The sequence below is a fragment of the Pedobacter heparinus genome (genome assembly GCF_032678725.1).
GTDB lineage: Bacteria > Bacteroidota > Bacteroidia > Sphingobacteriales > Sphingobacteriaceae > Pedobacter > Pedobacter heparinus_A.
This window is the reverse complement of record NZ_JAVTSC010000003.1, coordinates 403,701-461,179: the sequence shown is the minus strand read 5'-3', so window position 1 is coordinate 461,179 and position 57,479 is coordinate 403,701. Positions and strand designations below refer to the sequence as shown.

Sequence of the window (57,479 nt, the reverse complement as noted above, 5' to 3'; positions counted from 1 at the left end):
TATCCCGATGTTCTTTTCCAGTTTGGATACTTCCAGTTTGCCATTATTTTCAATCGCGGCCTCAATGTCTTTAATAGGACGGCCAATACGTTTTAAGCCTTTTTCCAGCATTCTGGCCAACGGTGAGTTGTTGTTTCTGCATAATGCAATCGCATTCTCCAGCCTGCCTTCGTGAATATACTGTCTGATCTGGAGCATCAGGTTAGATTCTGTTTTTGATGCCTTTCTGATGGTCAGGTACCTTTCCACAAAGATAACCAGCCCCAGGAATGCTAAAAAAGCAAGGGGCAGCATTACCCATCCTCCTTTTAGCAGGAGATCTATGAAATGTAGTTCCGGCGGCGCAGGGGTAACAGCCTGATTTAATGCATTTGTGGTGTCGGTAAGTTGTTGAATGGTATCAGTGGCACTTTGAATTAATGCGATCATAATTATTTAGGATTGTTTGTGTGTCTAATTGGTGTAACGTAAATTCCGGGGATCTTCGTAGTTTTTTTAAGGACCTCCAGTTCTTTCCTTGCGCTGTCTTCATCCAGGAAGGAGCCGATGCTGATCTTGATCCTTTTGCCGCGCATTTTTGAAACTTTTGCAGGAATACCCCTTTTCTTCATATCGGCCAGAAAGCGGTCCGCTTCCTTTTTATTTAATAAAGAGGCCGCAATGATGTCATAAGAAATGATGGTATCTGCCGGCACTTGCCCCTGCGGGCTAACCGGCAGGCCTTTGGCCGAATCTATAGCCATGATGGCTTTTTCATTGCTGATCCTGATGCTGTCTGCCCGGGCTATCGAATCTGCTTTTCGCTGATCGTTTTCCTTTATGGCCTGTGTGTTGTCCTGTTTCCGCGGTTCGTTTACAGCAGCCCCTTTAAATAATTCCGGTTTAATTGCATAAGCAATTGCTGCAATAGCCGCTACTGCCAATAAAGCGATGGTTACTTTCAGGTAAACCGGCATCCCCCTTTTTTCCTGCTGTTCTGTAATGTAAGCTGTATTTACCGGTTCCAGTGGCTCAAAAATAATGGGCTGCTCTTTTTCTTCCTCTTGTTGTTCTTCGTTCAGCTCTTCAGGGGTTTCAATGAGCAGCTCAGGTTGCTGGTTTTCTGGCTGAACAGGACTCACTACCTCGGCTATTTCTTCATATACCGGTTGATCATCGTTGTCTGACACAGCCTCCGGAAGCTGCTCTTCTGTACTGTCCAGATGCGCAATAAGTACATCATCTGTTCCAGCTTCATCATCACTTGCTGCCGGTGTTTCAATAAGTTCCGAACCGTCCCCTAAATCAGCATTGTTGTTTTCCAGTTCCAGCTGCTCCCTTGTTACCTGGGGATCTTCTTCATCCAATTTCTCTTCTCCCAAAACCAGTTCATCCTTTAACGCAGGTAAACCATAAAAATCAAAACCAAAATTCTGATCCTGTTTAGGAATGAAGGTCAGGCTTCCCGACACCGTAGAGAAAGTGCCAAGGTTTCCAAAATCAGACTCCTGCTGGTTTGAAAGTTCGTCAAGTGTATTTTGAGCAAACTGCTCCGTAAAATAGGCAGCAGCATCTGCTGATATATTTTTTTCTTTACTGATGATGCCTGTAAGCAGTTCCTGTTCCTTTAAATCTGAAGTAAAGGCCAGGGTATAGCTTGGTGGCAAAAACGAATGCGTCTCTGTATCATACCTCCCGGGAGATTTCCTTTTATAAATGGTTCCCAATCCGGGGATTCCCACTTCTTTATGGGTTTTTATAAGTGTTGTCAGGTATGATAAGATATCCATTCTGGTAAAAATAAATTTTAATTCCGTATCAACCAATTATTAATTGAAAAGCATTTAGAATGAGTAGGCTAAGCCTCCAAATATATTCAAGCCAATAACCTCATAATGTAAGTACTTACTGTACTTGGTATTCAACAAATTGTTGGCTCTTGCAAAGGCCGAGAATTTATTGTTGATCTTATAGGTTGCACCTACACCAAGGTCCACAAATCCTTTAACCGTAACGATGGTCTCATTGTTCATATCCGGAATCAGGTATGGATTTGCAGGGGCAGCGGTATAGATCTTTGCTTTACTATCATCCTGAATGGCCACAGCTGCATTTAAGCTAAGCTGCTTGGTGATGGCATACATCAGGTCAGAGCTTACACGGATTTTCGGTTTAAACCAGCTTTGGCTTTCGGCAGCGGGTTTATAATCCTCCAGGTTTAATTTTCCGGTCCATTTTAGGGCATCACTTACCTGTACAGACAATTCACCTTCCAAACCCGTTAACTTCATTGTCCCGAAATCGTAGATCACATCAAACTTATTGAAGCTGCTAAAGTTGTTCACAAATAAAGGCATGTCTTCCATGCGTTTGTGATAAAATCTGGCTTTATAGCCAAAACCAGGACCCCCGGTGCCTTTGATGCCACCGCTTATGCTCAATTTTTCAATAGTATTCCTGATGGCAATATTGCTGTTTAAAAAAGGGTTTTCATCAGTAAACTGTTTCAGGGAATTGCGGTTTACGTCGCCCTTTACTTCACCAAAAAGTTGAAGATAGTCTGGGATCAGCGTGAAATCAGCAGTTACTGCAGGGAATATCCGGCTGGAAGAGACCGTTCCAAATTCCTGTACAAAGTTAATTCCTGCATTAATTTTAACACCACTGGTTTGCAGCCTGATATAAGGATTTAGCCTCAGCAGATTATTGCCCACATCGGTAAGCGCATCCTTGGTACTGCCAAACTCAACAGCAGCAGCAAGCCCAAGATTAAAACTGCTGATCCTTTTATTTAAATAACCATTAAGCACAATGGAGCTTTCTTTGGCATCGTATTTATCATTCCAGATATAGCCATTCAGTTTTGCAGCGTAACTTAAAGCATCCGGGTCTTCCGTAAATTTGTTTACAATTTCGCCTTCCGCTTCTATGAAATTAAATGCCTGTTGTTCCGGATCAGGATTCAGGGTCGGATTGGCTTTGTCAATTCCGTAAAAGAACAGACCATTTCTCTGGTAATTCAGGCGGCCGCTCAGGGTAGCCTGCTCGCCAATACTCCTGCCAAAAACACTCAGTTGCTGCTGGTTGGCGTTCTGTTTGTTCAGGCTGCCTGCCTGGCCAAAATGCTTGAAAAATGCGCCAGCCTGCAAGGCCTCATCGCGGCCAATGTTTACATAAGCTTCGGCCAGGACCGTTCTTGAAGACCCAAAAGCACCTTTAACGTAGTTGTTGATCAGTTCAGCTTCCTTTTCGGCTACCAGTTGTTGTGCCTGTAGCTTATTGATGTCAGAATTCAGGTCCAGCTTTCTGTCTGTCAGGCTGTAGTTAAACTTGGCTTTATAGGTTTTGATGTCATTTAAATCGGGGCTTCTCCTCAGTTTAACCGCTTCGGCCAGTACCGGTTTATAAGGCCTCACCACTTCAATCTCTTCGGTCACCGCTTTTTCTTCCGCTTTCTTTTCTGGCGTTTTCGGATCCTGGGCCTTGGTACTTAATGCTCCGGCAGCAATAAAAAATAGGGTTGTATATATTAACTTGGTCAATCTCATGTCGCTTTTTCTTATTTAATTTTTTCTAATTTGGCTTTAGCGGTAGGTACGATGTCGTCCTTACCTTCATAATTGTCAATAATGCTTAAAAGCGTGCTTTTAGCCTGTAGATTATCCTTTAAGGCTACATAGTTGTCGGATAATAAGATGAATGCCTTCGCTACCCAATAATCATAAGAAGGCATGTTGTTGATCAGGTCAAAACAGGTTTTTGTAGAGGTTTTGTAATCCCTTTTGGTATACTGTACCGCAGCCAGATTGTACTTGGCCTCAGCAGCTGCCAGGGTTTTGGTTTTGCCAACCACGCTGTTAAATGCTTTTACAGCCAGGGTGGTATCCGCTTTCAACAGGTAGGCTTTACCTGCATAAAGGTCTACACTGTTTTTTTCTTCTTCCGAAGCCTTGTCAGATTCTTTAACCAGCTGCACATATTTTAATACATCATCCGGCATGTTTAACTCACTGTAAGCTTTTAAAAGATTATTCAGCGCATAAGTATAGTGAACTTTATAATCAGCTGTAGTTTCTAGCCTTTTCAGGTAAACGATGGCTTCATTGTATTTTTTCTGATCAAGGAATAGTTTGGAGATACTTACCAGCGAGCGTTCCGTATAATCACTGGTCCAGTCGTTCAGGATATATTCATAATCAGGAATCGCGTCATTAGGGCGGCCCAGTTTCACCAACGATTCTGCCCTTATAAATTTAGCTTCTTTATCATGAATTGCTTTAGGGAATTTGTCAAAATAAGCATTGATGGCCTCGAAAGCACCTTTAGCATCTCCTTTTAAATAAAGGTTGTTGGCGCCCTGGAATAAAATATTGTCCTGTTCTGCGTTCGAGTAGTTGCCCAATGGGGTAGTACCCGCATAGTTGATAAAGCCCTGTGAATCTCCTCTGTCTACATAAATATTTTTGATCGACTCCAGTGCCTGTTTGGCTTCTTCCGTACTTGGGTAATCCCGGATCACTTTTTTGAATGATTCCAGTGCCGCATCATCCTGATCCTGGTTGTATTGTACAAGACCGATGGTTACCAGGGCCCGGGGTACATAACTGCTGTTGGGATATTGGCTTACCAGGCTGATCAGATCTGATTTTGATTTGTCCAGTTCTCCTTTATTGAAATAAGTATAAGCCATTTCAAAGCCTGCATCATCCGCGTAATTAGAGGTAGGAAATTGTTTCAGCAAATTCTGCATGGTATTGATCTTGGCATCATTCTGGTTTTCCAATCCCTGTATCATCCCGCGCTGGAATAAAGCATAGTCTTCTCCGGCAGCTTTGTTGTCAATGATCCTGTTGTAATTTACCAGGGCATTGCCATAACTTTTGTTCACGAAATAAGAATCAGCAAGCCTGATGGTAGCGTCATTTACTGTTTTCTGATCTTTGTCATTGCCCTTTAAAAAGCGTTCAAAATAAGCAGCAGCTTTTCCATATTTTTCATCCTCAAATGCTGAATAGGCCAATGCATAGTTGGCAAAATTGTAAACGCCTGTTTTGCTGGCGCCCGGCAAATCCAGGAAGGTTTCAAAATGTCTTACAGCTTCACCAAATTTCCTTAGCTCATAGCTGGCTTCCGCTTTCCAATAGGTGTTCAGCGCGAAGATCTCCTCATCTTCCGGGAATTTTTCCGATCTGAGGAACATGGACAGTGCATTTGGAAATGCACGTTCATTATAAAACTCCAGCCCTCTGAAATAAGTTACTTTCTGATACGCTTCCCTGGCTTCAGGCGATTTGCTCTGGATGGGTTCCAGAATATCAATTGCAGCCTGATAATTTTTACTGGTCAGCAATATTTCGCCAAGCAAGGTTTTGGCCTCATTTATCTTACGGGAAGAAGGGAACTGTTTCAGGAAATTCTGCGTAGCTTCCAGCGCCTGCTGGTTAAATTCAAGCTCATAGCTCAATCTCGCATAATTGATCCAGGCTTCTTCCTGTACCACTTTATCAAAATCAAGTCTGGATGCCCTGAAAAATGCACTTCTTGCTTTCTCCTTATTCTTTAACTGCAAAAATGAACGGCCAAGGGTATACATACCACTCTGCAGGTACACATCATCAGTATCCAGTTTTTCCAGTACCGTAACAGATTCACTGTACTTTTTCAATTCAAATAGCGCATAGCCATATTGATAGGTAAAGAGATTGTTCTTATTGTTGGACTTGTCTTTCGCGTAAAACTCCCTGAAGTATTTCTCCGCATTTACATAATCAGATTTTGCAAAATAAGAAGCCGCAATCAAACTCAGCATTTCTGCCTCATACTGCTGTTTTGAAGTTTTTAAAATAGGGATGGCATAGCTGATCACCTCATCGTACCTTTCATCCAGGTAATACATGGAGGTGATGTAGTAAGGATAGCTGGCTTCATAGGTCGGCGAACCCTTCAGCTTTTCAAAATTGCTCAACGCAGTTTTATATTCTTTATTCAGGTAGTTAATGTAAGCAAAGTAATAGGTTGCGCTTTCCTGAAAGGGGGATTTTTCTTTTTTGACAGCCTCAAATAAAGGTTCCGCCTTCTCCATGTTGTTCAGTTCAAAATAAGCATAACCTTGTTTAAACTGATATTCCAGGCGCTGCTTGCCTGAAAGCGTAGAAGGATCGGTTTTCTCAAACCATTCCAGGGCTTTCTGGTAATTCTTTTGGTCAAAATACGATTTGCCAACATGGAAATAGGCCAGTTTGGTATTTGGATTAAGCGGATAATCTTTAATAAAGTTTTGAAACAGGCTTTCTGCATCGCTGTTGCCAAGCTCAAGCGCACAAACTGCCGCATAGAATTTCGCATTTTCCTTAAGCATAGACAATTCCGCATTGCTTTCCTGTTGAGTGCCTGGTTTTTGCCTAAGCTGTTCCACCAGTTTAAATTGTTGCGCGGCCGCTACATATTTTTCATTATCCAGTAGTTCCAGACCAGTTTGGTAATTCTTGTTCAGGTTTACCAGTACGCTTGTCTGGGCGTAACCAGTTGTAAAGCCACCTGCTAGCAGTAGCGGAATAAAAAGGTATTTTTTTGACATCTGATTTCAAATATGGTTGGTACTAATATAAATATAGTATTGGGTCTTATTAACATAAGAAATTAACATCTGTTGATAACACAGGTTTAACGGTTATAAAAGAAAGTTCGTATTGATCCTTGAAAAATATCCGGTAATATTTTATTCCAGGATATACTGACCTGTAAATTTAGTCGTTTTGGGCGGCCAGCAGGTACAGCACAGCCATGCGGACAGCAACCCCATTTTCAACCTGTTCCAGGATAATGGACTGTTTGCTGTCAGCTACATCACTGGTAATCTCTACCCCCCGGTTTATTGGTCCAGGATGCATGATCACGATTTCTTTATCCAGATTGTCCAGGATCTGTTTGTTCAGTCCGTACATCATGGCATATTCCCTCAGGGATGGGAAATATTTGATGTCCTGTCTTTCCAGCTGTATGCGCAGCATATTGGCTACATCGCACCAGTTTAAGGCTTTGATCAGGTTGTGTTCAACTTTTACACCCAAACTTTCCATATGTTTAGGTATCAGGGTAGTAGGGCCGCAGACCATCACCTCTGCGCCAAGTTTTTGCAGGCACAGGATATTGGAAATGGCTACCCTTGAATGCAGGATATCGCCAACGATCACTACTTTTTTGCCGGCTACCTCACCCAGTTTCTGGCGGATAGAAAAAGCATCCAGCAAAGCCTGAGTAGGGTGTTCATGCGCCCCGTCACCTGCATTTACGATCTGGGCTTTGATGTGCCTGCTCAAAAACTGACCTGCCCCGGCATAAGGATGTCTCATCACCACCATATCTACCTTCATGGCCAGGATGTTATTTACCGTATCGATGAGTGTCTCTCCTTTACTTACAGAAGAGGACGAGGCAGCAAAATTTACGACATCGGCCGAAAGCCTTTTCTCGGCCAGTTCAAAAGAAAGCTTGGTACGTGTCGAGTTCTCAAAAAATATATTGGCTATGGTAATGTCTCTTAACGATGGTACTCTTTTTATGGGCCGGTTAATGACATCTTTAAAATTATCTGCAGTCTCGAAGATCAGTTCGATATCATTCCGGTTAATATCTTTGATACCTAAAAGATGTCGGGTTGATAATTTTTCTACTGCCATATTATTTATTGCTTTCTGATATTAAGATAACTTTGTCTTCTCCTTCGGTTTCCTTCCAGCTTACCCGTACCATTTGTGAGTTTAAACTGTCTACCTGATGTCCTATGTAATTGGGTTCTATAGGCAGTTGTCTGGAAAATCTCCTGTCGATCAACACCATGAGTTCTACTTTTGCAGGTCTGCCGTAGGCCAGCAGGGCATCCATCGCTGCCCTAATCGTACGGCCAGTCCATAACACATCATCAATTAGGATGATATTCTTGCCCTCAATAATGAAATCTATGGTATTGCTGCTTGCTGAGACCAATCCATCTTTCCGTCTAAAATCATCCCTGAAAAAAGTAATGTCCAGATTACCTTTCAGTATCGTATTTTTTTTCAGGACTTCTGACAATTCGTTTTTTACCCGGTCGGCAAAATAGCTGCCGCGAGGTTGTATACCAATTAGGGCTGTATTAGAAAAATCATTGTGGTTCTCAATTAATTGATGACAAAGTCGCTTAATTGTGATCTGGAATTTTTGACCGTCTAGCAGTGTTCGTTTTTGCATTGACTTAAAGATTATGCAAATATAGCCAAAAAGTTGTAACGCCAAATGTATAAAGCAGGTTTAAATTCTAAAACTGGAAAATACATAGCTAGGTTATTGGGCTTAAATGCTTTAATTTGTTAAATATCGTTTACTGTAATTTACCTTCATCAGGTCGTAACGCTTAAACTGTATCTTTAACCTGTTCTGAAAATCTGCGTAATCGCGTTTTTCTTTAGGGCTCCATAAAATCTCGCTTAAGGCATCCAGACGGGGGAAAAGCATGTACTCCGCTTTTGCCGGATTGGCAATGTACTCAGACCATAAGTTCGCCTGTCCTCCCCAGATGTATTGGGCTTCATCTGCAGTAAGTACGGCAGGAACCGGTTCGTAATCGTATACCGTTTTTAAAGGCAGGTATTTAGCGGCGGTAAGCGAGTCATCCTTTATGAACTGGGTATGGTTAAAATACATCATGTTTTCTGGCGTCATGATTACTTTATGTTTTTGTTTTGCAGCCGCTATACCGCCTGTTTCGCCGCGCCAGCTCATTACAACAGCATTGGGTGCCAGTCCTCCGTCCAGAATCTCATCCCATCCAATGATGGTTTTACCCTTACTGTTCACAAATTTCTCTATCCGGTGGATGAAATAACTTTGCAGGCCACTTTCATCTTTTATCCCCTTGTCTTTCATGATCTTTTGCGAAACTGTAGATTGTTTCCACCAGATCCTGGAGCCCTCATCACCACCAATATGAATGTATTTCGATGGAAACAGCTCCATTACTTCTGTTAAAACTTCCTCCAGAAATTTAAAAGTTGGTTCAGTAGGCTGGAATACATTGTTAAACTTATTAAAAATGCCCCAGGTCTGGGCCACTTCATATTTTTTGGCAGGCTCCGTACCAAATTCCGGATAGGCGGCAAGAACAGCCATACTGTGCGCCGGCATCTCAATCTCAGGGATGACATTGATGTAACGATCCGCTGCATACCTGATCACTTCTTTCACCTCATCCTGTGTATAATAACCACCATAGCGCAGGCCATCATTACCCGTTCCGGGGTAAAGACCGATAATAGTACCATTTCTCCAGGCACCAATTTCAGTAAGTTTTGGATGTTTTTTGATCTCAATCCTCCATCCATGGTCGTCAGTAAGATGCCAGTGAAAGGTGTTCAGTTTGTGCAGGGCCAGGTAATCGATATATTTTTTAATAAAGGAGACATCAAAGAAATGCCTGCTTACATCCAGGTGCATGCCCCGGTAGGCGAAACGGGGATAATCAACAATTTCTAAGGCTGGTATGGAGAGGGTTTTGCTGGTATTTTTCTCCACAGGTAACAGCTGGATCAGAGACTGGATGCCGTAGAAAATCGCTTGCGGGGAATTGCCGCTGAGCTCTATGCTCCCCGGATTTACGCTTAGCGTGTACTGACCTTCTTTTGGATTTTTATCTGGATCAATTCGGAGACGGATTGCCTGTTTACTTTCCATGGATGACTGTTTGAGGTCAAAACCATAATAATTTAAGAGGTATTCGTTGATGAAATTTGCTGATTTGGTTAAGGTGTCAGCCAGAAGCCTGGTTTGGGGGCTGATGTTAAAGAACCCTTGTTCAACAGTATACCTGAACTGAACAGGTTGTGGAATGATGCCGTTGAACTGCGAACTGGCTGATTTGGCAAATAGGATACAAGTTAATAGAATTCCTGTTGCTATTTTTTTCATTGTTAATGATAATTGGTTGATCAATGGTGTGTGATTGCAAAATACAAAAAAGATTTGATCGGGGCCGGGCAAAAAAAAAGCATCCCGGTTAGGGGATGCTTTTCAATATATAAGCTTTTAAAGATTACTCGCCTTTTTTGGCTTTGTTTTCTTCACCTTCCATTTGTTGTTTTAATTGTGCAAGCACGCCTAAATCACCTAATGTAGATTTTTCAACTGAATCTTTAACTTTTTTAACTGCACTGCTGGAAGCTTTGGCTTCTTTTTTCTTGGCGTTTCTTTCTTCAGCAACAGCTTCAGCTTTAGCCTCTTCCCAGATACGGGCATGAGAAACAACGATACGTTTGGCATCTTTGTTAAATTCAATGATTTTGAAGTCATTGGTTTCTTCAGCTTTGATTACAGAACCGTCTTCTTTAGCCATGTGTTTGGTTGGTACGAAACCTTCTACACCATAAGGTAAAGCAATAACAGCACCTTTATCAGTTACTTTAACAACAGTTCCCTGGTGAATTGAATCTAAAGTGAAGATCGTTTCAAAAGTATCCCAAGGGTTTTCTTCCAGTTGTTTGTGACCTAAGCTCAATTTGCGGTTATCAACGTCTAATTCAAGAACAACTACGTCTAATGTATCACCAACTTTAGTGAATTCGTTAGGGTGGTTAACTTTTTTAGACCATGAAAGATCAGAGATATGGATCAGGCCATCGATGCCTTCTTCAATTTCAACAAATACACCGAAATTAGTCATGTTTTTAACTACTGCAGTATGTTTGCTTCCGATAGGATATCTTTCCGCAACATTTTGCCAAGGATCCTGAGTCAGTTGCTTAATACCTAAGCTCATTTTACGGTCATCTCTGTCTAAAGTTAACACTTCAGCTTCGATCTCATCGCCAACTTTCAGGAATTCCTGAGGGCTGCGTAAGTTTTGTGACCATGACATCTCTGATACGTGGATTAATCCTTCAACACCAGGAATGATTTCTAAGAAAGCACCGTAATCAGCAACAGTAACAATTTTACCTTTCACTTTAGAGCCAATAGCTAAGCCAGTATCTAAAGATTCCCAAGGGTGAGGAGTCAATTGTTTTAAACCTAATGCAATACGTTTTTTCTCGTCATCAAAATCAAGAACAACAACGTTGATTTTCTCATCTAAGCTCAATACTTCTTTTGGATGCTCTATGCGGCCCCAGGAAATATCAGTAATGTGAAGTAAACCGTCAACACCACCTAAATCGATGAATACACCGAAGTCAGTGATGTTTTTAACTGTACCTTCCAATACCTGACCTTTTTCAAGTTTAGATACGATCTCCACTTTTTGGCTTTCTAAATCGTCCTCAATTAAGATTTTATGAGATACAACTACGTTTTTAAATTCGTGGTTGATCTTAACAACTTTGAATTCCATTGTTTTACCCACGTATACATCGTAATCGCGGATAGGTTTGATGTCAATTTGAGAACCAGGTAAGAAAGCTTCAACACCCATGATATCAACAATAAGACCACCTTTAGTACGGCTTTTAACAAATCCGTTGATGATTCTGTCATTGTCAAGCGCCTCATTGATAGACTCCCATGATCTTTGGGTTTTAGCTCTTTTACGAGACAAAATTAACTGGCCGTTAGCATCTTCAGGGGCTTCCACGAAAACGTCAACTTTATCGCCAACTTTCAAATCAGGTGTATCGCGGAATTCAGAAGTAGATACCAAACCGTCTGATTTAAATCCTACGTTCAATACTACATCTTTGTTGTTGATGGAAACAACGGTACCACTGATGATCTCACCCTGAGTGATTTGATTGAAAGTATCGGTATACATATCTTCAAACTTTTTACGGTCTGCATCACTGTAATTACCGAATGCTTTATCATCTGCATCCCAGTCAAAATCCTGATCTGGAGTTGCCAACGATGATTTGATCTGTTCGATCGATACTGAATCAGCTTCTGACTCAATAGTTTCTTTCTCAGCCAGACGAGCGTCTGCACCTTGAAGTTCGGCTGTTTTAGCCTCTAGTTCTTTTTCTGCTACTTGTTTTTTAGCCATTAAAATTAAATCTCCTTTTCCCGTGAGGGACGGCAAAGATAGAAATTAATAATTTTACAGCAAAGATTTTTTTGATAAATGTTGTTGATTTAGAACAGATTGTATATTCAATATCCATACCTATGTCAAAACTCCAATGCATTCTCCTGTGCTTTGTTAAAAAAAATGCTGATTCCATATATTAATACCTTTGCTTTTAAAGCATAAAGGAGCTGGAAATTAAATTATTGCAACCAAATTGCATTTGTATAAGTTGTGGTTTTTATATTTGCAACTTGATTGCATTTAATTTAAACTTATCATATGGATCATATGTCTAAACATTACGATGTCATTATCATTGGGGGAAGTTACGCCGGGCTCTCAGCCGCATTGTCCCTGGGTAGGGCTATCCGCGAAGTATTGGTTATTGATGGAGGAACGCCTTGTAACTGGCAAACCCCACATGCTCATAATTTTTTAACACAGGATGGAAATACGCCTGCCGGAATTTCGGCACTTGGAAAAAAAGAAGTGATGAACTATCCGACCGTTCAATTTAAAGAAGGAGTTGTAAGTGATGTAACAGTGCATGATAACTACTTTAAAGTTGTTGTCGGTTCTGATCAGGTATTTAATGCCAGAAAAATCTTGTTTGCAACCGGACAGAAAGATCTGATGCCAGCAATTAAAGGCTTTGCAGACTGCTGGGGTTTATCTGTAATCCATTGTCCATACTGCCATGGCTATGAATTTAGAAACCAGGCTACTGGTATCTTGATGAACGGAGAACCGGCATTGGAACTGGCAAAACTGATCAGCAACTGGACGGATCAGCTGACGGTTTTTACCAATGGCCCCGCCACTTTAAATGCGGAGCATTTGCTGCAGCTGCAGCAAATGAATATCCGGGTCGAAGAACGGGAATTACAGGAACTGGTACATGAAAATGGCGTGCTTAAGGCACTGGTGTTTAAGGAAGGCAGTATTTTCCAGCTCAATGCATTTTATGCCAGGCCGCCTTTTGAACAACAAAGTGCCCTTCCGGAAAAACTGGGCTGTAAATTTACTGCAGGAGGGCATATTGAGGTCAATGATCTTCAGCAAACCAGCATACCTGGAATTTATGCTGCAGGAGATAACGCTGCTGCCATGCGATCGGTGTCATCTGCGGTTTATACCGGTAACAAGGCTGGAGCGTTTATTAACCACGAGCTGATTGCTGAAAAATTCCAGGGTAACTGATTTTGTAAGCAGGCCCAATCCTCCGCCATATTTTTTTCAGGTTGGCTGGTTTGTCAATTTCTGTTTAAGTTTACAGATAACAGGATCAAGGTATTCACCTAAAAACCAACTTATGTATTTAAATTTAGACGCAATTGATGCTAAAATTCTATTTTATCTTCAAAAAAATGCAAAAATGCCAATTAAAGAAATGTCTGAGTACATTCATTTGTCAGAAAGCGCCATTCATGCAAGAATAAGAAATCTGGAAGAAAGGGGATGCATTAAGAATTACGTAGCAGTACTGAATAAAAGCATGGTGAATAAAAAGCTGACTTCGTTTACCGGGTTGCAGTTACGTACGCATACTCAGTACAATCTGATCACTTCAATGGAACTTATCAGCAAATTTCCTGAAGTGATCAACTGCTATATGGTAAACGGCGATTTTGATTTTCTGCTGCATGTTGCTGTTGCCGATATGCAGGAGTATCATTCATTTTTTTCAAATGCATTGTTAAAAGTTAAAAACATTGAAACTGTAAAAACTTTTTTTGTACTCGATGAATCAAAGGCAGACAACAGGATTGACCTGAGCAGGCGGAGCCGGATGCGTCATTGAATCAGATCAAGGAGCTTGTTTAAAAGCAGCCTGGACACACCATGTCCAGGCTGCTATCAGGCTATGCGTTTTCTAAATCGGCGATAATTAGTTTTTTCATTTGCATCAATGCCCCCATAACCCGTTGTCCACGTTCCGGATCCGTTACCAGTTTACCCAATGCTTTTGGAATAATCTGCCAGCTGACCCCATATTTGTCTGTCAGCCAGCCACAGGCTACTTCCCGTCCGCCAGCGATTGTCAGTTGCTCCCAGTACTTATCAATTTCAGCTTGTGTATCACATTCCACTACTATGGATATGGCATCATTGAAATCAAAATTATGATCTTCCGAACTGTCCATGGCCATGACCGTAAAATTATTGAGCTTAAACTGGGCATGTTTTACAAATGCGACATTTTCACCTTCTCCTTCAGCATACTTCAAAATGCCCTCAATATGAGATTGTGGAAACAGCCCTGTATAAAAATGAACCGCAGCCGCAGCCTTGCCGGCCTTTGCTCCCGTAAACATTAGTGTAGGGCAAAATTTCTGAAAACTGTCTGCCTTGGTTCCGGTATACAATTGCCAGGAAACACCATATTTATCTGCTAGCCAGCCATATTTAGGGCTCCAGTCATAACTGTCAAGAGGCATTAATGCATTTCCGCCATCAATTAACTTATTCCAGTACCTTTCCGTTTCTTCAGCCGTTGAACACATGACCATAAATGAGATGGATGGATTAGGCAAGGAGCTTGGCCCATCATTGAGCAGCATAAAATTTTGTCCGCTTAACTCAATTTGTATCACAAATGCAGAGGTCTGGATAACTTTACCTTCGCCAAAGGTCTGGATGTAAAAATCTGATGCTTCCGCAATTTTGCCTTTGAGCGTAAGGCATGGGTAAATGGAATTATTCATGACATTTCGAATTTGATTTTATAATAATATAAAGATACCAGTATGTTGAACAATAAATGCAGTGCAGAAACGACATTAAAAGGGGTGCAATGCGACAAATAAAATAGGGTATTCCCAAATAATTCAGCGCTATTTCCGTTAATCTTGTATCTTTATGATCTAGAAAACCAGAATTACCCAACATGAAAAGATCCATTTTATTCTTCCTTTTATTGGTCTCCTTCTCCGGCTATTCCCAAAATACGATAAACAACTACAAATATGTTTTGGTACCCGAGAAGTTTAGCTTTCTTAAAGAAATTAACCAATATGGCTTAAATACGCTTACCAAAGCACTGTTAGAAGAAAAAGGCTTTACGGTTTATTTTGACAATATGCAATTGCCCACTGAAATTGCCGGCAATAAATGTCAGGCCCTGGTTTTTGAGCTGGCACAGCGAAAATCGATGTTCACCACTAATCTTACACTTTCTTTAAAAGATTGCCAGGGTAATGTTGTTTTTAAAGGCAGGGAAGGTAAAAGCCGGGAGAAAGAATTTGAGACTTCTTATAACCAGGCATTAAGAGAAGCGTTTACCTCGTTAAATGAGGTACAATATACTTATAGTGCTTCAGGAGCAAATACAGCAATAAATACAACGACAACAACAAATGCACCAATAAATGCTGCGCCGCCGTTGCAGCCGCCTGTTGCTGCAGCTGTTACCGTCTCGTCAAGTGAACCCATTCCTGTCAAAGCTGTAACTGCAGCAACAAGCCAGCAGGTAGGTACGTTATATGCGCAGCCAACAGCCGTAGGCTACCAGTTAATAGATACCACACCTAAAATAATTTTAACCCTTTTTAAAACATCTGCACCGGATTCTTTTATTGCAGATAACGGAACTGTTCATGGGATCGTCTTAAAAAAGAATGAAAACTGGTTTTTTGAATACTACAGCAATGGAAAGCTTATTTCTGACCAGCTGCTGATCAAATTTTAACCAGCCGGCATCCCCGCGCGTTCAGGCAACCCTGGCTTTAAACTTATCCCGGTAATCTTTGGGGGTCATCCCTGAACTTTTTTTGAACAATTGCCGGAATGCTTTCTGGTCATTGTATCCCGAGTTCAGCATCACTTCCAATATACTTTGATTGGTTTGTTCCAATAGCTTTTTAGCTTTTTCTATCCTTGTCTTTTGTAAATATTCAATCAGTGTATTTCCGGTAGCCTGTTTAAAACGACGTTCAATATTTCTCCGGCTTGCAGGTATCTGTTGTAAAATATCTTCAATCGTTGTCGCTTTATCATAGCTGTTTTCTATGCACAGCTGAGTTTTAAACACCAGATCGTCGCCATGATCGCGGCTTGGGATAAAAGTGCCGAAATAACTTTGCTGTCCACGGTTCATGTCAATTGCAAAAACTTTGGCAATTCTTACTGCAATTTCCCTGTTCCCATAGTTATGGATCAACCGGAGCAGCAAATGAAAAGTGCTGGTTGCACCGCCGCTGGTATATATCCCATGATCGTAGGTAACCACTTCATTTGGCCTTAAATAGACATCCGGATAGCTGGCAGCAAATACAGTGCTGGCATGAATGTGCGTAGTCGCACTTTTGCCATCCAGCAAGCCGCTTGCCCCCAGTAAAAATGCACCGGTACAAAAGCTGGCCAACTCCACACCATTTTCATGCTGCTGTATCAGCCATGGAAGGAATTCAAGGTTTTCTTCAATGGCAACAGGTAAGTCGGCTGTACCAAAAGCCGGGATCAGAATCAGGTCCTGGGGCCCTGCTGAATGGAGGGGCCGGGGTTTATGCCGATTAAAAACAGGAACGTCATTGTTGCTGTTGGCCGCATAGAGTATGCTCAGGTTAAATAAAGCTTCCTCTCCATTGGCTTCATAATAACTGTTTACCGTATCAAATACATCTAATATAGCTGCAACACTTAACAAACGATATTTATTGGGCAATAACAAGGCTACCTGTGTCATTATTTTCTGGCTTAAACGAAATGCAAATTAAAAAAAAATCATGCCTTTACCGATTTTTTCTTTTTACACCCTGCAGCTCAGTAAAAGCAAGGTTGCCGTCATAAAAAAGACCGTCTGCTATGGATGAACAGACGGCCCTAAACTACTTAATGCAATTCTTATTTACCAGATTTTTTAGTTTCAGCTGGTTTAGCTTCTGCTTTAGCTGCTTTTTTAACTGCTTTTTTGTGATGTTTTGGTTTTGCAGTTTCAGTTGTAGCTGTTGCAGGTTTTGTAGCTGGAGTTGTGTTTTGTGCAAATGCGCCGAAAGTTGTTGCAACTAATGCCAACGCTAAGATTGTTCTTTTCATGTTTATAATTTTATGTTTTTGTTAAACCAAATTTGCAAACACAACATGAAGATTTGATGAAGAGGAAAATATCCTGTCTTTATAAAGGGAAGCTAATGCTAATCTGGCTGCCTTCCCCCTTTTTCGATTTAATCCCGACCTGCAGTTCATGAAAAGCGGCGATACTTCTGACGATGGCCAGGCCAAGACCATGACTGTCCTCCTTTTCAGATTTTAGTTTTTCGAAACGGATGAAAGCATCCTGTACCAATTCTGCATCCATGCCCACACCAGTATCAGCTATAACCAGGGTGTAAGCCCCTTCAATGCGTTCACTGTAAATGTCAACCCTGCCTGAAGGGACATTGTATTTTATGGCGTTGTTAACCAGGTTTGTCAGCAGGGTATGAAAAAGAGATTTGTTTCCTGTAAAAGTATAATCTTCAGGCAGGTTAATGTCAATTTTAAGCTTCATCATCAAGAGCCGGTGTTCCAGTTCTTCATACACTTCCGCTACCGTATGTTTTACAGAAATTACATCAGGTTTACTGTACTGGTTGTTTTCTACTTTTGAAATGAGCAGCAAACTATTGATGATTGCTTTTAGACGGTTTAATGTTTTTAAACAGGCAAAAAGTTTATTTTCACCTTCCTGCGTCAGCTGCTCATCATTGAGCAGGTTTTCCAGCCGGGTACTGAGTACCGAAATGGGCGTAAGCAGTTCGTGAGAAACATTGGCAATAAACTCCTTTTCAGTTAAAAAAAGTGTCGCAATTTTATCCATCAGCACACTGATGCTGCGGTCAAGGATCCTGAAATCCTCTGTACTGGTCTTTACCGGCTGATAATTAAAATTTATCGGATCATCTACCTTATTCAGCTTCTGATCAATGATCCGATAAAATGGTGCGAGTAAAAATTGGGTGAAAGCAAGGTCAGTAATGAGGGTAAGGATAACTGCTGCGATCAGGATCCCAAAAGTGAACATAGATATGGTGCGCTCCAGCTGGGCCAGGGTAGACATCGACTCGCCCAGTTCAAGCCGATAATTCTTCCCTTCATAACTAAAGTCTGTCATCAAGATCTGAAACTCGTCCTGGTTACCCTCAATGCTGCGCAGCTCCCGGATAAATACCTTTTTAAAGGGCTTCTCATTTTTTTTAAGCTCTTTTAGAATGATATATTCTTCCCTTAAAAGGTTATAGTCTGTATAGATTTTCTGCGTTAACAGTTCATTGATCTCTATGCTGGAAAGATTGGCCACCAGTCTCGATTTTTTTTGCAGCAGTCGTTGCTGGATATGGTTTACCGAGATCCGGTTGATAGACACCAGGATCAGAATACCCAGCATGGTGATGATGGCAATTTTGGTTAAGGTATTGTATAAAGCAAGTTTGAACTGTAATTTCATGAGGTCATTGCTTTAATCATTACCAGTTAAAAATTAATTCTGTAACCAATGCTTCTTACCGTTTCAAACCAGTCTATCGCTGCATGTGCAGTTAGTTTTTTGCGAAGATTTTTTACATGCACATCTACAAAATTAGAATCTGAATTCACTTCTAGTATATCCCCCCAAACATGCTCGGTTAAATTAGCCCTTGAAATTACCCGGTTCTTATTCAATACCAGGTAATTAAAGATCTCAAACTCCTTATTGGTCAGGTTAATTCTTTGTCCGTCAAAACTGACCAGGTGGTTTTTAATGTCCAGTATAAAATCATGAATGTTTACCTCGTTACGTTCCAGTTTATGCTTTCTCCGGATAATGGCATGCATCCTTGCCAGGAGTTCTGTTAAAGAAAAAGGTTTGGCCAGGTAATCGTCAGCGCCTTCCTCCAGGCCCTTGATGCGGTCATCGAGCTCGCCACGTGCCGTCAGTATAATCACTGCATCTTCCCGTCCAGACATTTTTTTCAGTTGATGCAGCAATTCAAAACCATCACCGCCCGGCAATCCCAGGTCTAAGAGTATAAAATCGTAAGCGTTGACAAAGATCTTCTCTTCTGCCGAAGATTTTTTCCAGGCATGTTCAATGGTATAACCCTCCTTACCTAAAAAATCTGCCATTTCCAGTGCCAGATTTTTTTCATCTTCAACAATCAGGATATTCATTTGTCTAATTTACATCTTTATACCAAAAAATGATGCGTTTTAAGGACATGTGAAATCTTTCCTTCAAAAGATTTTGAGAACGAAAACCCTTTTACACTAAAAAATGATGCGTTTTAAGGACATGTGAAATCTTTCCTTCAAAAGATTTTGAGAACGAAAAACGCATCATTTTTTACTCCCATCCCCCGCCAAGCGCCCTGTACAGATTCACTACCGACTGCAGCTTTTGCAGCCTGTCGTTAATGTTGCTCAATTGTGCCGACAGTAAGCTCTGTTCAGAAGTCAGTACATCCGTATAATTTGTAGCAGAACTATAACGCAACAGCTCTTTGGTATAATCAACCGCTTTGGTCAGCGATGCAATTTGCATAGCCCGTGTAGTTTCTTTCTCTGCAGCAGTCTGGTAAGCAAACAAGGCATTCGATACTTCCTGTCCACTGGTCAAAAGCGTTTGTTGAAAGCCATAGAATGCAATTTGCTTTTGAGCATCGGCTGTTTTCAACCTTGCTTTGTTCTGCCCCCTGCTAAATATAGGCTGGGTAATGCCCCCAATTAAATTGTAGAAAAGAGAATTGTCGAAAAAATTCTTCAGACTCAGGCTGGATAAACCCCCGTTTGCCGTCAAAGTCAAGGCCGGGTAAAAGGAGGCCAGCGCCACATTCTTTTGCTCAAATGCCGCCCTGAAAGCAAATTCAGCTGCTTGTACATCCGGTCTGTTCTGCAGCAACTGGGCAGACACCCCGGTTTGCAAATTGCTGTAAACCGTTTGCTGGTCAAGTGTGCTGCGCTCTATTTTTCCCGGGCCTTTTCCCAAAAGGATGCTCAGGGCATTTTCAGTTTCCCTGATGTTTCTTTTCAGGTCAGGAAGCGTTACCTGGGCAGCATACAAATTGGCTTCACTTTGCACTACAGCAGCACCATTTACCACTGCGCCTTCTTTTAAAGATTTCATGGTCTCCACATCAGCCTTTCTGATCCTGATGGTCTGATCCGTAATGGCAAGCTGTTTGTCCAGGGCCAATAAGTTGTAATATCCATTGGCAATATTGGCAATCAACTGGGTTTGTACCGCCCTTTTTGCAGCATCACTTTGCAGCAATGACGCATAAGCCGATCTTTTTGCACTGCTCAGTTTGCCCCATATGTCTGCTTCCCAGCTGGTACTTAACTGTGCCCTGTAAGTTTGGGTTTCCGTATTGATGTTGATGCCTGGAGGGAAGTTTAAAGCAGCCCTGGATTGTTTGGCATCGGTTACCGATAGATCCCCTGCTAAACTTGGCAGTAAAGCACCCTTGCTTTGCAGTAAAGTAGCCTCGGCAACTTTAATCCTTTCAATGGCCTGTTTTAAATCCAGGTTTTCATTTATGCCCTGCTGTATCAGTGTTTGTAAAGTGGCATCGGCAAACAGGTTTTTCCAGGGCAGGTCGGCTATGCTTGTACTGTCTGTTGTGGTATTGTCGCGGTACAGGTCATTACTGTTCACCGCCGGACGCTCGTATTTTTTAGTTACGCAGGCCGTTAAGGTCAGTATAGAAAAACCGATGATGAAATAGTATTTATAATATCTGGTGTTCATGTTTTTTAAATTAGTGTTCACGGGTGTCAACTTCAGGAAATGCTATAACCTCTTGCCGCGGGCCATATCCCTCATCAAATGGCGATTTGCTGCTTACGCTTTCCTGTATACTCTGGAAAACGATAAACAATGCAGGAATTACAAATATCCCGAACACAGTTCCGATCAGCATACCACCCACAGCACCAGTACCAATGGATTTGTTCCCTGCAGCACCTACACCGGTTGATAACATTAAGGGCAGCAGGCCAAGAATAAAGGCAAAGGAGGTCATCAAAATAGGACGTAAACGTGCAGTTGCACCGCTAATGGCAGCCCCAACAATGGTCATGCCTTTTCTCCTGCGCTCTACCGCAAACTCCACAATCAAAATGGCGTTTTTTGCCAGCAGGCCCACCAGCATGATCAGCGTGATCTGGGTATAAATGTTATTGTCAACACCAAATATTTTATCGAAAATAAATACTCCGGCTAAGCCGATTGGCAGGGAGATCAATACCGCTAATGGCAGGATATAACTCTCATACTGTGCACAAAGCAGGAAGTATACAAAGATTACACAAAGCAGGAAGATAAAAATAGTCTGACTTCCGCTCGACATCTCTTCACGGGACAAACCCGAAAATTCATAACCATATCCAGTTGGTAAATGTATCGCCGCCTCTTCCTGCACCGCTTTCAGGGCATCGCCCGAACTGTAGCCTGCATTCGGGTTTCCCGTCACTGCAATGGAAGTGAACAAGTTAAAACGGGATATTGCCTGCGGTCCATATACTTTTTTCAGCGTGATGAAGTTACTGATCGGCGCCATCTTGCCACCAGAATTCCGAACGTAAATATTGTTCAGGGTTTGCTGGTTTGCGCGGTACTGGGCATCTGCCTGGTACATTACGCGGTATTGCTTACCAAATTTGTTAAAGTTTGAGGCATATACCCCACCATAATAACCTTGTAATACCCCCAGTACATCACTTACCGACAAACCGGCCTGTTTTACAGTCGCCACATTCACGTCAATCTGGTACTGCGGAAAATTAGGGTTAAAAGAAGTAGATGCATATTGGATTTCAGGTCTTTTAGCCAATGCCGCCAGGAATTCATTGCTAATCGAACTGAATTTATTGATGTCGCCACCCGTTTTATCCTGCAGCTGGAATTCAAAACCACCACCGGTACCAAAACCCTGGATGGTAGGAGGGGCAAAGAAAATAACCCTGGCGCCTTTTATGCTGGCTGTTTTGGCAAACAGGTCGGCAATAATTGCTTTTACATCCCGTTTACGCTCGTTCCAGGGCTTCAGCTTTCCGATCACCATTCCATAAGAACTTCCCGTACCACTGATCATGCTTCGGCCAACTACGGTCAGCGAGAACTTGATCTCCGGAATGGTGTGTGCAATACTGTCAATCTGTTTGATCACTATAGCCGTCTGTTCCTGTGAGGTAGCCGGAGGCAAAGAAATATCCGACATTATCGTACCCAGATCTTCATTTGGCACAAATCCTTTAGGCGTGGTGTTCATCGTCCAGATCAGCACTACTGTAAAAAGTACAATACCCAAACCTGCAATCCATTTTCTGCGCGCTAAAAAGCTTACCGATCTTTTGTACCTGTTGGTCATTACATCAAAAGAAGCATTAAAGGCCGCGTAAAAACGCTGCATAAAGTTTTTAGGCTTATGGTGGTCAGCAGCATGTGGTTTTAAAAATAAAGCGCATAGTGCCGGGCTCAGGGTTAGGGCATTAATGGCCGAAAGAATAATGGCAATGGCCAGGGTTAAACCAAACTGTTTATAAAATACGCCCGATGAACCTTGTATAAAACTCACAGGAATAAACACTGCCGCCATAACCAGGGTAATGGAAATGATGGCGCCAGTGATGTCTTCCATCGCATCTATGGTCGCTTTTTTTGCCGAAGTATAGCCATGATCAAGCTTGGCATGTACAGCCTCCACCACCACAATGGCATCATCCACCACAATACCTATGGCCAGTACCAATGCAAAGAGCGTAAGCAGGTTAATGGTGAAGCCAAATAAGCTGAGAAAAAAGAAGGTACCTATAATGGCTACCGGCACACTAATGGCCGGAATTAAAGTGGAACGGAAATCCTGAAGGAAAATAAATACAACCAGGAAAACCAGGATAAAAGCTTCGATCAATGTATGGATCACTTTTTCAATAGAAGCATCCAAAAAGTCATTCACGTTGATCAGCGCCGTATAATGTACCCCCTTAGGAAAGTTAACCTTTGATTCTTCCAAAACCTTTATGGCGCCTTCAATTACATCTTTGGCATTTGAACCGGCCGTCTGGTTAATCGCAATACCCAATGCAGGTTTTCCGTTAAAAAATACCGAACTGGCATAGCTCTGTGCGCCCAGTTCAATTCTGGCAATATCCTTTAACCTTAATACCTGCCCGTTTTCGGCCGTTCTTACAATGATGTTGCTAAACTCAATTTCATTCTTTAAGCGACCAGAATATTTTAAGGTATACTGGAAAGATTGGTCACCCTGTTCTCCAAACTGTCCCGGGGCAGCCTCAATGTTCTGCTCTGCAAGGGCTATACTAATGTCATTCGGCACCAGGCCATAAGTAGCCATTACCTCTGGTTTAAGCCAGATGCGCATGCTGTAATCCATCAGGCCGAAAGCAGTGGCGTCACCAACGCCATTGATACGTTTGATCTGCGGGATCAGGTTGATGTTCGCATAATTCTGTAAAAACTTCTGGTCGTAGGATGCACTATCGCTATAAATACCAAAGATCAGTACATTACTGGCTTGTTTCTTTGCTGTAATTACACCGGCGCGCGTCACCTCTGCAGGCAATAAACTGGTAGCCCGTGCCACCCTGTTTTGTACGTTAACCGCTGCCAGATCCGGATTGGTACCCAGTTTAAAGTTTACGGTAATGGTTGCCGTTCCATCATTACCCGCACTGGAGGTCATATAGGTCATGTCCTCCACACCATTGATCTGCTCTTCCAACGGAACTACCACACTACTCATTACTACATCGGCATTGGCACCCTGATAAGACGCCGATACCTGTACCGTAGGCGGGGCAATTTCAGGATATTGAGATACGGGTAGCGTAATCAAGCCCAATATGCCCAGTATAACTATGATGATGGATATGACCGTTGATAAAACCGGCCTTTCTATAAATTTCTTAAACATACTTCTGATTTTCGATTGTTGTATTATCGTTTACGCCGTGTTTATTTATTGATTTCACTGTAAACCGAATCGGTACTTTTTTCTTCAGCTTTGATCTGCACTCCGTCTTTTAAAGACTGGAAACCTTCAAGCACTACCTTATCACCAGCCTTAAGACCTTTAGTAACGACATAAAAATTACCTTTTGTCAGTTCCATCACCTGTACTTCCGTATTTTTAACATTCCCTTTCCCGTCCAGTACATATACAAATTTTTTCCCCTGCAGGTCGGTAGTTACTTTTTGCGGGATAAGGATTATATTTTCCAGGTGTTGCGGAATGCGTACCGAAGCACTCGCGCCACTTCTTAAAAGCGTTGCAGGATTGGAAAAAGTAGCTCTTAAACTTACGGAACCTGTACTGGTATTGATCAGCCCATTTATAGATTCTATTTTGCCGTTCCCGGCGTAGCTTGTTCCATCTGCCAATACCAGCGAAACAGCAGGGATATTTTTTAATTTAGCTTCCAGGTTGGCACCCTTATAATGGCGTGTAAACTCCAGCAGCTGTTTTTCATTCATCGAGAAATAGGCATATACCCTGGAAATGTTAGATACCGTTGTTAAAGGGCTTGCGTTGCTGCTGCTTACCAGACTTCCAGTTTTAAAAGGAATACTGCCAATTACACCATCAACCGGGCTGGTGATGCGGGTATATCCTAAATTTACCCTGGCATTTACCAGTTCGGCTTTAGCCTGGGCCAAGGCAGCTTTACGGCTTTGCAGCGTTAACTGGGCAGCATCCAGGTCATATTTACTGATGATGTCCTTCTCTACCAGAGGCTTGGTTTTGTTTACCTGCAGCTGGGCACTGTTCACATCAGCCTCGGCGCTGCTGATGGATGCACTGGCGGTTCTCACCAGTTGTTCGTATTGTGGCGCATTGATGCTGAAAAGCAGCTGACCTTTTTTAACAGTCGCACCTTCATCCACATATATTTTTTCAATAAAGCCGTCAACTTTCGGTCTGATGTCTACATTTTGGATCCCTTCGAGTGTAGCAGGATAATCTGTTTCCAGATCTGTTGCCTGGGTTGCTATCGTAAAAACAGGGTACGACTGTACCTGGCTGGCAGCTGCACCAGCTTTTTTCTGATCGCTGTTTCCACATGAACTGATGATTAATAATAGGGGAAGTAATAAATAAAAAGATTGGATTCTAGGTTTCATATATTTTTTAGCGTAGTGTATAGTATATATCGTTAAGGGAATATAAATTCAAAAATTAGTTTTTTTCGCTCTTCCATCAGGGCGTTATATTCATCATCCTGCATGTCATACAAGATCTTATAGAGTGGAGCCGTAACCAGGGGATAGGCCATTAAGGAGAAAAGGTTGATACAAAAATGTCTTGGGTTCATTTTCTTGATGTTCCCTTTATCCATTTCCTGCTCAATTTCTGCCAGAAAAGCATTCACCTTTTCTACCCGGGCCCTTTTGGCATCGATCACGTCGTTCCTGTTCATCTGGGTAATAATGAAAATTTCCCGGTAAGGGAAATGCATGGCTTCTTTAAGGAAAACAGTGATCAGGTTGGCTATCTTTTCCCGGAAAGGCATATCAGACTCCATCACCTCGTCCAGAATTTTTACTACTTTTTCCTGCGCCTCGTTAAACACCTGATCAAACAGGGCATCCCGTGATTTGAAATAATAATTAACAAGTGTACGGTTTACACCAGCTGCATCGGCAATTTCTTGCGTAGTAGCATGGATTTTACCTTCAGCAAAAAAAAGATGTTTGGCAGTATCTTTAATTAATTGTTCTGTACCAGTATCTTTTGGGGTCATTTCTTAAGTTTGACAAAATTGTTAAACAAAAGTATTAATCCCATATTTTAGTTAAAACATCGAATTGTAATGTTTAGGTTAAGCGGCTTATTGTAACCAAATATTTGCAAAAAGATTAGGGTAGGTGCTGGTGTACCATATCCAGTGCAAAATCAAGCTGTTCCCTTTCACTAAGTTCAGTGTTATCGAGTATTATGGCATCTTCAGCCCTGGTAAGCGGACTCTCTTCCCTTGTCGTATCGGCATAATCCCGGTGGGCCAGGTTTTCAAATACCTCCTCCATTGTAGTTGAGGTGTCACCCTTGCTTTGCATTTCTTTATAGCGGCGCTCGGCTCTTATTTTTGGATCTGCAGTCATGAAAAACTTAACCTGTGCATCCTCAAATACCGTGGTACCTATATCGCGTCCATCCATCACAATGTTTTTCGATTTTCCCATGCGCTGCTGCTGTCTTACCATTTCCTTGCGCACCTGCCTGTTGGCCGAAACTTCACTAACATATTCAGAAACCGGCATCTGCCTGATCTCTTCTGATACTTCTTCGCCATTAAGGGTAATGTGCGACTGGTAGTCTCTGGAATCGAAGTTTAATTCTATATGTTGCAGCGCATCAGTAACTGCCTCAGGATTTTTTACATCAACATGGTTGCGGATAAAATACAGTGTTACTGCGCGGTACATGGCACCACTGTCAATATAGATAAATCCCAATTTCTTCGCTAAAGCTTTTGCCAGGGTGCTTTTTCCACAAGATGAATAGCCATCAATAGCTATAACGAGGTTTTTTCTCATAGGTACGCAAAGTTAATGTTTTGCTCAGTTATTGCAACTCGTTAATCTTTTGTTATCATCATATGAGTAGCCAGTTCTCCTTCAGTTCTACTGGTGATATGGTACCCGAGGCTCAGCATGTCAATTCCAGAAAACAAGTGTTCCCCAGAACCAAGAAAGCGCGGCGATACGGCAAGATGCAGTTCATCGATATAACCTCGCTGTAGAAACTGACGGATAGTTGATACCCCTCCGCCAATCCTGACATCTTTTCCATTTGTAGCTTTCCTGGCTTCTTCCAATGCCGCTTCAATCCCGCCAGTCACAAAATTAAATACCGTTCCGCCCTCCATGGTTACTGCTTGTCTTTCATGATGCGTTAATACAAATACCGGTACATGGTAGGGTGGATTTTTCCCCCACCAGCCAGTCCAGTTGTCATCCGGCCAGGCTCCGCGGACCGGCCCAAACATGTTACGTCCCATAATCCAGGCTCCTACATTTTCAAAAGCTTTTTCTACAAAGCCGTTATCAATTCCTTCTGTTCCATCATCATGTCCGCCCATTTTTCTGAACCGTTTTGTTGGGAACATCCAGGTATGAAGTTCTTCTCCTCCTGCACCTAAAGGAATTTCTATGCTTTGATCCGCACCTGCACCAAAGCCGTCTAAGGAAATGGTGAAATTCATCACTGTAATTTTACTCATAGCTTTATCATTTCTATTCGTCCGCATTAAATTTACAAAAACATCAGGAGATGAACTAATCAAGCTTCATTAGCAAAAACAAGTGTTGGGATGAATCAGGTTTAATTTAGGTTTTGGCCATGTTTTGCTGGGATAAAGGTACCCGTTACCCGAACAAAACCTGAATTATACCTGAGGCAAAGGTGAGCGAAGGGGATTTGTCTCTTTAAGTGCAGAGGAACCAAAATATGACAATTTCTGACATAATTATTTAAGTCAGTTGGCGTTTTAGCTGATAAAAGTTGATTAACTTGTGTTAAGTAATTACCTAATCATAATTCAATGAATCCATCATGAGCAAACACTCACAAACAGAGATGAATATTGCTCATGATAGCTTCATAACCATTAAAAATCAATTATAAACTGATGAAAAAACTGAGGTCTAAAGTTGTAAAAGCGCTCAAAAAAGAGTTCACCTTTAAGTGTACCATTTCTTCTAGAATGAACCAGGTTATAATATATGTTAGTAATCTTGACTTTGACCAGCACCTTGGAATGTTATTACAGCAAACGCAACAGATCATTGACAAGCATTTCCCGCAAAGAGAGGATAATCTGTGTCTCGTGATCCGACAGATAGACGGAACTAATCAGAATATGTTTAAGATCTGGAAGCCTGTTTATTAAATTGGTAAAAACCGAAACTCATGAAAGCATTAGGTTCAGCCACCGTGATCCATGTCAGTGATCTTCGTAGTTCCCTTGATTATTACACCAAGATACTGGGCTTTACTGCGGCTTGATTTACAGGGCATTTAATCCATCGACCTACCGCCCATTTTTTTAAAAAAGTCTTCCCTAAAACTTGCGCCCAGGGGGATGACATGTTTCTCTACATGAATGGAATTTCCTTCTATATGACTAATTTTTTCTCTGTTGATGATGAACGAACGGTGCACACGAAGAAACTGACCAACAGCGAGCAACTTTTCAACCTCCGACAGGGCAAGCTTCGGTTTAAGAATCCTGGTTTCTAAAACAAAACAGGTATAATTCCCCTTGGCTTCCGCAAAAATTATTTCATCCAGCTTCACCTGATAAGTCATCCCTTCGGCCTTGACCAAAATATTTCCAATATCGTTGGATATTTCGTGTTTTGCGGGTAACAGGTTCATTTTCACCTTATCAACCGCCTGGATAAACCGGGCCAGCGAAAATGGTTTAACCAGGTAATCGCAGGCCGCAAGGTCAAAGGCCGTTACGGCAAATTTCCTGTATGCTGTAGTAAAAATGACCTGTGGCAAATTTTTAACGGTCTTTAAAAAACTGATACCATCCAGCAAAGGCATATTGATGTCCAGAAAAATCAGCTCAACCTGATGGTTCATTAAGCATTCACGTGCCTGAAAAGCATTTTCACAGACCGCGACAACATCCAGGATATCCAGATAACTGCAATAATCCACCAGCAGCCCCCTTGCAATGGGTTCATCATCAACTATTAAACATCTAATGCGCTGCATGCATCGGGGTCTTTAATTTCACAACATAACGATCATCTATGCGGCCGTGTTCCAATTGGCAACCCTTGCCGTACAACAAATCTAATCTTTTTATCGTAGTGGCCAGCCCCATCCCGGAAGGTTTCCCCGATACCCCTGTTTTGTCCAGCGTTCCGGCTTCATCCGGGAAAGACCCAAATGTATTCTCTATCTCAAAATGCGTAAACCCAGCTTCGGTCCATAACTTCATCGTGATTTTTATCGGTCCCGACAGCGTATTTTTGGTGTGCTTAAAGGCATTTTCTACAAACACGATCAAAATCATCGGCGCAATCGTGCTGGCCGGATCATAGCCCCTGAAATTTACCTCCAAAACCAATCGATTCCCTATTCTAATCCGCTCCAGCGCTACAAAATTCTGGACACAATCTACCTCCTGGCTCAATTTCACAAAAGGCTCGCCCGAACTGTACAGGGTGTAACTGAGCAGGTCAGACAGTTTCAGCAACAGGTCTGGCACCCTGGTATGGTCTTGCCGCGACAAACCGTACAGGTTATGTAAGGTGTTGAACAAAAAATGCGGACTCAATTTACTGGTCAATAAATTCAATTCTGTCTCGGCCTGGTACTGAAGAACTTTACTTTCCCTGATCTGCTGGCGTGTTACCATCCTGGTGATGGCAGTGATCCCCCCAACAAACATAAAAAGGATAACCAATAAGGTAGTGATGACTACCAGGCCCGATACGTCGTCCCCATCTTTAAAGCCGAGGAAACAGGCCACTCCGAATATCCCTGCCACAGCAAACAAGCACAGGAAAAAACAAAAGAGTAAGATTAAGGTCCGCGGCTTCCATTTCTTAAATAACTGCCTGCTCAGCCACCTGCCAGCATATACACACATCACCATAAGCACATACACCAATAACGCTTTGGGCGCCACCCTTTTATTATCCGGACTTTGCAGAATGATGGCAACCGTAAGTAACATCAAGCCCAGCAAGAATGTCAGGTGTATCCTTATCCCTTGCTTTAAAAGACTGGTAAATGTACTATTGGTTGTTTCCATCAGCTCAAATATCCAATAATTAAATTTAGCATTTAAGCGTTGGGGTTCAATAACGCCTGAAAAGTGACGGATACGGTGAAACGGTAGATGAATACTCCATCCAGATTTCTTAGCGTCTGCATCCGCCTGGCCCATGTCCGGCCCTAACCTTCGGCCATTTCCGCCCATTGGCGGACATTTGTAGAAATTAAAACACAATGAAAACTGTCTACATCTTGCTCATCTGTCTGTTGGGCTTTCTCAACGCCAGCGCCCAGACGCTTGCCAAACTGACCGATTCCATTGAAACGATTGTGCGGAAGCGGAACATTCCCGGCCTGATGGTGGGCATCGTAACCAGGGACAGTGTGCTGTTTTCCGGTGGCTTTGGCTATGCCGACCTTAAAAAAAAACGTGCTGTAACTGGCAAAACACTGTTCCGAATGGGCTCCATTACCAAATCATTTACAGCTATTGCGATATTGAAACTGGTGGAACAGGGCAAGCTAAAACTGAACGACCGGTTAAAAGACATTGCACCGGAGGTTCCCTTTACAAACCGATGGGAAGGCACGCATCCCCTGCAGGTGGTTAACCTGCTCGAACATACCACAGGCTTTGACGATTTTAAATTCAATAAGTTTTACACACTGGAGCGCAATAAGTATAGCTCGAAAGAAATGATGTTACAGCAAAAAGCATCGATGGTCTGTCGCTGGCGCCCGTCCGAACGCTACACCTATAGCAATGTAAATTATGCCATATTGGGCTATCTGATCAGCAAGCTCAGTGGAAAAGAATATCCAGCGTACCTAAGCGCCTGCATCTTAGGGCCCCTGGACATGCCACACTCCAATTTTAATGCCTGGAGCAGGTATCCCGCTTTTGATACAAAGGAATACTCCAGCGCTTCCGGTCCGCTCAAAGAGGTCCCTTCTGTGACGCTGCTCCCAGGTGCCGCAGCTTCATTATGGTCATCAGCTCATGAAATGAACCGCTACCTGCAGGCCCTGCTCCGGTCAGATCCCCGGCTACTCTCCAAAACAGGTTTTGAACTTTTCGAAAAACCAACGAGTTCCCTTGCTGCCACTGCAGGACTGACAACCGGATACGCCCTGGGAAATGAAGATTTCGGAATGATGAGAGGCCACGATGGAACCATGGGAACCTGCAAGTCAAGTTACCGGTACAACAGGGAGCTTGGCTATGGATTTGTCATTTCATCAAACGCCAACGGTCTGGGAAACATCGAAAACCTCATCAATGAATATCTCGCGGCCAAATATGCGAACCTTAAAAAACCAAGACCTTCGACTTCCATGCCGCTCAATAAAAAAGAGATCAGTCCATACCTGGGCTACTACCAAAAGGCAGACCCGAGGTATAACTTACTGGCTTTTACCGACCAGTTGCTGCTGCTTAAGGTGGAAATAAAGAATGATACCCTGCAGTACCATATTTTAGGGAGAACCCACCAGTTGATACAGACCGCTCCCCTGGTTTTTCGGGACAGATGGGCTGCTCAGGCCGGGATTGCCTTTGCCAGGAACGCCGAGGGCGAAAAAGTCATGATCGTAAATCAGCATTATAGTAAAAAAGTTTCGGGGTTCTGGGCTTACAGTTGGATTGTTGTAGTTGTCCTGGCCCTGTTTTTTGTGGCCTTCGCTGTTATTGCCGGGATAATTGCGATTTTATACATCCTCATTAAAAGACAAAAGCCTAAATCATTGCACTTGTTTATACTCCCCATGCTCAGCGTAGCATTATTGAGTTTTGGCATTTATGCATTTATGCAGGTCTATAATAATAGCTATAGGCTTTTTCAGCTCGCCAGCCCTTCGTTCCCGGCAATTTCCATTTTCATTGGATTTACATCGTTTGGCATCTGTGCGCTTATAAATGCCCTGCTGCTCGTTAAAAACTTAAAAACAACAATAGGCCGGTTTAAACAGGATGTTCTGATATTGACCGCTTTATCGCTACTGCTGCTCGCGGGCATTTTGCTTAGGCATGGCTGGATAGGGCTTATGTTCTGGAGGTTATAATTGTCAATTACTTGTTTTCCTGGAATAAATTCTTAAAATTTGAAATAACAAACCACTAAATGCTACTTGTAATGTTTTCTTGCCATCATCCCGACAACAGGATAGATCTCTTGTTTGAGCGTGCTTTAACGTGGATTTGTTTGGTTCAAGGGGTTTAATTCGAAGCACTTATTGTTTTAATCGCTATGTTTCCACTTTTCGTGAAACTGGATCTGATCTCTGATGGAATTGAGTAGTGGCATATCCAGTTCGCAGCCCTGACTTTCGCAACGGGCATGGTCTTTTTCGTCGAGTTGTATGGTTCCTATTGTTTCCTCTTCTATGTAAATCTGGTAGCGTGCATTACCTAAAGGTTTGATGTTGAAAAACCGGCCCCGCCCGTTATACGCTACTTCTATTCTGAATTGTTCCATGTTGGTAGATCTTTATCTCTTTATCATTTAACATAATGGAGCTGTCTATTTATTATTATCAATTACATAAGAGCTCATTTTTATGATCTTATCATTTTTGAAGTGGTAAACATCGCAAAAGTTGCTCTCGTATTCCGTGCCGTCTTTTTTCTTGTTAGTGCTTGATCCCTGTACAGAGGCCATATCTCCTTCAATGACTATGGTGCTAAACCGGAAGTTGGTATACTCCGGCATATTGCTTCCATCCATCTTGCTGATTTCTTCTGTTCCGTTGAACCTGGTATGACCTGAAGCTGCGGTATACATGTCCCAAACTACATCTTTGGCCAGGTAATCCATAAACGCATCCATTCTGTTTTCAGTAAACAGCAGGTTGATCTCTTCGATAAGTTCTTTTGTAGTTGCCATGGTAATAAAACATTAACTGAAGCCATATTGTTTGCGCAGTTATTTTACCACCCGGTATAGTTATTAGATGAACTTTTACCGAATCATCCGTTTCTCCGCTTATTTTTAGAATTAGTGTGCTTGGCTGTTTAACATATGTGTTTTTGCAACAAATGCTCAATGTTCCTCCTGAGCAGGAACAAATATAAAGTCACCCGGGGCAAATTCCCACTTTTCGGTTGCCGGGCATCATAAAAGTAGCAAAATATAACCAGCTGAGTAGGCTTAGATTGCGGTATTTTTGTTTGCAGGATCCTGTGTTACGTTGGGCATTTTAACTGTCATCTTAATTAAATTTGAAAATGCTTAATACAAAAATGATGATAAACAGCAGCAGCTGTATAAGCTGAATAGCTGTAAAATTTCGTCTGATCCTGTTAAAGACTTCAGGTTGTAAGGTCGTGGACGAATTATTTATGATTGCCTTTTTTAATTTTGAGCCCGCGATTCTGCGCAGGCCGAGTCCATTAATTATAATAATCAGCAGAATACCAATCTTAGTCCTGAACCAAAGCTGCGCTCCCCATACCTCATGGAGTTTGATCATCATCATAACCCCTGAAACAAGGATAACCAACATACCTATGCCCATATACCGCTGCAATTTGTTCAGTAAGCTTTCTAAAACAATGCCTTTGGCCTGATCGCTTTGATAGCTACCGCAAAAAATCCTAAAGGTTATATAATCAATAAAAGTTGTTCCGGCCATAATCGTAATTCCGGCAACATGTGTTACTAGTGCGGCCTGATAAAGTGCTGTGCTCATTTCCATGATCGTTATATTTTTTGAGATGCTAAATCCCGTTTAGAAACGTATCTGATGCTCAACAGAACCAGCAACAGGTCAACCGACACAAAAATGATTTTGGATAAGAGATCGCCTGTAGATATATGGGCGACCAGGGCAGAAACCATTGTGATTATAAATCCCGCATATACCCATTCTTTAACCCGCACTGGGGTAAATGGAAACAGCAATACAATTGCCCCGACGATTTTCAGTGTTACAAGCTCAATTCGAAAGTAGTCTGGGAAGCCTAACATTTTTAGATCCGTCGGATGGGAGTACGAAAAATATGCGCTGAATACCATGAAAAAGCTGATAAATCCCTTAGCGATCCAGTAAAGCGCTATGTTTTGTTTTTTTTGTTCCATTGTTAATTATTTACGTTATCGTAGTTTATTTTTCAAATATACTATGTTTTCGATATAATAATACGTTTGCGTAGTTTTTTTATAAATTTGCTACGTAAACGAATTATTTATGAACAAGACCGTAGAAATTGTCAACCAATGGGGACAGTATGAGCAGCAATTTCCTAAGGGGACCATAGCAGATTTTTGCAGGCATTATCTGGCACACCAACAGCAAAATAAAACAGATGGTGTCCTGGTTGGCGGGGTTGTCCCATCGCTGATAGACGGATTGCTGATGAAGATAATCGGCAGGATCAGCAAGCTGAATATGGCATATGCAAACATGGCACTTAAGGGAACAGAATTAAATCAGATTGAGGAATTCGGGATATTGCAGACCATAAGGAAAGAAAAGAATCCTAAGAAAACAGAAGTTATTTACGGCAACCTTTTTGAACTTTCCAGCGGTACGGATATGCTCAACCGTATGAAAAAAAGAGGTTTGATAAGAGAGTACGCCGATGATGAGGACAAACGCTCTAAAAGGATTGAACTCACTCCAAAAGGAGAAAAAGCTGCGCAGGTGGGGCTGAACAAAATAGAAAAAAATGCAAGAATGCTTATGAATGACCTCTCAGCAGACGATAAACAGCTCTGTATTCAGCTGCTTAAAAATATAGAGGTAAAATTTTCCGCACTGTGGCAAAAACATAAAGGCAGAGAATTCGATGATATTTATGAAGAGATGGTGCGGGAAAAATAATATTAGTAAGACTGGTTTATCTCACCGCTCGCCATCTGTAATTACAGGCCATCCAATCAAACAAAGGCTTCTAGTAGGGAAACAAGCCAAGACTGGCACATTGTCAACCGTTGAAGAAAAACCGACTTTATACAGCCTATTTAATCAGCGTAAAATATTTAAGCCCCTGGAAGAATGGAGTGTTCAAGGCTTGGATCGATCCTTTTTCATTCTGCTCAAAGATTCGCGCGTGGTGCCCAGGTAGGAGGCTATCTCTTTTTGTGAGAGCATGCGTTCAAAATAGCCATAAACCTCTACAAACTGTAGGTACCGCTCCTTCAAGGGCATTTGTAACCATAAGATCCTGAGCTGCTGGGCGGCAAATCCACGCTGGAAAATCATCCTGAAATATCGTTCAAGTTGCGGAATTTGCTGATAGAGCATTTCCAGGCTGTCAACGCTAAACTGAAGTGCCTGGGTCACAGTAATTGCTTCAATATGATATTTAGAGCTTGTTTTGTTCATTATAGCATACCAGTCGCCAATCCACCAGCCGGTGAAGCCATATTGAATTACATGCTCCTGGCCAGCCTGATCAAGGTGGTACTGTTTAACGCAACCATCCAGGATAAAAAAATCTGATGAGCTGAGTTCACCTGCCTCAAGCAGCAACTGATTTTTCTTCAGCGTCCTTTTTTTTGCCTGAGAAAGGATCAGGTCAAACTCCTCATCGGTAATGTGCACAAATTGTGCAATATGGTTGTGTAAAGTGTGCAAGACAATAAATTGATAAAACGTTCTAAAATAATACAGCTATCCGCAACTTTTAGTAACAAATGTTACATATAAATTGTAGCATTCGTCCTTCGGATATTGGGTTGCTGCAGGCAACTTTGTAGCAGATTTCACTTATAGACATACCTAAGATAAAAAAAGATGATGATGATGAGCAAAATTTTAGAAACCAACAATGGATTAACGGGCTTATTGGCCAGAGTGTCGATCGGGCTCGTCCTGTTTCCCCATGGTGCGCAAAAATTATTGGGTTGGTGGGATGGCCATGGCTTTGTGGCCACTATGGAATACTTTACCGACACGGTCGGGTTGCCTTACCCTGTTGGGGCACTGGTTATTTTTATAGAATTTTTCTGCCCGTTGTTACTGGTTATCGGCATCGGTACCCGGATTTCAGCGTTCCTGGTCTTTGTTGTAATGACGGGGGTGATCGTTACTGTTCAGCATGAACACTTTTTCATGAATTGGTTTGGAGATCAGAATGGGGAAGGCGCTGAATTCTTCCTGTTGATGCTTGGTTTATGCATGATCTCCTTGCATGAGGGTGGTGGCAGGTTTTCTGCTGACCATGAAAAGTAATTGGTCTTGGTTAATCAATCTCAAAACTTTCGGCGTAAATACTTGTTTAAATGTTAATACAAAAAGGTCAACAATTTTACAAAGAAGTTATATAAACACCATTATGATTAGTGAAATCATCAAGCTAGAAGAGAATATTATTGAAGCCATATTATACAGCGATGTTGCCGTGTTGGATGGGCTGTTGCATACAGACCTGGTATTTGTCAACCATCTGGGTGTGCTCGTTTCCAAACAGGATGATTTGGCTCCACATTTAAGCGGCGAACTAAAATTTAAAGAAATCCTGATTGCGGATCAGCAAATCAGTGTTTTTGGTGATACAGTTGTAGTTTCTGTATTTAAAGATATCAAGGGAAGTTATCTTTCGCAAGATTTTGAAAGCCGGGTTCGGTTCACAAGGGTTTGGAAATTGTTTGAGCAGGGATGGAAAGTGATCGCTGCTACCAGCGTAAGCTATAAATGATATACAGCTCTCGCTACCCTAACCCGCTCGCAAATCATCAATTGACCCGCCCCATTCCGGCAGATCAATAAACAACCTGCCATCTGCTGTCTTGTAAAATCTAAATGTAACCTTCATACCATCCGCTATCATTTGGATGATCACTTTGATTTATGGAAAGCCAATGGTTTGTCTGTGGCGTACTTTTTTTATTTCTAAGGCCAGTGCCAGAATGTATGATCTTTGAAACATTATCTTTTTAGCGTTGTTCTGCTTGTAAACTAAATGATATCGTCATGGAAAATCAAGATAACAATGGAAATGCACAGCCTTTAAAAACAAGGGATGATAAACGTGAGCATAATATAGATGCGAATAAAAGTATTTCTGAAATGCGGGAAGACGCAGAAGCAAAAAAATCAGATAAGCTGGCAGACCAGGCTGGAGAGCAGGACAACGGACCTGAAGATGATGCCATGAATTATAAAAGCGACCGGGATCACGGCACTTACAATCCGGAAAACATATAAAAGTAACTATGGAACCATTTGATATACAGTTACTGGAAGGTCACTTTACCATGGAACTGTACAGACCAAACGACAAGTAAATTCAGTCCGAGTCAGCGGTGCTGCTGCAATTGCCGGCTAACTTTTCCGGTGATGAAGTGTATGCCTGGATGCATTACTTGAATGTAAAAGGAGATGCAGTAAGCACCAGCCTGTATTTAGGAAAACTGGTGATCAGCGCTTGATTTTATTTAATAATTGTTAGCTTAGACAGGTAAACGCTTAAATATATATTTTGAAACCTGGTTATAACCGAAACATCATTCAGATCATCAGCCGTTACAGCAATTTGCCGGAACAGGATGTAAAAGGTTTGTTTAGAAAGAACGGCGTATATGCCGATCGGATTGCATGGGCTAAATTTACTGACCTGGCATTATTGGGTATTGCTGCGGCCTTTTTGCTGGCCGGTATGATTTTCTTTTTTGCTTACAACTGGGATAAGCTTCACAAATTTGTGAAACTGGGCATGATCCAGGCGATGATCATATTGCCGGTAGTTTCCATATGGATATTTAAACCGAGAGAATTGGTTAAAAATATGCTGATTACCATTAGCTGTGTGCTTGTTGGAGTGCTGTTTGCGGTATTCGGACAAATTTATCAGACTGGCGCAGACGCATACGATCTCTTCCTGGGCTGGACTATATTTATTGCGATATGGGCACTAAGCACCAGGTTTGAGGCCCTGTGGATTATTTTTTTAGTGCTGATCAACACTACTTTTGTCCTTTATGTAGGGCAGGCGGGGCCATATGTGCTGGAGAAATCCATGTATGCGATTCTCTATTCTTTTAATCTGCTGGTTGTGATTGGTGTTCAGTTGCTGTCGCCCAGGATTGAGGTGGCCAGCTGGTTTACCAGGATAATTATCTTTGGGGCTGTTGTGATTTTAACGATCGGTCTGGTGTCTGGCATCTGGCAGCAGTATCCTCCGGAATGGTTTGTTTCTTTGGGATTGTGTCTGCTTAGTTATACGGCAGGGGTGTATTATAGTATCAAACGCCGGTCTATGTATCTGCTTTGTATCCTGCCGGTCAGCATTATTATTGTTTTATGTGCTTTGTATTTTGAACGCGTTAGTGCAAAAACAGAGAGCTTCATTTTTATCAGTTTAGTTATCGTCATTAGCATTACGTTCCTGGTTAGGGAGCTGATGCGCTTAAATAGAACCTGGTATGCCGTTAAATCCTAATACAGAATCGATCATCGAAAAACTGCAGGCTGAGTACAATGGGACAATTGTTTTTCAGGAAAGGCAGATGGAGGAAGCGCTGGCTGTGGAGGCGAATAAATACCAGGGACTGGGGATTAAGGCGCTTTCGGTAGTGGGCGGGTTTTTATCCAGTTCTTTTTTTATAGGCTTTGTTGCCATGATGATATCGAACTGGTCTGAGGCGCTGCTGGCCTCGGGACTGCTGATGATCCTGGGTACGGTATGGATAGACCGGGCGTCTAAAAGTGTGATCATGGATACCATTTCTATCAGTGCCTATCTTTCTGCGAACCTGATGATTGGCATGGCAATGTATCAAATCACCAAAAGTGACAACATGGTCGCTGTTTTGCTGCTGGCTATTTCGTTAACCGTTCCCTTCCTTACACCGAGTTATATGCTCAATTTTCTAAGCGTATTGATGATTCATGGTTGTCTTTTTGCATTGTTGAATGTAAATGGAGGCAAGGAGCTGATGCATCTGTTTCTTTTATTGCCTGCCGCAGGATTTACCTTGCTGAGTTTATATGAGCCCCGGTTGCTAACTCAGGGCGCAGCGGTAAACATCCGGTTTAACCCATGGCGGACGGGTATGTTGTTTTCGCTTATGGCATCGTTATGTTATTCGGGTACTGTGCTATTTGGAGATGCTGGCCCAAATTGGGTTCAGGTGCTGGCATTGCCCATATGGGGTTCCTTACTGATCATATTTGTGAGTTTTCACACTGGCCACAGAACTGGGTTGGCAGCGGGTATACTATTGCTTATTTATGCTGTAGGGCAATACTATTATAACCTGCATTTTACTTTGCTTGTAAAATCGTATATGATGCTGGGCACAGGTGTTTTATTTTTAATAGCCTGGTTTATCTTTAAGAACAAACTGAAACAAGAACATGAGCAAGACTGAGAAAATTTTTTTGCTGCTGAACCTGGTGCTGGTAATTGGGTACATCAATTGGGCTGTTGCGGTGAAGGAAAAGACCTTACGCAATGGGAAATTGCTGCTGCTCGAATTGGCTCCCGTTGATCCAAGATCTTTGATGCAGGGCGATTACATGCGGCTCGATTACCAGATCAATCGTTTGCCTGAAGAAACTGTATTGGACAAGCGTGGAACCACCACAATAGGGAAGAGAGGATACTGCATTTTAAAGACGGACAGTTCAGGTGTGGCGCAAAGGATTCGTTTTCAGCCGGATATACAGCCTTTGGGGGCAGAAGAAATTGCGGTAAAATATTATTCCAATGGAAACCGATCTTTTACAAGGATACATATAGGTGCAGCGTCTTACTTTTTTGAAGAGGGAAGCGCAAAAAAATATGAGCCGGCCAGATTTGGCGGTTTAAAGATAGATGCTGAGGGGAATACTGTTTTGGTGGGATTGTATGATGTCAATCGTAAACTGCTATAGCACGGCTTAATGCAATAAATTGTTATTTTTGCCGCATGATACCCGTTAAAGATGATATATTAAAAGCTGTTACCTTCAAAACTTCGCGCAGCGGAGGAAAGGGCGGGCAAAACGTAAACAAAGTGTCCAGTAAGGTTGAGCTGATCTTAAACATTGCGGAAGCGCCTTTTTTTAATGAGGAGGAAAAGGCACTGCTCATGGAGAGACTCTCCGGACGTTTGGATCAGGAAGGGAATCTGCATGTGGTAGCTCAGGAAGACAGGAGCCAGCTCCTGAACAAGGAAAAGACCATTGCCAAGCTGATCATCCTGTTAAAATCTGCACTTCATGTTCAGAAAAAACGAAAATCTACCAAAATACCCAAAGCAGTGATCAGGAAAAGGCTGGCCGACAAACAGGCCATTGCCGGTAAAAAGGAAAGCAGACGGCGCCCGGCGATTGATTAAGCCATGTTCAGCGATCCCGCTTAATTAAACCTGTAAAACATACTTATTGCACCATATTGATGCGCCTTTGCAGTGCTTTTGATCTCTTTTGTTTTAAAGATCATCCCGAAATCAACAGTAAAACGCTGTGAACTGTAATTAAAGCCAATTTGCTGCGCAAATACGATGGGTTTAACGCCAAAAGTAACCGGGTCATCATTGTTAAACATACTGCCCTGCACAGTGGCATCATAAGCCACAAAATTAAGTTGCGGTTTGGCATAAAAAAACACTTCTCTTTTTACCAATGCTTTGGTTTTGGCATTGTTGCCAATTACGGCATTGGTATAGGCCGAATTAAAAAGCTGGTTCAACCCGCCGGCCCTGAACAAAATGCCGGCCCCGGCCCCGCTAAATGTGGTTCCGGCATTGGCATATCCCTCAAAAGAAAATTCTGTAGCCTTATTGGACGCACGATGCAACAACCTGGAATACTGGGCAGAGAGATTTATGGCGATGGCGTTTTTAATCTGGTATTGCCAGCCGTCAAGTGCATAAAAGCCAACTACATCATGCAACAGTTCCTGCCCGTCTTCAGCCAGCGAATTCGGGCCGGTAGTACCAATTTCAGCGCTCATTTTTAAAATACTTTCGTTGGTGTAAAACCAGTTCAAAGCTCCACCAGCATATAAATAACCCGCAAAAGGGCGGTCTTGCCGGGTAGGATCGGGAGCGTAGCCGGAGATGGGGTTGTACATTTTCTGGCCAACGGAGATTTCATAAGTCTTTTTTTCAAGCTTTGGATCCAGTTTCTCCTGGTCAAGGGCATGGCGAAAGTAGATGAAGAGTCCGTTGGTATAATAGCGGTCTGAGCCCTGGGCCAGGTATGAATCGTTATCACTGCGGAAGCCAAACTCGTTTTTATAGGTTTGCGCGTAAATCACTGTGCCTGATAGCGAAAGCAGAAGCAGGGTCAGAAATAATTGTTTCATCAGATTTGGGGCTTTTTAGGTGTAAGATCCTGCGGGTTTTTTACTTTGTCTTTAGTTAAAGCAAGGTCAATCACTTCCTTCATCTCGGCAACGTAATGGAAATTCAGGTCCTTGATATAGCTTTCTTTAATTTCCAGAATGTCCTTACGGTTTGACTTACATAAAATAATGTCTTTGATGTTTGCACGTTTTGCAGCCAGGATCTTTTCTTTAATTCCACCAACCGGTAAAACCTTTCCGCGCAGGGTGATCTCGCCGGTCATGGCCAGGTTAGATTTTACCTTACGTTGCGTAAAGGCCGAAGTAAGTGCCGTAAGCATGGTTATACCAGCAGAAGGGCCATCTTTAGGTGTAGCACCTGCAGGAACATGCACGTGTACATCCCACTGATCAAACAGGACATAATCTATACCGAACAGCTCGGCATGTGCACGCAGATAAGCCAGGGCAATAATGGCCGATTCTTTCATTACCTCACCAAGATTACCTGTAAGGGTCAGTTTTCCTTTACCCGGGCTTAAGCTGGCTTCTATAAACAAAATATCACCACCCACCTGTGTCCAGGCCAGACCGGTTACCACACCGGCTACTTCATTGCCTTCATAGAGGTCTTTGTCATAAACAGGTGCACCTAAAATACGTTCTACATCTTCCAGGCTAAGGCTTGGATCATAACTTTCCTCCATGGCAATTTTGGTGGCCACGCCACGAACCAGTGAGCCAATCTTTTTCTCCAGCCCCCTCACGCCCGATTCCCTCGTATAATCTTCAATTACCTTTTCAATTAAGGCATTTTTTAAAGTGATGTCCTTGGTTTTTATGCCATGCTGCTCTTTTTGCTTAGGCAAAAGATACTTTTTAGCAATCTCTATCTTTTCTTCAATGGTGTAACCATTTACCTCAATAATCTCCATGCGGTCTAACAAAGCAGGGTGTATGGAACTGAGTGAATTTGCCGTTGCAATGAACAAAACGTTAGACAGGTCGTAATCTGTTTCTACGTAATGGTCATTAAAAGCACTGTTCTGTTCAGGGTCTAATACTTCCAGCAGGGCAGAAGAAGGATCTCCCCTGAAGTCTGAACCCACTTTATCAATTTCGTCCAGTACAAATACGGGGTTACATGCACCGGCTTTTTTGATAGACTGGATAATACGGCCAGGCATGGCACCTATATAGGTTTTTCTATGCCCGCGGATCTCTGCTTCATCTTTGATGCCACCAAGGGCCATGCGTACGTATTTACGGTTCAATGCTTTGGCAATCGATTTTCCCAGTGAAGTTTTACCCACTCCCGGAGGGCCAACCAAACAAATGATAGGGGCTTTCATATCACGTTTAAGCTTCAATACCGCCAGATATTCTACAATGCGCTGTTTTACTTTTTCCAGTCCGAAATGGTCCTTATCCAGTACACGCTGCGCGCGTTTAAGGTCAAAATTATCCTTGGTAAACTCTCCCCAGGGAAGATCGAGCAAGAGCTCCAGGTAATTGATCTGAACAGAATAATCAGGGGCCGCAGGGTTCATCCTGCCCAGTTTTTCCAGCTCTTTGTTGAAATGTGTTTTTACCTGAACCTCCCATTTTTTCTTTTTTGCACGGATTTCCAGTGCTTCGTACTCCAGATCAGAAGAGTTTCCGCCCAGTTCTTCCTGGATCGTTTTTAGCTGCTGGTTCAGGAAATAATCTCTTTGCTGTTTGTCCAGGTCTGTACGTACCTTAGACTGGATCTGGTTTTTGAGTTCCAGCATCTGCAGTTCCAGGGTAAGCAGTTCCATTACCATCATGGCACGTTCACGCAGGTTGGTCATTTCCAGCATCTTTTGTTTATCTGATACATCTGCATTCATGTTGGATGAGATGAAGTTGATTAAAAAAGAGGTGCTTTCTATATTTTTAAGGGCGATACCAGCTTCGCTCGGAATGTTTGGCGAAAGCTGGATAATCTGGCTGGACATCTCTTTAATAGAGGCTACCAATGCCTTAAATTCCTTGTCTGATTTGTGCTTTGTTTCTTCAAACTTGCTGATGGTCACTTTGATATAGGGTTCTGACTGCACCTCTTCCAATAAGCGGAAACGCTGTTTTCCCTGGATAATTACAGTAGTGTTGCCATCTGGCATTTGCAGCATTTTAATGATATGGGCAACCGTACCTACACCGTTCAGTTGCTCAAATGTTGGATCTTCGATAGAAACATCACGCTGAGAAACCACACCAATGATCCTGTCACCTTTATATGCTTCCTTTATCAGTTTGATAGATTTGTCCCTGCCTACGGTAATAGGTATTACAACCCCAGGAAAAAGTACCGTATTCCTCAGTGGAAGTATGGGTAAAACTTCAGGCGTATCCTCATTATTCATCTCATCTTCATCCTGTTGAGACATCAATGGGAAAAATTCAGTGTCTTCGTTTATGATGGGTAGTGCATTGCTAAAATCGAATGGATCTTGTTTACTCATTAAATAAGTCTTTCTAAAATAAAAAACGACAATCTGACAGCATGTCGTTTAAAAATTATTAATTGTATTGTACAGGGATATTTTCAACTCCTGTGCCAAAAAAGAAATCACTGCTTTTCCCTGTTAAAAAGTCATGCCGGCAATAATAATTAATTAGTACATCATAATTTGAATTATTTGACGTTTTAGTTAGATATTTGCAAATGGTACGATAGTTGACAATATCCAACCTTTTAAATATATTTATTTTTTAAATAGAAATTGATGAACTATTTCAAGCAAACGATCTTATTGTTATTTGTTTTTTCTGTAAGTACCACTTTTGCACAAACCGGCGGATACGATAAACTGGGCATGCAGGCAATGATGAAGGGTGATTATAAGGGTGCGGTTAACCAATTGGAGAAAGCCGATGCAAAGAATCCCAATAATGCCGGTGTGCTGAAAATGTTAGGATATTCTTATTTTCAATGTGGAGATTTCGAAAACTCTATTAAAACCTACAGCAACCTGATCACTTTAAAGCCTTCAGATTATTCTGCTTATTATTACAGGGGTAAGGCCAGGCAAAATGTGGCTAACGACCCGAAGGAGTCCTTAAATAATTTAAGGGAGAATTTTTACCTGGCAGCCATCAAAGATTTTACAAAAGCAATAGAGATCAATGGGGAAGAAGATCCTCAATTGCTGCAGAACAGGGCCCTTGCTTACAAGGATTACGCTATTTATAAGTCTTATAAAATTAAAACAAAGGCAGAAAAAGCTGCTTGTATAGCGATTTTTAACAATTCGGTAGCTGATTTCCAGAAGGTTTTACTGGTTCAGCCACAAAGAAAAGATATCCTTTCTTTGATTGATTACGTTAAAGCCCAGGTGACCAGTTTAAAATAGCTGCCCGCTATTTAAACTTTCCTGTAATGCTATAGTTTTTTTCAGTTAACAATTTAATGTGCTGCTTTTTCTTTACCTGGTACAGACTGTCAGGATAATAAGATAGTGTGTCAGATGAACTGTATAAAACATTGGCGTTTTTTACAAAAATTTGTATCCCATAAAGTTTATTGTCCTTTTTAAGGATGCGAACTTCTTTTACCGGCACTTTTTCATTAGCCGAAGTGTAAAGTTCTTTCTGGCTGTCTTTTTCAACACTAAACAGCCCCGCCCAGGCCGAGCGGTTAATGTCTGCATCAGAAAAAACCGCCAGCTCTTTTGGCCAGTCAGCTATGCTGATCTTTTTCGTTTCGGCAGCGCCGTTAACCATTACCGTTTTTGTAAGTACGGGCTTGTTTCTTTTAAGTCTCGCGGCTTCTTTTTCAAAATAACCCTTAAGATCGAAATAGGTCAATATCCCCTTTTGTTCTTTTACGGATGATGTACAGCCATATAAGAACAAAAGAGTAAAGGCTAAGCATAAACATTTTCCCATTATACCAGGCTGTTGCCGGTCATGATTGCCGGTTTAGGAATGTCCATAATGCTTAAAATGGTAGGGGCAATATCGCCAAGCTTGCCATCAGCAATACTGGTATAATCTGCATCAACCAAAATGCAGGGCACCAGGTTGGTGGTATGTGCTGTGTTTACAGACCCGTCTCCGTTGATCATGAACTCCGAATTTCCGTGATCGGCCAGAATGATGAAAGAATAGCCGTTTTCAAGTCCTTTGCTGACTACAATTTCCGCGCAGCTGTCGGCTGTTTCAACTGCTTTAACTACGGCGTCAAAAACACCGGTATGGCCCACCATATCCGGATTGGCAAAGTTCAGGCACACAAAATCCGGCCAGCCGCTTTCCAGCTCTTTGCAAATGGCTTCGGTAATCCCAGCTGCGCTCATTTCAGGCTGTAAATCGTAGGTTGCTACTTTAGGCGAAGGGATCATGATCCTTTTTTCATTTTCAAATGCCTGTTCGCGGCCTCCCGAAAAGAAAAACGTTACGTGTGGATATTTTTCAGTTTCCGCAATGCGGATCTGGTTTTTATGGTGTAACGCTAAAACTTCTCCCAGGGTTTCTGTAAGGTCATCTTTGGTAAAAATAACTTTTACATTTTCAAAGTTCTCGTCGTAGGTGGTCATGGTTACATAATACAAGGGCAGTTTATGCATTCCAAATTCAGGATAGTCATTTTGGGTAAGCACCGCTGTGATTTCCCGTCCGCGGTCTGTCCTGTAATTAAAGCAGATCACCACATCGCCGGGTTGTATCGTCGCTACCGGCTTTCCGTCAGCCTGTGTAATGACCACCGGCTTGATAAATTCGTCTGTTACGCCAGCTGCATAGGATTGTTCGATGGCTATTGCCGGATCACTTGCCGGCTGTCCGATGCCCTGGGTGAGCAGGTCATAAGCCAGTTTAACCCTTTCCCACCTGCTGTCTCTGTCCATTGCATAGTAACGGCCAATTACGCTGGCAATTTTAGCTGAAGTATGTTGCAGGTGATGGTCCAGGTCTTTAATAAAATTCAGTCCAGAATTCGGGTCTGTATCCCTTCCGTCCATAAAAGCATGTACAAATACCTCTTTTAATCCCTGCTCAGTAGCAGCATCACATAAGGCTTTCAGATGATTGATGTGCGCATGTACACCTCCATCAGAGGTTAACCCGATAAAGTGAACAGTTTTGTTGTTGTGCTTAGCATAGTTAAAAGCGTCTGTTAAAACAGGATTTGAATGCAATGTTCTGTCGCTGATCGCTTTATTGATCCTGCCCAGTTCCTGGTAAACTACCCTTCCGGCACCAAGGTTCATGTGTCCTACTTCAGAATTGCCCATTTGTCCGACCGGTAAACCTACAGCTTCACCCGAGGCTTCCAGTTTAGAATTGGGCCATTTTTGCAATAAAGAATCAAAAAATGGAGTATTGGCTGCATAAGCTGCGTCAGAATTGTCTTTTTTTCCGTATCCCCAGCCATCAAGAATAAGGAGCACTAGCTTTTTATTGTTCATTGGTGTTTGCTTAAATTTTAAGTGTCGATAGACAAAGCAAATATATTAAGTTTTATGTTCTATTAATGGCATAGTTTATGTGCGTTCCAAACATTAGCTATATAGAGATGATAAAGCCCTTACTTTTTTTATTTATTTTTTTTCTGGATATCCCGCACTCTTATACGCTTCAAGGCGATATTATAGATAATTTGTCTGCGCATTTTAAGGGAGGTAATGCAAAAGAAATCGCAGCAAACTTCTCTTCCTCTGTGGAATTAATCATCATAGATGACGAGGATGTATACTCAAAAGCTCAGGCTGAACAAATTCTAAGAAATTTCTTTACCAAATATGTGCCCCAAAAATCGGCGGTGATCCATCTGATCAATACCAATCCAAATTTTCGTTTCGGTATACTTTCATTACAAACCAAAAATGGAAAATTCAGGGTCTCTATTACCATGAAAAAATCGGGTGCTGCTTTTTTTATTACAGAATTAAGGATAGAACCTGATAAATAATAGTAAAAATACTATTTTTGGATTTAAATATTAATTTTGGATAGACAAGTCATAGACCAATTCATAAAGAATGCTATTGCCGAAGATCTGGGCGATGGCGACCATACCTCTCTTTCAACCATTCCTGCAGATGCGCAAGGCAAAGCCAAATTGCTGATTAAAGACGAAGGCATTATAGCCGGAGTAGCGCTTGCATTGGAAATATTTAAGCAGGTTGATTCCAGTTTGCTCACAGAAGTATTTATTCTGGACGGTGCCCGGGTAAGCTATGGAGATATTGCATTTACAGTTACCGGAAATTCCCAGTCTATTCTGCTGGCAGAACGGCTGGTGCTCAACTGCATGCAGCGCATGAGTGGCATTGCCACCAAAACCAATCGTATTGTACAGCTATTGACTGGTTATAATACCAGGTTGCTGGATACCCGGAAAACGACGCCAGGATTAAGATACCTGGAAAAGTGGGCTGTACGTATCGGTGGGGGTGTAAATCACCGCATTGGCCTTTATGATATGATCCTGATCAAAGACAATCATGTGGATTATGCCGGGGGCATCTCCAGGGCCATTCAGGCGGCCAGTCAATACCTCAAAGAAAAGGGTAAAAAATTACAGATAGAAATTGAAGTAAGAAACATTTCGGAGTTGAACGAGGTTTTACAAACGGGCGGCGTAGACAGGATTTTACTGGATAACTTTAGCTTTGCTGATCTGAGGATGGCTGTAGGTATCATTAACAAAAAATACATTACAGAAGCATCAGGCGGTATTACAGAAGAAAATGTAACAGAATATGCAGCCTGCGGGGTAGATTATATCTCCATGGGCGCATTAACTCATTCTGTTAAGAGTTTAGACATGAGTTTAAAAGCCTTTTAGGGTATGATTTCTATCTATTCTATTTCAGCGGTTCTCCTTGCCTATTTGTTTGGCTCCATTCCTACCGCAGTTTGGTTGGGACAGGCTTTTTATGGTGTTGATGTGAGGGAGTATGGCAGCGGAAACGCAGGTGCCACCAATACTTTCCGGGTTTTGGGTAAAAGGGCAGGTATTGCCGTAATGACCATAGATATTGCAAAAGGCTACACTGCAACTAAACTTGCCTATTTTATAGGTCTGTCTGTAACCGGGCCCCAGCATTCCGCGCAATTTGTTAATTACGAGCTTGCCCTGGGCGTTACGGCGGTTATGGGGCATTTATTCCCGATATTTGCAGGTTTTAGGGGTGGAAAAGGGGTAGCTACGCTTTTTGGAATGATTTTGGCAGTTAACTTTCCGGCAGCGATGCTTTGTGTTCTGGTATTTGTTACAGTGTTACTGATCACCAAATATGTATCATTAGGCTCTATATGTGCAGGTTTTACCTTTCCGTTGAGCATAGTATTCGTGTTTCAGTCGTCCATAAAATCAGAGGTGCTGTACGGCATGTGCGTTTGTATACTGATATTGGTCACCCATCAGAAAAACCTGGAACGATTACTTAAAGGAAAAGAATCCAAAGTATATCTGTTTAAGAAGAGAACTAATTAAACAAAAACTTATGAAAAGATTATTAATTGTAGGCATAACCATTATAGGGTTGGCATTTTCTTCCTGTTCTACAGTGCCGCTGACAGGAAGGAGCAGGTTAAACCTGGTAAGTGACGATCAGGTACTGCCTATGGCCTTTCAGGCCTATAGTGAGTTTTTAACAGAAAATAAAAGTGCGGTACTGTCCTCTTCCAATGCTGAGGCCCAGCGGGTTAAGAATGTTGGAAATAAACTGATCGCATCTGTAAAAAATTACATGAACAACAACAACTACGCTGATCTGATCAAGGATTATAAGTGGGAGGTAAACGTTGTTCAAAGTAAAGAATTGAACGCCTGGTGCATGCCTGGCGGCAAAATAGTGGTTTACACCGGTTTGCTCCCGGTTACCAAAGATGATGCGGGCCTGGCCACGGTAATGGGACATGAAATTGCCCATGCCATTGCAGGGCATTCGGCCGAAAGGATGTCGCAGCAGATGGTTGCACAAGGTATTGGCGTAGCGGGAAATGTAGCCTTGTCAAAGAACTCAAAAACCCAGTCGGTATTTAATACCTTATATGGTGTAGGTACACCTTTGGCCATGTTGAGCTATGGCCGTAACCAGGAGCTGGAGGCAGACAGACTGGGACTGATCTTTATGGCGATGGCAGGTTATAACCCTCAAAATGCAACTGCATTCTGGCAAAGAATGGCGGCAGCTTCACAGGGTAGTCAGAAACCACCCGAATTTTTAAGCACGCACCCCAGCGATGCGACAAGGATTGCACAGATTCAAAGAATATTGCCTGAAGCGCAAAAATATTATAAATCTACAAACGGGAAACCGGTCAACTAGTATAAGAGGCTGCCTTAGGGCAGCTTTTTTTATGACCTCAGGGTTTGGATAATGGCTGATGCCTTCAGCATACACTCATCATATTCATCATTTGCATTGGCCGCAAATGTAATGGCACCGCCCACCTGGAAGGATAAATAATGGGTATCGGCCCGGTACAATATGCTGCGGATGACGACATTGAAATCAAAATCGCCATCAGGGTTTATATAGCCCAGTGCTCCCGAATAGGCGCCGCGCTTGCTCGATTCATAAGTTTCGATGAGCTCCATCGCTTTAACCTTTGGTGCCCCTGTCATAGAGCCCATCGGAAAAGTCTGTTTAATGGCGTCAACAAAGTGTATATCAGGAGCTAACTGGCAGCTCACCGTAGATATCATCTGGTAAACCTGTGGGAAAGCATAGATGCCGAAAAGCTCTTCAACCCTTACGCTGCCTTTTATGGCGCTTTTGGTCAGGTCGTTGCGCACCAGGTCTACGATCATCACATTTTCCGCCTGTTCCTTCGTATTTTTAGCCAGTTCATTTTTGATGCGCGCATCTTCTTCCAGATCCGGGCTTCGTTTGGCTGTACCTTTAATGGGTTGAGAAATCAACTGATCTGCACGTTTACAAAGAAATCTTTCCGGACTGGCTGATAAAATATACTGGTCTTTTATTTTGAAGAAACCTGAAAAAGGCGTTGGAGAAACTTCAGCAAGGCGGCAGTAGATCGCAGCAGGATCTATTTCCGCATGTTTTGCATAAAACTCCTGGCAAAAGTTAATTTCATAGATATCCCCCCGTGCAATATGCTGCTGCAAAGCTTCAACAGTCTGGATGTAACGGTCTTTTGTAAGTCTGCTTTGAATGGAAATTTCTTTTTCGCAGTTGGCAGCAAAGGGGGAACTCTGCTCAATCGCATCAAAAATTGTTGGATCGCCGATCAATACCTCCGCATTGCCCGCTTTAACCCTGACCAGGTATTGGGGCACAAAGAAAAACAAGTCGGGGAAATGGATATGGTCTGGATTCGAAGAGCTGAGCTGTTCAACCTCGTTTTTCAGGTCGTAACCCAATAAACCGAACATCCAGTTGCTGTGCTGTTCATAAAATGTTTTCAGTTCAGCAAATTTATCCGCAGAGCGTGCATTTAACGCCACTTTTGCACCTGCCGCAATGATCAGATCAAATGCGCCATAAGGATCAGTATAGTGATTGGAATCCAGCAAACAGCATACTTCAAAAGAACTTGCCCAGGTCAGGGCCTTTTGCTTAAATGAATATAAATCCTGAACTCTCATTTTAATTTGCGCAAATGTAGAACAAAAAAGGCGACCAATGGCCGCCTTTTTATACATATAGGTCTAATTTAATTCAAAATTAATGTCTGCACCCTGTCTGGTCCAACAGAGAGATACTTAACAGGTACTTCCAGTTCTTTTTCCAGAAAAGCAATGTATTCACTCAGCTTGGCAGGAATGTCTGCCACCTTGCTTACTTTCGTTACATCAGTTTTCCAGCCGGCTATTGCTTTCAATACAGGCTTAGGTTTAACGGTAATGATGTCGTAGGGCATGTAGTCAATGGTTTCACCATTGTGCTCATAATGTGTGCAGGCATAAATGGTATCAAAGCCATCCAGTACATCTGCCTTCATCATGATTAGTTCTGTAACCCCGTTCAGCATAATGGCATATTTTAATGCCGGAAGATCAATCCATCCGCAACGGCGCGCACGTCCGGTAGTCGCACCAAATTCGTGACCAACCTGACGTAAGGTTTCCCCAACTTCATCATCAAGTTCGGTAGGGAAGGGCCCACCGCCAACACGTGTGCAGTAAGCCTTGAAAATCCCGTAAACACTACCAACTTTGTTCGGTGCAATACCCAATCCGGTGCAGGCACCTGCAGTAGTGGTGTTGGAAGAAGTTACAAAAGGATAAGAACCAAAATCAACATCCAGCAAAGTACCCTGCGCACCTTCTGCCAGTACAGTTTTACCTTCCTTTAAATAGCCGTTCACAAAGTGCTCACTATCTACATGGGGAATGTTCTTTATAAAATCTATTGCTTCAAAAAAAGCGGCCTCTTTTTCTCTTAGATCGTATTCAAAATCATAATGAGACAGTATTTCTTTATGTTTTTCAACCAGTCTGTTGTAACGTTCTTTAAAATCAGGAAGCGTAGTATCACCAACCCTGAGTCCGTTACGTCCGGTTTTGTCCATATAAGTAGGGCCAATACCCTTTAAAGTAGAGCCGATTTTATCTTTTCCCATTTTTTGTTCATTTGCCGCATCCAGCAATTGGTGGGTAGGTAAAATCAGGTGTGCTTTACGGGCAATTACCAGTTTGCCTTTAGCAATAGGGTCATGACCTGCAGTTTTAAGATTGTCCAGTTCCCGTTTTAAAATGATGGGATCTATTACCACGCCATTGCCAATCAGGTTCATGGTCTTTTCATTAAAGATACCAGAAGGAATGGTGTTTAAAACGAATTTTTTGCCATCAAACTCCAAAGTATGGCCGGCATTCGGACCGCCTTGAAAACGAGCTATCAAATCATATTGCGGACTCAGTACATCAACAATTTTTCCCTTGCCTTCGTCGCCCCATTGCAGGCCCAGAAGCACGTCTACTTGCGTCATTATTTAAATTTAAAAATGGAAATATTATAATTGGTTAACTTGCATGTTTAATACCAGCCGCGGCCGTCTGGCTGTTCATTGATGCCTTTGCAGCGCAATCAAAACAAACGCCATAAAGATTTAAAGAGTGGTGTTTGATGTCAAATTTCAGCAGTTCCCCTACCATACTTTGTATCTGCTGGATCCGGGGATCGCAGAATTCCACAACCTTTCCGCAATCAATACAGATCACGTGGTCGTGCTGGTGGTAGCCATATGACTTTTCAAACTGGGCCATGTTTTTACCAAACTGATGTTTGGTAACCAGGTCGCATGAAACCAGCAGCTCTAATGTATTGTATACAGTAGCCCTGCTCACACGGTATTTCTGGTTTTTCATGTGGATATAAAGGGTCTCTACATCGAAATGGTCATCCCTTGAGTAAATTTCTTCTAAGATGGCAAAACGTTCCGGTGTTTTTCTCAGACTTTTATTTTCGAGGTAGGCTTCGAATATTTTTCTAACCAACTCGCTGTTGTGGTTTGTCGACATAGTTTTTAAACTCCTTTCAAAGGTATCATTTTTTTATATAAACGCTATGATTTATTGTTATTTTTAGGCATCAAAGCGTGTAACTCCCGTTACGCCTTTAACTTCTAACAGATTTTCAATCAGGTTGTCCAGGTGCTCCTTGTCATTTACAAAGATCATGATGGAACCATCAAAGATACCATTGTCTGTATCCACAGTTATAGAACGCATATTTACCTTAAAATCGTTTGAGATTACCTTGGTGATGTTGTTAATCAGCCCCACGTCATCAATACCTATAATGTGGAGGCCTGTTAAGAAAGTAAGTTCTTTTTGCCGGTTCCATTTAGCCTTAACCACCCGGTAGCCGTAGTTGGCCATCAGCTGGGCGGCATTAGGGCAATTGGTGCGGTGTATTTTTATCCCCTCGTTAACGGTTACAAAACCAAATACGTCATCTCCCGGAATAGGATTGCAACAGGCCGCAAGTGTATAATCTATCTTTTGCAGGTCTTCGCCGATCAGTAAAATATCCGATTCCGGTCCTTTTACCTTATTCAGTAAAGCGTCTATCTGCTGGTGGTCGTTCCTGTCGGAGCCCCGGTTTTCTATTTCTTTCTCACTGGCCAGGTAATCTTTCAGATCTTTTAGTTCTATCTTACCTTTTGCTACCGCAATAAAAAGTTCCTGGGTAGAAGGCAGTTTAAAGAAATAGCTGAGTTTATTTAAATTGTCAGTATTGTAGGTGATCTTTAGTGATTTAAGTTTTCGCTCCAGGGTTTCCTTGCCCAGTTCGGCAACTTTTCTTTTTTCTTCTTTCAGGGAAGATTTGATCTTGGATTTGGCTTTGGCCGTAACCACGATGTTCAGCCAGTCTTCTTTTGGCGACTGTTTGCTGGAGGTGATGATCTCTACCTGGTCACCGTTCTGCAGTTTATAAGACAGCGGTACCAGTTTGTGGTTCACCTTTGCACCAATACATTTGGCCCCGACATCGGTGTGGATCTCAAAAGCAAAATCGAGCGCGGTAGCCCCAAGCGGCAGCTGCAGTAACGCACCTTTAGGGGTAAAAATGAAAATCTCGTCCGAGAAAAGGTTCATTTTAAAGTCGTCCAGGAAATCCAGGGCATTTGCTTCCGGATTGTTCAGCATTTCTCTTACCTTCATGATCCATTGATCGAGCCCGTTGTCATTGCTTGATTCCTTATATTTCCAATGGGCCGCAAATCCTTTCTCTGCAATCTCGTTCATGCGCTGTGTACGGATCTGTACTTCCACCCATTGTCCTTTAGGACCCATTACGGTGGTATGCAAAGATTCATAGCCATTTCCTTTAGGCGATGATACCCAATCGCGCAAACGGTCTGGATTGGGCCGGTAAAGATCGGTAACAATAGAATAAGCTTTCCAGCAATCCGCTTTTTCATTTTCAGGCGGGCTGTCCAGGATAATCCTGATCGCAAAAAGATCGTACACTTCCTCAAAAGGGATGTTCTTGCTCTTCATTTTGTTCCATATCGAATGGATAGATTTTGGGCGCCCATAGATATCAGCCGTTAAACCCTGTTCGGCCAGGATCTCGTTGATCGGCTCCACAAAACGTTTAATGAACAAGGTCCTTTCTGCTTTTTTCTCGTTCAGCTGAGTGGCAATGTATTTATAGGTATCCGGTTCCAGGTATTTCATGGAAAGATCTTCCAATTCAGATTTAATGGCATACAAACCCAAACGATGTGCCAGGGGCGCATACAGGTAAATGGTTTCAGAAGCTATTTTAAGCTGCTTTTGCCTGGGCATAAAATCCATGGTACGCATGTTGTGCAGCCTGTCGGCCAGCTTAATCAGGATTACCCTTACGTCATCTGCCAGTGTAAGCAGCATTTTTCTGAAATTCTCTGCCTGCAAAGAACTGTTGTAATCAAAAACACCCGATATTTTAGTCAGCCCGTCAATAATTTTGGCTGTCTTTTTACCAAATTCGCGTTCAATATCCTCGAGGGTAATATCTGTATCCTCTACTACATCGTGCAATAAGGCACAAACAATGGAAGTGGTACCAAGGCCTATTTCTTCCGCCGCAATCTGGGCAACGGCAATGGGATGGTAGATATAAGGCTCACCGGATTTTCTCCGCATGTTTTTGTGGCTTTCCAGCGCCATATCAAAAGCCTTTCTGATTTCTTTTTTATCCCCCCTTTGCATCGTTGGCTTACAAGCACGCAAAAGGGCACGGTACCTTTTCAGTATCTCCTGCTTTTCTGCTTCTAAATCAATAACTAATGCATTCTTCATTGATATTCCTTTGTTTTTCGTTAATAGCTGTATTGATGATCCTCTTAATATAAGGTTTTTAAATGGAATTCCATATAGAGAGTTAGTCAATTGTCATTTTGTATTATTTACGTAAAAATTATACCTGTTTATCGTTAAATGGGTATATTAGATTACTAAAGGAACAAAAATATAAAATTAGCCCTAACTTTGTTTAGGTATAAAATTATGAATTTTTACAGGCTGTTTATTCTTTCAATTGTCATTATTTCAGGGGCTTCCGCGAAAGCGCAAGTCAATTCATTGCCTGTCAAAATGCCGGTGATGGGAAAGAATGATACCATCAGGGTAGCCTCAACCAATGACAACGGAGAGATGATCCCCTGGATTCCACTCAATGAGGTCGAGATCTTTGCCATGCGGATCTTTAAATCGCCGGCAGACCGTGCAGCATACAACAGGTTGCGGTACAATGTAATGAAAGTGATGCCTTATGCCTTATTTGCAAAAAGAAGATATGAGCAGCTGGAAAGGGACCTGGCACTGACAGCCGAAAAAAAAGAACAAAAAAAGCTGGTTAAACAATGTGATAAAGAGATCAAAGAAATGTTTAACAGGGAAATTAAGGAGCTTACGATTACCCAGGGGCAAATTTTAACCAAATTGATAGACAGGGAGCTGGGCAGAACTACCTATGATATCATAAGAGAAACAAAAGGTGGTGTTACTGCGTTCCTGTACCAGTCGGTGGCAAGGGTAGTGGGCCATAACCTGAAAAGCACATATAGCCCGCAGGAAGATAGGGACATCGAAGCCATTATCATTTCCTCTGGGTTTTATCAATAATAACTATGTCTGACCAATCAAAAAGCGTACACCAGTTTAAGGTGAAACTTATTAATGGAACTGAAAAGAACCTCTCTACCTATAAAAACAAAGTGTTGCTGATTGTAAATATTGCTTCCGCATGCGGCTTTGCCCCCCAGTTAAAGGAGCTGCAGGAACTCAGGGAGCAGCTGGGACCAGAAAATTTTGAGATACTCGGCTTTCCATCTAACGATTTTGGCAGGCAGGAACCACTGGAAGGTAGCGCCATCGAAACCTTCTGTGAAGCAAATTACGGGGTCCGTTTTCCTGTATTTGAAAAGATCATGGTTAGGGGCGAGCAGGCACATCCCTTATTTAAGTTTTTAACACAAACATCCACTCCACGCTGGAATTTTCATAAATACCTGATCAATAAAGATGGAGAAGTAGTAGATTATTTTTTCCCTTTTACCAAACCACTTTCTTCCAAAGTAAAGAAGAAAATCCAGCGGTTGCTTTAAATTAAAAAGAAGATATTTTATGAAATTAGATATACTGGTGCTTGCCGTTCATCCTGATGATGCAGAACTGGGCTGTTCAGGAACTATTGTTAAACACATTGCCTTAGGTAAAAAAGTAGGGATAATCGATTTTACAAGAGGAGAGCTGGGTACCAGGGGTACTGCCGAAACGCGTGATGAAGAGGCTGCGGAGTCGGCAAAGATCATGGGACTGCATGCGCGCGAAAACCTGAAGCTGAGAGATGGCTTTTTTAAAAACGATGAGGCCCATCAGCTGGAAGTGATCAAGATGATCCGCAAATACCAGCCCGAAATTGTATTGACTAACGCACTGCAGGACAGGCATCCGGATCATGGCAGGGCGGGCGACCTGGCTGACGAGGCTTGTTTTTTGTCTGGCCTGGTTAAAATAAATACCGAACTGGACGGTGTAGCACAAGGGCCCTGGCGCCCAAGGCTGGTGTTGCAATACATCCAGGACCGTTACATTAAGCCAGATGTGATTGTAGACATTAGCCCTTATTTTGAAACCAAGCTGACTGCCATTAAGGCCTTTAAAACCCAGTTCTTCAATCCTGATCTGGATGGACCGGATACCTATATCTCTTCGCCTGAGTTTTTTGAAAGTGTAATCGGCCGGGCAAGGGAATTTGGCAAAGCTGTGGGGGGCACCTACGGAGAAGGCTTTACTTCCCGCAAGCTTTTAGGGGTAGACAGCCTCTTTAACCTCAGTTAATTTTGATGAAATATTGGTGCTGAGCCAACAAAAAGTGGTATATTCTGTTTTATCTTAAACAGCAAATTATGGCCAATATCTTCTCGTCTTTAAAAAATGCTTATTCCCTGTTTAAAAGTGTCGACTTTCAGCAACTTGAAGCTTTATCTAAAAAAGTAGACCTTAAAAAGGTGGTAGATTCTGTGGCCAAACTGGATGATACCCAGTTACAGGGGCTCCTAAAAATGATCGGAACGCCGCATAAAAAGAAAGAGCTGCCCCCGATTGAAGGCGATTTTTATCACCTTGGGGAGGAGGCCTTAAAAGATGAAGACCGCGCCCTACAGCTAAAAGTAAGGGCTTTCCTGGAAAAAGAAGTAAAGCCGGTGGTGAACAAATACTGGCTTAAAGCAGAATTCCCTTTTGAGCTGATCCCTAAAATTGCAGCACTGAACATATGTGGTTTAACCTACCAGGGTTATGGATGTGCAGGGAGATCTAACCTAATGGAAGGCATGCTGGCTATGGAAATGGCCAGGGTTGATACTTCCATGTCTACTTTTTTTGGTGTGCAAAGCGGACTGGCTATGGGTTCCATCTATTTACTGGGCTCAGAAGCACAGAAACAGCAATGGCTGCCCGATATGCAGCAAATGAAAATCATTGGCGCGTTTGGGTTAACAGAACCGGAAGTAGGCTCGGGTGTAGCAGGTGGTTTAACCACTACGGCTAAACGTCATGGCAATAAATGGTTGTTGAACGGACAAAAAAAATGGATTGGCAACG

General features: G+C 42.3%; 56 protein-coding genes (2 of these 56 cut by a window edge). 22 read left to right on the top strand and 34 right to left on the bottom strand.

What is annotated here, in order from left to right:
* The 8 genes from R2Q85_RS07360 to rpsA all read right to left on the bottom strand — a co-directional run.
* On the bottom strand, positions 1–429 hold the 5' portion of the coding sequence (locus tag R2Q85_RS07360) for a MotA/TolQ/ExbB proton channel family protein (RefSeq protein ID WP_316811113.1). Its footprint begins 282 nt before the window's first position; 429 of the gene's 711 nt are visible here — the first part of the coding sequence; the start codon lies at positions 427–429; its stop codon lies beyond the left edge, outside the window.
* Positions 430–431: 2 nt separating this feature from the next.
* Positions 432–1,769: an SPOR domain-containing protein gene (locus tag R2Q85_RS07355; RefSeq protein WP_316811112.1), complete on the bottom strand. Its 1,338-nt coding sequence runs from the start codon at positions 1,767–1,769 to the stop codon at positions 432–434.
* Positions 1,770–1,823: 54 nt separating this feature from the next.
* Complete coding sequence (locus R2Q85_RS07350) at positions 1,824–3,527, bottom strand: hypothetical protein (RefSeq protein ID WP_316811111.1); 1,704 nt, start codon at positions 3,525–3,527, stop codon at positions 1,824–1,826.
* An 11-nt stretch (positions 3,528–3,538) separates the two neighbouring features.
* The gene (locus tag R2Q85_RS07345) at positions 3,539–6,556 is read right to left on the bottom strand and encodes a tetratricopeptide repeat protein (RefSeq protein ID WP_316811110.1); all 3,018 of its coding nucleotides are present in this window, start codon (positions 6,554–6,556) and stop codon (positions 3,539–3,541) included.
* A 169-nt stretch (positions 6,557–6,725) separates the two neighbouring features.
* Positions 6,726–7,658: an aspartate carbamoyltransferase catalytic subunit gene (locus tag R2Q85_RS07340; RefSeq protein WP_316811109.1), complete on the bottom strand. Its 933-nt coding sequence runs from the start codon at positions 7,656–7,658 to the stop codon at positions 6,726–6,728.
* Position 7,659: 1 nt separating this feature from the next.
* On the bottom strand, positions 7,660–8,208 hold the full coding sequence (gene pyrR, locus R2Q85_RS07335; protein WP_316811108.1) for a bifunctional pyr operon transcriptional regulator/uracil phosphoribosyltransferase PyrR: 549 nt from the start codon (positions 8,206–8,208) through the stop codon (positions 7,660–7,662).
* A 111-nt stretch (positions 8,209–8,319) separates the two neighbouring features.
* The gene (locus tag R2Q85_RS07330; RefSeq protein ID WP_316811107.1) at positions 8,320–9,921 is read right to left on the bottom strand and encodes a beta-N-acetylhexosaminidase; all 1,602 of its coding nucleotides are present in this window, start codon (positions 9,919–9,921) and stop codon (positions 8,320–8,322) included.
* Positions 9,922–10,045: 124 nt separating this feature from the next.
* Positions 10,046–11,983 carry a 30S ribosomal protein S1 gene (rpsA, locus tag R2Q85_RS07325; RefSeq protein WP_316811106.1) on the bottom strand — a complete coding sequence of 646 codons (1,938 nt, stop codon included), beginning with the start codon at positions 11,981–11,983 and terminating at the stop codon, positions 10,046–10,048.
* Between the two features lie 312 nt (positions 11,984–12,295).
* Between rpsA and R2Q85_RS07320 the strand changes: the two genes are divergently transcribed.
* On the top strand, positions 12,296–13,207 hold the full coding sequence (locus R2Q85_RS07320; RefSeq protein ID WP_316811105.1) for an NAD(P)/FAD-dependent oxidoreductase: 912 nt from the start codon (positions 12,296–12,298) through the stop codon (positions 13,205–13,207).
* Positions 13,208–13,319: 112 nt separating this feature from the next.
* Positions 13,320–13,808 carry an Lrp/AsnC family transcriptional regulator gene (locus R2Q85_RS07315; protein WP_316811104.1) on the top strand — a complete coding sequence of 163 codons (489 nt, stop codon included), beginning with the start codon at positions 13,320–13,322 and terminating at the stop codon, positions 13,806–13,808.
* A gap of 61 nt (positions 13,809–13,869) precedes the next feature.
* Here the strand turns inward: R2Q85_RS07315 and R2Q85_RS07310 are convergent, their stop codons facing one another.
* Positions 13,870–14,712 (bottom strand): VOC family protein, encoded by an 843-nt coding sequence (locus tag R2Q85_RS07310; RefSeq protein WP_316811103.1) that lies wholly within the window; start codon positions 14,710–14,712, stop codon positions 13,870–13,872.
* 182 nt (positions 14,713–14,894) lie between these two features.
* Here R2Q85_RS07310 and R2Q85_RS07305 point away from each other — a divergent pair, with 182 nt between their 5' ends.
* Positions 14,895–15,695, top strand: coding sequence for a hypothetical protein (locus R2Q85_RS07305; RefSeq protein WP_316811102.1), 801 nt, complete (start codon positions 14,895–14,897; stop codon positions 15,693–15,695).
* 21 nt (positions 15,696–15,716) lie between these two features.
* Here R2Q85_RS07305 and R2Q85_RS07300 read toward each other — a convergent pair whose 3' ends face one another.
* From R2Q85_RS07300 to R2Q85_RS07255, 10 genes are all read right to left on the bottom strand, one after another.
* Positions 15,717–16,691, bottom strand: coding sequence for a GlxA family transcriptional regulator (locus R2Q85_RS07300; protein ID WP_316811101.1), 975 nt, complete (start codon positions 16,689–16,691; stop codon positions 15,717–15,719).
* Positions 16,692–16,849: 158 nt separating this feature from the next.
* Positions 16,850–17,041, bottom strand: a complete 192-nt coding sequence (locus R2Q85_RS07295) for a hypothetical protein (RefSeq protein ID WP_316811100.1) — start codon at positions 17,039–17,041, stop codon at positions 16,850–16,852.
* A 79-nt stretch (positions 17,042–17,120) separates the two neighbouring features.
* The gene (locus R2Q85_RS07290; protein WP_316811099.1) at positions 17,121–18,431 is read right to left on the bottom strand and encodes a HAMP domain-containing sensor histidine kinase; all 1,311 of its coding nucleotides are present in this window, start codon (positions 18,429–18,431) and stop codon (positions 17,121–17,123) included.
* Positions 18,432–18,457: 26 nt separating this feature from the next.
* A complete protein-coding gene (locus R2Q85_RS07285; protein ID WP_316811098.1) occupies positions 18,458–19,135 on the bottom strand; it encodes a response regulator transcription factor in 678 nt (225 codons plus the stop codon).
* A 172-nt stretch (positions 19,136–19,307) separates the two neighbouring features.
* Positions 19,308–20,711, bottom strand: a complete 1,404-nt coding sequence (locus R2Q85_RS07280) for an efflux transporter outer membrane subunit (RefSeq protein WP_316811097.1) — start codon at positions 20,709–20,711, stop codon at positions 19,308–19,310.
* Between the two features lie 10 nt (positions 20,712–20,721).
* Entirely contained in the window at positions 20,722–23,898 is a 3,177-nt protein-coding gene (locus R2Q85_RS07275) for an efflux RND transporter permease subunit (protein ID WP_316811096.1), read from the bottom strand.
* 41 nt (positions 23,899–23,939) lie between these two features.
* Positions 23,940–25,106, bottom strand: coding sequence for an efflux RND transporter periplasmic adaptor subunit (locus R2Q85_RS07270; RefSeq protein WP_316811095.1), 1,167 nt, complete (start codon positions 25,104–25,106; stop codon positions 23,940–23,942).
* Between the two features lie 32 nt (positions 25,107–25,138).
* Positions 25,139–25,726: a TetR/AcrR family transcriptional regulator gene (locus R2Q85_RS07265; protein WP_316811094.1), complete on the bottom strand. Its 588-nt coding sequence runs from the start codon at positions 25,724–25,726 to the stop codon at positions 25,139–25,141.
* Positions 25,727–25,841: 115 nt separating this feature from the next.
* Positions 25,842–26,519, bottom strand: coding sequence for a (d)CMP kinase (gene cmk, locus R2Q85_RS07260; protein WP_316811093.1), 678 nt, complete (start codon positions 26,517–26,519; stop codon positions 25,842–25,844).
* Between the two features lie 41 nt (positions 26,520–26,560).
* Complete coding sequence (locus R2Q85_RS07255; protein ID WP_316811092.1) at positions 26,561–27,205, bottom strand: dihydrofolate reductase family protein; 645 nt, start codon at positions 27,203–27,205, stop codon at positions 26,561–26,563.
* Between the two features lie 408 nt (positions 27,206–27,613).
* Here R2Q85_RS07255 and R2Q85_RS07250 point away from each other — a divergent pair, with 408 nt between their 5' ends.
* Positions 27,614–27,874 carry a hypothetical protein gene (locus R2Q85_RS07250; RefSeq protein WP_316811091.1) on the top strand — a complete coding sequence of 87 codons (261 nt, stop codon included), beginning with the start codon at positions 27,614–27,616 and terminating at the stop codon, positions 27,872–27,874.
* A gap of 128 nt (positions 27,875–28,002) precedes the next feature.
* On the opposite strand, the gene R2Q85_RS07245 is transcribed toward R2Q85_RS07250, so the two are convergent.
* Positions 28,003–28,710, bottom strand: a complete 708-nt coding sequence (locus tag R2Q85_RS07245) for a LytTR family DNA-binding domain-containing protein (RefSeq protein WP_316811090.1) — start codon at positions 28,708–28,710, stop codon at positions 28,003–28,005.
* Complete coding sequence (locus R2Q85_RS07240; RefSeq protein ID WP_316811089.1) at positions 28,697–29,926, bottom strand: sensor histidine kinase; 1,230 nt, start codon at positions 29,924–29,926, stop codon at positions 28,697–28,699. Before R2Q85_RS07240 ends, R2Q85_RS07245 begins: the two co-directional genes overlap by 14 nt.
* 29 nt (positions 29,927–29,955) lie before the next feature.
* On the opposite strand from R2Q85_RS07240, the gene R2Q85_RS07235 reads away from it, so the two are divergent.
* Positions 29,956–31,782, top strand: coding sequence for a serine hydrolase domain-containing protein (locus tag R2Q85_RS07235; RefSeq protein WP_316811088.1), 1,827 nt, complete (start codon positions 29,956–29,958; stop codon positions 31,780–31,782).
* Between the two features lie 176 nt (positions 31,783–31,958).
* Here R2Q85_RS07235 and R2Q85_RS07230 read toward each other — a convergent pair whose 3' ends face one another.
* The 4 genes from R2Q85_RS07230 to R2Q85_RS07215 form a co-directional block, all read right to left on the bottom strand.
* Positions 31,959–32,195 carry a hypothetical protein gene (locus R2Q85_RS07230; RefSeq protein WP_316811087.1) on the bottom strand — a complete coding sequence of 79 codons (237 nt, stop codon included), beginning with the start codon at positions 32,193–32,195 and terminating at the stop codon, positions 31,959–31,961.
* A gap of 45 nt (positions 32,196–32,240) precedes the next feature.
* Positions 32,241–32,603: a nuclear transport factor 2 family protein gene (locus R2Q85_RS07225; RefSeq protein WP_316811086.1), complete on the bottom strand. Its 363-nt coding sequence runs from the start codon at positions 32,601–32,603 to the stop codon at positions 32,241–32,243.
* A 325-nt stretch (positions 32,604–32,928) separates the two neighbouring features.
* Positions 32,929–33,414, bottom strand: coding sequence for a hypothetical protein (locus tag R2Q85_RS07220; RefSeq protein ID WP_316811085.1), 486 nt, complete (start codon positions 33,412–33,414; stop codon positions 32,929–32,931).
* A gap of 5 nt (positions 33,415–33,419) precedes the next feature.
* Entirely contained in the window at positions 33,420–33,797 is a 378-nt protein-coding gene (locus tag R2Q85_RS07215; protein WP_316811084.1) for a DoxX family protein, read from the bottom strand.
* Between the two features lie 109 nt (positions 33,798–33,906).
* Here R2Q85_RS07215 and R2Q85_RS07210 point away from each other — a divergent pair, with 109 nt between their 5' ends.
* Positions 33,907–34,542: a MarR family winged helix-turn-helix transcriptional regulator gene (locus R2Q85_RS07210; RefSeq protein WP_316811083.1), complete on the top strand. Its 636-nt coding sequence runs from the start codon at positions 33,907–33,909 to the stop codon at positions 34,540–34,542.
* 183 nt (positions 34,543–34,725) lie between these two features.
* Here the strand turns inward: R2Q85_RS07210 and R2Q85_RS07205 are convergent, their stop codons facing one another.
* Entirely contained in the window at positions 34,726–35,298 is a 573-nt protein-coding gene (locus tag R2Q85_RS07205; RefSeq protein WP_316811082.1) for a Crp/Fnr family transcriptional regulator, read from the bottom strand.
* Positions 35,299–35,457: 159 nt separating this feature from the next.
* On the opposite strand from R2Q85_RS07205, the gene R2Q85_RS07200 reads away from it, so the two are divergent.
* The 7 genes from R2Q85_RS07200 (at position 35,458) to arfB (ending at position 39,986) form a co-directional block, all read left to right on the top strand.
* On the top strand, positions 35,458–35,895 hold the full coding sequence (locus R2Q85_RS07200; protein WP_316811081.1) for a DoxX family protein: 438 nt from the start codon (positions 35,458–35,460) through the stop codon (positions 35,893–35,895).
* A 103-nt stretch (positions 35,896–35,998) separates the two neighbouring features.
* Complete coding sequence (locus tag R2Q85_RS07195) at positions 35,999–36,361, top strand: nuclear transport factor 2 family protein (protein WP_316811080.1); 363 nt, start codon at positions 35,999–36,001, stop codon at positions 36,359–36,361.
* A 275-nt stretch (positions 36,362–36,636) separates the two neighbouring features.
* Positions 36,637–36,870, top strand: coding sequence for a hypothetical protein (locus R2Q85_RS07190; RefSeq protein WP_316811079.1), 234 nt, complete (start codon positions 36,637–36,639; stop codon positions 36,868–36,870).
* A 274-nt stretch (positions 36,871–37,144) separates the two neighbouring features.
* The gene (locus R2Q85_RS07185) at positions 37,145–38,104 is read left to right on the top strand and encodes a DUF2157 domain-containing protein (RefSeq protein ID WP_316811078.1); all 960 of its coding nucleotides are present in this window, start codon (positions 37,145–37,147) and stop codon (positions 38,102–38,104) included.
* On the top strand, positions 38,088–39,035 hold the full coding sequence (locus tag R2Q85_RS07180) for a DUF4401 domain-containing protein (protein WP_316811077.1): 948 nt from the start codon (positions 38,088–38,090) through the stop codon (positions 39,033–39,035). The genes R2Q85_RS07185 and R2Q85_RS07180 overlap by 17 nt, the downstream gene beginning before the upstream one ends.
* A complete protein-coding gene (locus R2Q85_RS07175) occupies positions 39,022–39,540 on the top strand; it encodes a GDYXXLXY domain-containing protein (protein ID WP_316811076.1) in 519 nt (172 codons plus the stop codon). The genes R2Q85_RS07180 and R2Q85_RS07175 overlap by 14 nt, the downstream gene beginning before the upstream one ends.
* A gap of 35 nt (positions 39,541–39,575) precedes the next feature.
* The gene (gene arfB, locus R2Q85_RS07170; RefSeq protein WP_316811075.1) at positions 39,576–39,986 is read left to right on the top strand and encodes an alternative ribosome rescue aminoacyl-tRNA hydrolase ArfB; all 411 of its coding nucleotides are present in this window, start codon (positions 39,576–39,578) and stop codon (positions 39,984–39,986) included.
* Positions 39,987–40,006: 20 nt separating this feature from the next.
* Here the strand turns inward: arfB and R2Q85_RS07165 are convergent, their stop codons facing one another.
* Positions 40,007–40,957, bottom strand: coding sequence for a lipid A deacylase LpxR family protein (locus tag R2Q85_RS07165; protein ID WP_316811074.1), 951 nt, complete (start codon positions 40,955–40,957; stop codon positions 40,007–40,009).
* Positions 40,957–43,422, bottom strand: coding sequence for an endopeptidase La (gene lon, locus R2Q85_RS07160; RefSeq protein WP_316811073.1), 2,466 nt, complete (start codon positions 43,420–43,422; stop codon positions 40,957–40,959). The genes R2Q85_RS07165 and lon overlap by 1 nt, the downstream gene beginning before the upstream one ends.
* A gap of 264 nt (positions 43,423–43,686) precedes the next feature.
* On the opposite strand from lon, the gene R2Q85_RS07155 reads away from it, so the two are divergent.
* Complete coding sequence (locus R2Q85_RS07155) at positions 43,687–44,313, top strand: tetratricopeptide repeat protein (RefSeq protein ID WP_316811072.1); 627 nt, start codon at positions 43,687–43,689, stop codon at positions 44,311–44,313.
* 7 nt (positions 44,314–44,320) lie between these two features.
* On the opposite strand, the gene R2Q85_RS07150 is transcribed toward R2Q85_RS07155, so the two are convergent.
* On the bottom strand, positions 44,321–44,848 hold the full coding sequence (locus tag R2Q85_RS07150) for a hypothetical protein (RefSeq protein WP_316811071.1): 528 nt from the start codon (positions 44,846–44,848) through the stop codon (positions 44,321–44,323).
* Positions 44,848–46,368, bottom strand: a complete 1,521-nt coding sequence (gene gpmI, locus R2Q85_RS07145) for a 2,3-bisphosphoglycerate-independent phosphoglycerate mutase (RefSeq protein ID WP_316811070.1) — start codon at positions 46,366–46,368, stop codon at positions 44,848–44,850. The genes R2Q85_RS07150 and gpmI overlap by 1 nt, the downstream gene beginning before the upstream one ends.
* Positions 46,369–46,475: 107 nt before the next feature.
* Here gpmI and R2Q85_RS07140 point away from each other — a divergent pair, with 107 nt between their 5' ends.
* The 4 genes from R2Q85_RS07140 to R2Q85_RS07125 are packed head-to-tail and all read left to right on the top strand — an operon-like array spanning position 46,476 to position 49,239.
* Positions 46,476–46,871: a DUF4783 domain-containing protein gene (locus tag R2Q85_RS07140; protein WP_316811069.1), complete on the top strand. Its 396-nt coding sequence runs from the start codon at positions 46,476–46,478 to the stop codon at positions 46,869–46,871.
* Between the two features lie 36 nt (positions 46,872–46,907).
* Positions 46,908–47,750, top strand: coding sequence for a carboxylating nicotinate-nucleotide diphosphorylase (gene nadC / locus R2Q85_RS07135; RefSeq protein ID WP_316811068.1), 843 nt, complete (start codon positions 46,908–46,910; stop codon positions 47,748–47,750).
* A 3-nt stretch (positions 47,751–47,753) separates the two neighbouring features.
* On the top strand, positions 47,754–48,401 hold the full coding sequence (gene plsY / locus R2Q85_RS07130) for a glycerol-3-phosphate 1-O-acyltransferase PlsY (RefSeq protein ID WP_316811067.1): 648 nt from the start codon (positions 47,754–47,756) through the stop codon (positions 48,399–48,401).
* A 10-nt stretch (positions 48,402–48,411) separates the two neighbouring features.
* Positions 48,412–49,239 carry a M48 family metallopeptidase gene (locus tag R2Q85_RS07125; RefSeq protein WP_316811066.1) on the top strand — a complete coding sequence of 276 codons (828 nt, stop codon included), beginning with the start codon at positions 48,412–48,414 and terminating at the stop codon, positions 49,237–49,239.
* Positions 49,240–49,268: 29 nt separating this feature from the next.
* On the opposite strand, the gene R2Q85_RS07120 is transcribed toward R2Q85_RS07125, so the two are convergent.
* The 4 genes from R2Q85_RS07120 to R2Q85_RS07105 all read right to left on the bottom strand — a co-directional run bounded on the left by R2Q85_RS07120 (position 49,269) and on the right by R2Q85_RS07105 (position 54,671).
* A complete protein-coding gene (locus R2Q85_RS07120; protein WP_316811065.1) occupies positions 49,269–50,579 on the bottom strand; it encodes an anthranilate synthase component I family protein in 1,311 nt (436 codons plus the stop codon).
* Between the two features lie 11 nt (positions 50,580–50,590).
* Complete coding sequence (locus R2Q85_RS07115) at positions 50,591–51,868, bottom strand: adenylosuccinate synthase (protein WP_316811064.1); 1,278 nt, start codon at positions 51,866–51,868, stop codon at positions 50,591–50,593.
* A 34-nt stretch (positions 51,869–51,902) separates the two neighbouring features.
* Positions 51,903–52,400, bottom strand: coding sequence for a transcriptional repressor (locus R2Q85_RS07110; protein WP_316811063.1), 498 nt, complete (start codon positions 52,398–52,400; stop codon positions 51,903–51,905).
* Between the two features lie 63 nt (positions 52,401–52,463).
* Positions 52,464–54,671 (bottom strand): bifunctional (p)ppGpp synthetase/guanosine-3',5'-bis(diphosphate) 3'-pyrophosphohydrolase, encoded by a 2,208-nt coding sequence (locus tag R2Q85_RS07105; protein ID WP_316811062.1) that lies wholly within the window; start codon positions 54,669–54,671, stop codon positions 52,464–52,466.
* A 207-nt stretch (positions 54,672–54,878) separates the two neighbouring features.
* Between R2Q85_RS07105 and R2Q85_RS07100 the strand changes: the two genes are divergently transcribed.
* The 4 genes from R2Q85_RS07100 to R2Q85_RS07085 all read left to right on the top strand — a co-directional run.
* Positions 54,879–55,496 (top strand): DUF4294 domain-containing protein, encoded by a 618-nt coding sequence (locus tag R2Q85_RS07100; RefSeq protein WP_316811061.1) that lies wholly within the window; start codon positions 54,879–54,881, stop codon positions 55,494–55,496.
* A 5-nt stretch (positions 55,497–55,501) separates the two neighbouring features.
* The gene (locus tag R2Q85_RS07095; RefSeq protein WP_316811060.1) at positions 55,502–55,978 is read left to right on the top strand and encodes a glutathione peroxidase; all 477 of its coding nucleotides are present in this window, start codon (positions 55,502–55,504) and stop codon (positions 55,976–55,978) included.
* 19 nt (positions 55,979–55,997) lie between these two features.
* Positions 55,998–56,714 carry a bacillithiol biosynthesis deacetylase BshB1 gene (gene bshB1 / locus R2Q85_RS07090; RefSeq protein WP_316811059.1) on the top strand — a complete coding sequence of 239 codons (717 nt, stop codon included), beginning with the start codon at positions 55,998–56,000 and terminating at the stop codon, positions 56,712–56,714.
* Between the two features lie 68 nt (positions 56,715–56,782).
* On the top strand, positions 56,783–57,479 hold the 5' portion of the coding sequence (locus tag R2Q85_RS07085) for an acyl-CoA dehydrogenase family protein (protein ID WP_316811058.1). It continues 665 nt past the right edge of the window; only the first 697 of its 1,362 coding nucleotides appear in the window; its start codon is at positions 56,783–56,785; the stop codon falls past the right edge of the window.

Excerpts from the sequence above, each read along its gene's own strand:
- R2Q85_RS07355 (WP_316811112.1), bottom strand. The coding sequence starts at position 1,769 with ATGGATATCTTATCATACCTGACAACACTTATAAAAACCCATAAAGAA.
- R2Q85_RS07350 (WP_316811111.1), bottom strand. The coding sequence starts at position 3,527 with ATGAGATTGACCAAGTTAATATATACAACCCTATTTTTTATTGCTGCC.
- R2Q85_RS07345 (WP_316811110.1), bottom strand. The coding sequence starts at position 6,556 with ATGTCAAAAAAATACCTTTTTATTCCGCTACTGCTAGCAGGTGGCTTT.
- R2Q85_RS07340 (WP_316811109.1), bottom strand. The coding sequence starts at position 7,658 with ATGGCAGTAGAAAAATTATCAACCCGACATCTTTTAGGTATCAAAGAT.
- pyrR (WP_316811108.1), bottom strand. The coding sequence starts at position 8,208 with ATGCAAAAACGAACACTGCTAGACGGTCAAAAATTCCAGATCACAATT.
- R2Q85_RS07330 (WP_316811107.1), bottom strand. The coding sequence starts at position 9,921 with ATGAAAAAAATAGCAACAGGAATTCTATTAACTTGTATCCTATTTGCC.
- rpsA (WP_316811106.1), bottom strand. The coding sequence starts at position 11,983 with ATGGCTAAAAAACAAGTAGCAGAAAAAGAACTAGAGGCTAAAACAGCC.
- R2Q85_RS07320 (WP_316811105.1), top strand. The coding sequence starts at position 12,296 with ATGTCTAAACATTACGATGTCATTATCATTGGGGGAAGTTACGCCGGG.
- R2Q85_RS07315 (WP_316811104.1), top strand. The coding sequence starts at position 13,320 with ATGTATTTAAATTTAGACGCAATTGATGCTAAAATTCTATTTTATCTT.
- R2Q85_RS07310 (WP_316811103.1), bottom strand. The coding sequence starts at position 14,712 with ATGAATAATTCCATTTACCCATGCCTTACGCTCAAAGGCAAAATTGCG.
- R2Q85_RS07305 (WP_316811102.1), top strand. The coding sequence starts at position 14,895 with ATGAAAAGATCCATTTTATTCTTCCTTTTATTGGTCTCCTTCTCCGGC.
- R2Q85_RS07300 (WP_316811101.1), bottom strand. The coding sequence starts at position 16,691 with ATGACACAGGTAGCCTTGTTATTGCCCAATAAATATCGTTTGTTAAGT.
- R2Q85_RS07295 (WP_316811100.1), bottom strand. The coding sequence starts at position 17,041 with ATGAAAAGAACAATCTTAGCGTTGGCATTAGTTGCAACAACTTTCGGC.
- R2Q85_RS07290 (WP_316811099.1), bottom strand. The coding sequence starts at position 18,431 with ATGAAATTACAGTTCAAACTTGCTTTATACAATACCTTAACCAAAATT.
- R2Q85_RS07285 (WP_316811098.1), bottom strand. The coding sequence starts at position 19,135 with ATGAATATCCTGATTGTTGAAGATGAAAAAAATCTGGCACTGGAAATG.
- R2Q85_RS07280 (WP_316811097.1), bottom strand. The coding sequence starts at position 20,711 with ATGAACACCAGATATTATAAATACTATTTCATCATCGGTTTTTCTATA.
- R2Q85_RS07275 (WP_316811096.1), bottom strand. The coding sequence starts at position 23,898 with ATGTTTAAGAAATTTATAGAAAGGCCGGTTTTATCAACGGTCATATCC.
- R2Q85_RS07270 (WP_316811095.1), bottom strand. The coding sequence starts at position 25,106 with ATGAAACCTAGAATCCAATCTTTTTATTTATTACTTCCCCTATTATTA.
- R2Q85_RS07265 (WP_316811094.1), bottom strand. The coding sequence starts at position 25,726 with ATGACCCCAAAAGATACTGGTACAGAACAATTAATTAAAGATACTGCC.
- cmk (WP_316811093.1), bottom strand. The coding sequence starts at position 26,519 with ATGAGAAAAAACCTCGTTATAGCTATTGATGGCTATTCATCTTGTGGA.
- R2Q85_RS07255 (WP_316811092.1), bottom strand. The coding sequence starts at position 27,205 with ATGAGTAAAATTACAGTGATGAATTTCACCATTTCCTTAGACGGCTTT.
- R2Q85_RS07250 (WP_316811091.1), top strand. The coding sequence starts at position 27,614 with ATGAAAAAACTGAGGTCTAAAGTTGTAAAAGCGCTCAAAAAAGAGTTC.
- R2Q85_RS07245 (WP_316811090.1), bottom strand. The coding sequence starts at position 28,710 with ATGCAGCGCATTAGATGTTTAATAGTTGATGATGAACCCATTGCAAGG.
- R2Q85_RS07240 (WP_316811089.1), bottom strand. The coding sequence starts at position 29,926 with ATGGGCGGAAATGGCCGAAGGTTAGGGCCGGACATGGGCCAGGCGGAT.
- R2Q85_RS07235 (WP_316811088.1), top strand. The coding sequence starts at position 29,956 with ATGAAAACTGTCTACATCTTGCTCATCTGTCTGTTGGGCTTTCTCAAC.
- R2Q85_RS07230 (WP_316811087.1), bottom strand. The coding sequence starts at position 32,195 with ATGGAACAATTCAGAATAGAAGTAGCGTATAACGGGCGGGGCCGGTTT.
- R2Q85_RS07225 (WP_316811086.1), bottom strand. The coding sequence starts at position 32,603 with ATGGCAACTACAAAAGAACTTATCGAAGAGATCAACCTGCTGTTTACT.
- R2Q85_RS07220 (WP_316811085.1), bottom strand. The coding sequence starts at position 33,414 with ATGGAAATGAGCACAGCACTTTATCAGGCCGCACTAGTAACACATGTT.
- R2Q85_RS07215 (WP_316811084.1), bottom strand. The coding sequence starts at position 33,797 with ATGGAACAAAAAAAACAAAACATAGCGCTTTACTGGATCGCTAAGGGA.
- R2Q85_RS07210 (WP_316811083.1), top strand. The coding sequence starts at position 33,907 with ATGAACAAGACCGTAGAAATTGTCAACCAATGGGGACAGTATGAGCAG.
- R2Q85_RS07200 (WP_316811081.1), top strand. The coding sequence starts at position 35,458 with ATGATGATGATGAGCAAAATTTTAGAAACCAACAATGGATTAACGGGC.
- R2Q85_RS07195 (WP_316811080.1), top strand. The coding sequence starts at position 35,999 with ATGATTAGTGAAATCATCAAGCTAGAAGAGAATATTATTGAAGCCATA.
- R2Q85_RS07190 (WP_316811079.1), top strand. The coding sequence starts at position 36,637 with ATGGAAAATCAAGATAACAATGGAAATGCACAGCCTTTAAAAACAAGG.
- R2Q85_RS07180 (WP_316811077.1), top strand. The coding sequence starts at position 38,088 with ATGCCGTTAAATCCTAATACAGAATCGATCATCGAAAAACTGCAGGCT.
- R2Q85_RS07175 (WP_316811076.1), top strand. The coding sequence starts at position 39,022 with ATGAGCAAGACTGAGAAAATTTTTTTGCTGCTGAACCTGGTGCTGGTA.
- arfB (WP_316811075.1), top strand. The coding sequence starts at position 39,576 with ATGATACCCGTTAAAGATGATATATTAAAAGCTGTTACCTTCAAAACT.
- R2Q85_RS07165 (WP_316811074.1), bottom strand. The coding sequence starts at position 40,957 with ATGAAACAATTATTTCTGACCCTGCTTCTGCTTTCGCTATCAGGCACA.
- lon (WP_316811073.1), bottom strand. The coding sequence starts at position 43,422 with ATGAGTAAACAAGATCCATTCGATTTTAGCAATGCACTACCCATCATA.
- R2Q85_RS07155 (WP_316811072.1), top strand. The coding sequence starts at position 43,687 with ATGAACTATTTCAAGCAAACGATCTTATTGTTATTTGTTTTTTCTGTA.
- R2Q85_RS07150 (WP_316811071.1), bottom strand. The coding sequence starts at position 44,848 with ATGGGAAAATGTTTATGCTTAGCCTTTACTCTTTTGTTCTTATATGGC.
- gpmI (WP_316811070.1), bottom strand. The coding sequence starts at position 46,368 with ATGAACAATAAAAAGCTAGTGCTCCTTATTCTTGATGGCTGGGGATAC.
- R2Q85_RS07140 (WP_316811069.1), top strand. The coding sequence starts at position 46,476 with ATGATAAAGCCCTTACTTTTTTTATTTATTTTTTTTCTGGATATCCCG.
- plsY (WP_316811067.1), top strand. The coding sequence starts at position 47,754 with ATGATTTCTATCTATTCTATTTCAGCGGTTCTCCTTGCCTATTTGTTT.
- R2Q85_RS07125 (WP_316811066.1), top strand. The coding sequence starts at position 48,412 with ATGAAAAGATTATTAATTGTAGGCATAACCATTATAGGGTTGGCATTT.
- R2Q85_RS07120 (WP_316811065.1), bottom strand. The coding sequence starts at position 50,579 with ATGTATAAAAAGGCGGCCATTGGTCGCCTTTTTTGTTCTACATTTGCG.
- R2Q85_RS07115 (WP_316811064.1), bottom strand. The coding sequence starts at position 51,868 with ATGACGCAAGTAGACGTGCTTCTGGGCCTGCAATGGGGCGACGAAGGC.
- R2Q85_RS07110 (WP_316811063.1), bottom strand. The coding sequence starts at position 52,400 with ATGTCGACAAACCACAACAGCGAGTTGGTTAGAAAAATATTCGAAGCC.
- R2Q85_RS07105 (WP_316811062.1), bottom strand. The coding sequence starts at position 54,671 with ATGAAGAATGCATTAGTTATTGATTTAGAAGCAGAAAAGCAGGAGATA.
- R2Q85_RS07100 (WP_316811061.1), top strand. The coding sequence starts at position 54,879 with ATGAATTTTTACAGGCTGTTTATTCTTTCAATTGTCATTATTTCAGGG.
- R2Q85_RS07095 (WP_316811060.1), top strand. The coding sequence starts at position 55,502 with ATGTCTGACCAATCAAAAAGCGTACACCAGTTTAAGGTGAAACTTATT.
- bshB1 (WP_316811059.1), top strand. The coding sequence starts at position 55,998 with ATGAAATTAGATATACTGGTGCTTGCCGTTCATCCTGATGATGCAGAA.